Source organism: Pseudoalteromonas sp. Z9A5 (genome assembly GCF_011378875.1).
Lineage (GTDB): Bacteria > Pseudomonadota > Gammaproteobacteria > Enterobacterales > Alteromonadaceae > Pseudoalteromonas.
The window spans coordinates 1-57,671 of record NZ_WTLC01000012.1 but is presented as its reverse complement, the minus strand read 5'-3'; the positions used below and the strand labels follow the sequence as shown (position 1 = coordinate 57,671).

General features: G+C 37.9%; 48 protein-coding genes. 28 read left to right on the top strand and 20 right to left on the bottom strand.

The window, feature by feature from the left end:
* Positions 1-57 precede the first annotated feature (57 nt).
* Together GQR56_RS08175 and GQR56_RS08170 are read left to right on the top strand one after the other, a co-directional pair.
* A complete protein-coding gene (locus GQR56_RS08175) occupies positions 58-1,398 on the top strand; it encodes a hypothetical protein (RefSeq protein ID WP_166110251.1) in 1,341 nt (446 codons plus the stop codon).
* Between the two features lie 212 nt (positions 1,399-1,610).
* Positions 1,611-2,882, top strand: coding sequence for an aminotransferase class I/II-fold pyridoxal phosphate-dependent enzyme (locus GQR56_RS08170; protein ID WP_166110248.1), 1,272 nt, complete (start codon positions 1,611-1,613; stop codon positions 2,880-2,882).
* 165 nt (positions 2,883-3,047) lie between these two features.
* On the opposite strand, the gene GQR56_RS08165 is transcribed toward GQR56_RS08170, so the two are convergent.
* The 11 genes from GQR56_RS08165 to hisG form a co-directional block, all read right to left on the bottom strand.
* Complete coding sequence (locus GQR56_RS08165) at positions 3,048-3,734, bottom strand: LipL32 family surface lipoprotein (RefSeq protein WP_024611089.1); 687 nt, start codon at positions 3,732-3,734, stop codon at positions 3,048-3,050.
* 496 nt (positions 3,735-4,230) lie between these two features.
* Positions 4,231-4,422: a DUF1289 domain-containing protein gene (locus tag GQR56_RS08160; protein WP_166110245.1), complete on the bottom strand. Its 192-nt coding sequence runs from the start codon at positions 4,420-4,422 to the stop codon at positions 4,231-4,233.
* A gap of 2 nt (positions 4,423-4,424) precedes the next feature.
* The gene (locus tag GQR56_RS08155) at positions 4,425-4,970 is read right to left on the bottom strand and encodes a hypothetical protein (protein WP_166110242.1); all 546 of its coding nucleotides are present in this window, start codon (positions 4,968-4,970) and stop codon (positions 4,425-4,427) included.
* A 109-nt stretch (positions 4,971-5,079) separates the two neighbouring features.
* Positions 5,080-5,694 carry a bifunctional phosphoribosyl-AMP cyclohydrolase/phosphoribosyl-ATP diphosphatase HisIE gene (hisIE, locus tag GQR56_RS08150; protein ID WP_007580656.1) on the bottom strand — a complete coding sequence of 205 codons (615 nt, stop codon included), beginning with the start codon at positions 5,692-5,694 and terminating at the stop codon, positions 5,080-5,082.
* The gene (hisF, locus tag GQR56_RS08145; RefSeq protein WP_166110239.1) at positions 5,685-6,464 is read right to left on the bottom strand and encodes an imidazole glycerol phosphate synthase subunit HisF; all 780 of its coding nucleotides are present in this window, start codon (positions 6,462-6,464) and stop codon (positions 5,685-5,687) included. Before hisF ends, hisIE begins: the two co-directional genes overlap by 10 nt.
* Positions 6,446-7,180, bottom strand: coding sequence for a 1-(5-phosphoribosyl)-5-[(5-phosphoribosylamino)methylideneamino] imidazole-4-carboxamide isomerase (locus GQR56_RS08140; RefSeq protein ID WP_010552951.1), 735 nt, complete (start codon positions 7,178-7,180; stop codon positions 6,446-6,448). Before GQR56_RS08140 ends, hisF begins: the two co-directional genes overlap by 19 nt.
* Positions 7,181-7,213: 33 nt before the next feature.
* Positions 7,214-7,804: an imidazole glycerol phosphate synthase subunit HisH gene (hisH, locus tag GQR56_RS08135; RefSeq protein WP_002960265.1), complete on the bottom strand. Its 591-nt coding sequence runs from the start codon at positions 7,802-7,804 to the stop codon at positions 7,214-7,216.
* Positions 7,801-8,862, bottom strand: coding sequence for a bifunctional histidinol-phosphatase/imidazoleglycerol-phosphate dehydratase HisB (gene hisB / locus GQR56_RS08130; protein ID WP_166110236.1), 1,062 nt, complete (start codon positions 8,860-8,862; stop codon positions 7,801-7,803). The genes hisH and hisB overlap by 4 nt, the downstream gene beginning before the upstream one ends.
* On the bottom strand, positions 8,859-9,968 hold the full coding sequence (gene hisC / locus GQR56_RS08125; protein ID WP_166110233.1) for a histidinol-phosphate transaminase: 1,110 nt from the start codon (positions 9,966-9,968) through the stop codon (positions 8,859-8,861). Before hisC ends, hisB begins: the two co-directional genes overlap by 4 nt.
* Positions 9,958-11,259 carry a histidinol dehydrogenase gene (gene hisD, locus GQR56_RS08120; RefSeq protein WP_166110230.1) on the bottom strand — a complete coding sequence of 434 codons (1,302 nt, stop codon included), beginning with the start codon at positions 11,257-11,259 and terminating at the stop codon, positions 9,958-9,960. Before hisD ends, hisC begins: the two co-directional genes overlap by 11 nt.
* Positions 11,260-11,264: 5 nt before the next feature.
* Entirely contained in the window at positions 11,265-12,164 is a 900-nt protein-coding gene (gene hisG / locus GQR56_RS08115) for an ATP phosphoribosyltransferase (RefSeq protein WP_007580644.1), read from the bottom strand.
* 420 nt (positions 12,165-12,584) lie between these two features.
* Here hisG and GQR56_RS08110 point away from each other — a divergent pair, with 420 nt between their 5' ends.
* Entirely contained in the window at positions 12,585-12,821 is a 237-nt protein-coding gene (locus GQR56_RS08110; protein WP_166110227.1) for a hypothetical protein, read from the top strand.
* 67 nt (positions 12,822-12,888) lie between these two features.
* On the opposite strand, the gene GQR56_RS08105 is transcribed toward GQR56_RS08110, so the two are convergent.
* A complete protein-coding gene (locus GQR56_RS08105) occupies positions 12,889-14,745 on the bottom strand; it encodes a cytochrome c/FTR1 family iron permease (RefSeq protein ID WP_166110326.1) in 1,857 nt (618 codons plus the stop codon).
* Positions 14,746-15,023: 278 nt separating this feature from the next.
* On the bottom strand, positions 15,024-16,307 hold the full coding sequence (locus GQR56_RS08100) for a sodium:proton antiporter (RefSeq protein WP_166110224.1): 1,284 nt from the start codon (positions 16,305-16,307) through the stop codon (positions 15,024-15,026).
* Between the two features lie 422 nt (positions 16,308-16,729).
* On the opposite strand from GQR56_RS08100, the gene GQR56_RS08095 reads away from it, so the two are divergent.
* From GQR56_RS08095 to GQR56_RS08085, 3 genes are all read left to right on the top strand, one after another.
* On the top strand, positions 16,730-18,646 hold the full coding sequence (locus tag GQR56_RS08095) for an ATP-dependent DNA helicase (protein WP_166110221.1): 1,917 nt from the start codon (positions 16,730-16,732) through the stop codon (positions 18,644-18,646).
* Positions 18,647-18,655: 9 nt separating this feature from the next.
* Entirely contained in the window at positions 18,656-19,357 is a 702-nt protein-coding gene (tsaB, locus tag GQR56_RS08090; protein WP_166110218.1) for a tRNA (adenosine(37)-N6)-threonylcarbamoyltransferase complex dimerization subunit type 1 TsaB, read from the top strand.
* Between the two features lie 68 nt (positions 19,358-19,425).
* Positions 19,426-19,755, top strand: coding sequence for a hypothetical protein (locus GQR56_RS08085; protein WP_024611099.1), 330 nt, complete (start codon positions 19,426-19,428; stop codon positions 19,753-19,755).
* A 94-nt stretch (positions 19,756-19,849) separates the two neighbouring features.
* Here GQR56_RS08085 and GQR56_RS08080 read toward each other — a convergent pair whose 3' ends face one another.
* A complete protein-coding gene (locus GQR56_RS08080; protein WP_166110215.1) occupies positions 19,850-21,139 on the bottom strand; it encodes an alkaline phosphatase in 1,290 nt (429 codons plus the stop codon).
* Positions 21,140-21,529: 390 nt separating this feature from the next.
* Here GQR56_RS08080 and GQR56_RS08075 point away from each other — a divergent pair, with 390 nt between their 5' ends.
* From GQR56_RS08075 to rnd, 3 genes are all read left to right on the top strand, one after another.
* The gene (locus tag GQR56_RS08075) at positions 21,530-22,381 is read left to right on the top strand and encodes an alpha/beta fold hydrolase (protein WP_166110212.1); all 852 of its coding nucleotides are present in this window, start codon (positions 21,530-21,532) and stop codon (positions 22,379-22,381) included.
* A gap of 115 nt (positions 22,382-22,496) precedes the next feature.
* Entirely contained in the window at positions 22,497-24,149 is a 1,653-nt protein-coding gene (gene fadD, locus GQR56_RS08070; protein WP_166110210.1) for a long-chain-fatty-acid--CoA ligase FadD, read from the top strand.
* A gap of 51 nt (positions 24,150-24,200) precedes the next feature.
* The gene (gene rnd / locus GQR56_RS08065) at positions 24,201-25,331 is read left to right on the top strand and encodes a ribonuclease D (protein ID WP_166110207.1); all 1,131 of its coding nucleotides are present in this window, start codon (positions 24,201-24,203) and stop codon (positions 25,329-25,331) included.
* A gap of 463 nt (positions 25,332-25,794) precedes the next feature.
* Here the strand turns inward: rnd and minE are convergent, their stop codons facing one another.
* From minE to minC, 3 genes are read right to left on the bottom strand one after another with little or no spacing between them, the layout of a single operon-like run.
* Entirely contained in the window at positions 25,795-26,058 is a 264-nt protein-coding gene (gene minE / locus GQR56_RS08060) for a cell division topological specificity factor MinE (protein WP_008172115.1), read from the bottom strand.
* Between the two features lies 1 nt (position 26,059).
* Entirely contained in the window at positions 26,060-26,869 is an 810-nt protein-coding gene (gene minD / locus GQR56_RS08055) for a septum site-determining protein MinD (RefSeq protein ID WP_008172113.1), read from the bottom strand.
* 5 nt (positions 26,870-26,874) lie between these two features.
* A complete protein-coding gene (gene minC, locus GQR56_RS08050; RefSeq protein WP_024611104.1) occupies positions 26,875-27,579 on the bottom strand; it encodes a septum site-determining protein MinC in 705 nt (234 codons plus the stop codon).
* Positions 27,580-27,734: 155 nt separating this feature from the next.
* Here minC and GQR56_RS08045 point away from each other — a divergent pair, with 155 nt between their 5' ends.
* A complete protein-coding gene (locus GQR56_RS08045; RefSeq protein WP_024611105.1) occupies positions 27,735-28,016 on the top strand; it encodes a YcgL domain-containing protein in 282 nt (93 codons plus the stop codon).
* Positions 28,009-29,025, top strand: a complete 1,017-nt coding sequence (locus tag GQR56_RS08040) for a lytic murein transglycosylase (RefSeq protein WP_166110204.1) — start codon at positions 28,009-28,011, stop codon at positions 29,023-29,025. The genes GQR56_RS08045 and GQR56_RS08040 overlap by 8 nt, the downstream gene beginning before the upstream one ends.
* A 40-nt stretch (positions 29,026-29,065) precedes the next feature.
* On the opposite strand, the gene GQR56_RS08035 is transcribed toward GQR56_RS08040, so the two are convergent.
* Positions 29,066-29,611: a MarR family transcriptional regulator gene (locus GQR56_RS08035; protein WP_166110201.1), complete on the bottom strand. Its 546-nt coding sequence runs from the start codon at positions 29,609-29,611 to the stop codon at positions 29,066-29,068.
* 402 nt (positions 29,612-30,013) lie between these two features.
* Here GQR56_RS08035 and adhP point away from each other — a divergent pair, with 402 nt between their 5' ends.
* Positions 30,014-31,024 (top strand): alcohol dehydrogenase AdhP, encoded by a 1,011-nt coding sequence (gene adhP / locus GQR56_RS08030; protein WP_166110198.1) that lies wholly within the window; start codon positions 30,014-30,016, stop codon positions 31,022-31,024.
* Positions 31,025-31,102: 78 nt separating this feature from the next.
* On the opposite strand, the gene GQR56_RS08025 is transcribed toward adhP, so the two are convergent.
* Entirely contained in the window at positions 31,103-33,520 is a 2,418-nt protein-coding gene (locus GQR56_RS08025) for a TonB-dependent receptor (RefSeq protein WP_166110195.1), read from the bottom strand.
* Between the two features lie 275 nt (positions 33,521-33,795).
* Positions 33,796-35,070, bottom strand: coding sequence for an amidohydrolase family protein (locus GQR56_RS08020; RefSeq protein ID WP_166110192.1), 1,275 nt, complete (start codon positions 35,068-35,070; stop codon positions 33,796-33,798).
* A gap of 144 nt (positions 35,071-35,214) precedes the next feature.
* On the opposite strand from GQR56_RS08020, the gene GQR56_RS08015 reads away from it, so the two are divergent.
* From GQR56_RS08015 to GQR56_RS07940, 16 genes are all read left to right on the top strand, one after another.
* Positions 35,215-37,050 (top strand): DUF885 domain-containing protein, encoded by a 1,836-nt coding sequence (locus GQR56_RS08015; RefSeq protein ID WP_166110189.1) that lies wholly within the window; start codon positions 35,215-35,217, stop codon positions 37,048-37,050.
* A 97-nt stretch (positions 37,051-37,147) separates the two neighbouring features.
* Positions 37,148-37,660: a YcgN family cysteine cluster protein gene (locus GQR56_RS08010; protein ID WP_024611112.1), complete on the top strand. Its 513-nt coding sequence runs from the start codon at positions 37,148-37,150 to the stop codon at positions 37,658-37,660.
* A complete protein-coding gene (locus tag GQR56_RS08005) occupies positions 37,660-38,172 on the top strand; it encodes an RNA methyltransferase (protein ID WP_166110186.1) in 513 nt (170 codons plus the stop codon). Before GQR56_RS08010 ends, GQR56_RS08005 begins: the two co-directional genes overlap by 1 nt.
* Before the next feature lie 145 nt (positions 38,173-38,317).
* Positions 38,318-39,211 carry a transporter substrate-binding domain-containing protein gene (locus GQR56_RS08000; protein WP_166110183.1) on the top strand — a complete coding sequence of 298 codons (894 nt, stop codon included), beginning with the start codon at positions 38,318-38,320 and terminating at the stop codon, positions 39,209-39,211.
* Positions 39,212-39,661: 450 nt separating this feature from the next.
* Positions 39,662-40,756: a GGDEF domain-containing protein gene (locus GQR56_RS07995; RefSeq protein WP_166110180.1), complete on the top strand. Its 1,095-nt coding sequence runs from the start codon at positions 39,662-39,664 to the stop codon at positions 40,754-40,756.
* Positions 40,757-40,765: 9 nt separating this feature from the next.
* Positions 40,766-41,380, top strand: a complete 615-nt coding sequence (locus GQR56_RS07990) for a DsbA family protein (RefSeq protein ID WP_024611116.1) — start codon at positions 40,766-40,768, stop codon at positions 41,378-41,380.
* Positions 41,381-41,621: 241 nt separating this feature from the next.
* Positions 41,622-42,374 carry a DUF3450 domain-containing protein gene (locus tag GQR56_RS07985; protein ID WP_166110177.1) on the top strand — a complete coding sequence of 251 codons (753 nt, stop codon included), beginning with the start codon at positions 41,622-41,624 and terminating at the stop codon, positions 42,372-42,374.
* A gap of 10 nt (positions 42,375-42,384) precedes the next feature.
* Positions 42,385-43,764 (top strand): MotA/TolQ/ExbB proton channel family protein, encoded by a 1,380-nt coding sequence (locus GQR56_RS07980; RefSeq protein WP_166110174.1) that lies wholly within the window; start codon positions 42,385-42,387, stop codon positions 43,762-43,764.
* A 3-nt stretch (positions 43,765-43,767) separates the two neighbouring features.
* Positions 43,768-44,295, top strand: a complete 528-nt coding sequence (locus tag GQR56_RS07975) for a MotA/TolQ/ExbB proton channel family protein (RefSeq protein WP_024611119.1) — start codon at positions 43,768-43,770, stop codon at positions 44,293-44,295.
* A gap of 53 nt (positions 44,296-44,348) precedes the next feature.
* Positions 44,349-44,759 (top strand): biopolymer transporter ExbD, encoded by a 411-nt coding sequence (locus GQR56_RS07970; RefSeq protein ID WP_007377599.1) that lies wholly within the window; start codon positions 44,349-44,351, stop codon positions 44,757-44,759.
* 9 nt (positions 44,760-44,768) lie between these two features.
* On the top strand, positions 44,769-45,374 hold the full coding sequence (locus GQR56_RS07965) for an energy transducer TonB (RefSeq protein WP_166110171.1): 606 nt from the start codon (positions 44,769-44,771) through the stop codon (positions 45,372-45,374).
* Positions 45,375-45,425: 51 nt separating this feature from the next.
* On the top strand, positions 45,426-46,751 hold the full coding sequence (locus tag GQR56_RS07960; protein WP_166110168.1) for a hypothetical protein: 1,326 nt from the start codon (positions 45,426-45,428) through the stop codon (positions 46,749-46,751).
* Between the two features lie 284 nt (positions 46,752-47,035).
* Complete coding sequence (locus GQR56_RS07955) at positions 47,036-51,124, top strand: hypothetical protein (protein WP_166110165.1); 4,089 nt, start codon at positions 47,036-47,038, stop codon at positions 51,122-51,124.
* Positions 51,125-51,188: 64 nt separating this feature from the next.
* Positions 51,189-53,891, top strand: coding sequence for a TonB-dependent receptor (locus GQR56_RS07950; RefSeq protein WP_166110162.1), 2,703 nt, complete (start codon positions 51,189-51,191; stop codon positions 53,889-53,891).
* 207 nt (positions 53,892-54,098) lie between these two features.
* A complete protein-coding gene (asd, locus tag GQR56_RS07945) occupies positions 54,099-55,238 on the top strand; it encodes an aspartate-semialdehyde dehydrogenase (protein WP_024609922.1) in 1,140 nt (379 codons plus the stop codon).
* A gap of 402 nt (positions 55,239-55,640) precedes the next feature.
* A complete protein-coding gene (locus GQR56_RS07940; protein WP_166110159.1) occupies positions 55,641-57,530 on the top strand; it encodes a bifunctional diguanylate cyclase/phosphodiesterase in 1,890 nt (629 codons plus the stop codon).
* The last annotated feature ends 141 nt before the right edge of the window (positions 57,531-57,671 follow it).

Sequence of the window (57,671 nt, the reverse complement as noted above, 5' to 3'; positions counted from 1 at the left end):
AACAATAACTTAAAGTTATACGAAAGATATGTATAATAATTTGAATAATAAAAATAAATGGAATTAAATTTAATGAAAGCCGTACATTACTTCTCTTTTTTCGCATGTCTTTACTTTCTTTTTCAAACAAGTGCATTTGCAAAAGCTGACGTAAATATACAGATCAACAAATCAGTGGAAACATTATCGCTTATATACACTACTGGCACTCCTGCACAAAAAATTGCCTTCGTTAATAGCCCAAATGACTCACGTACCAAAAGGTGGAAACCTGTTAATAATGAATTTGAGGTTGTTTATGAAAAACATCAAGAGTTTATTCAACGAATAGATGGTAAAGCCTTTAATCATGTGCAACTTAGCTTAACACCAACTTATAAGCATTTGCCTAAATCTTACGCACCTATAGCACCATTTTCAGACGGAGGTGTTCTAATTCATACGGGCCGTTTATTTGCATGCATCGACCTATGCTCGGATGATGATAATGGTTGGAAAATCAAAATAGAAGTAGAAGGAAATGCCCATTTTATTGCCAATGGAAAAGTTAACTATCAATCCGAAAACTGGCTTGGTTATGATGATGGACAATACGTTTATATAGGGCAACAAAAGCCTATAGATGAGCCAACGTTTTTAGCCATGATTGATCAAGGGTTGCCTGAAAAAATGAAGATGGAACTTAGCCAATCACTACCAAAAACAATGACGTTCTTTGAATCACATTTAGGAGAAAATAGTAGTAGTGTTAAACCGATGCTATTTGCCTCATATTCAAATAAAAAGGGGAAAGATATTCAAGGAGGTGTTCTGCCTAATCAAGTGTTTATCCATTGGGATATGGATAACTTGGACGAAAAATTAAAAGAAAAAAACTTTATTAATAGAACTTTATGGATGTTTGCACATGAAGCTTCACATTTTTATCAAGATAGCGCTTCATTAGTAAGCGATAAATCTGAAAGCTGGATACATGAAGGTAATGCAGAGTGGTTATCCGCTATAGCCTTGCGGGAATTTTATCCCGAAATTATTGAGCTATTCATTAGTAAAAAGTTAAACCAAGCAAAGTCAGATTGTGCCAATGCTTTAACGAAATATTCATTAGAAGATGCAGCTAGGAAGGGTAATTACCGATTGTATTATCAATGTGGGATCATTATTCACTCTCTAATAGATAAAAAAACTCGCGAATTATCAAAAGGAAAACAATCTATTTTTAATGTTTGGAATGATTTTAAAGAACAAGGAAAAAACAAAGGTAAAACGGGGGCAGTAGGTTTTTGGGCTGTGACTGAAAAATATATTTCTAGTGATATGCTACAAGGGCTAAAAAACTTAACTACGGATAAGTTAACAGACCCTGAAAATCACATTAACCAATTAGAATCGTTATAAATGAGCGCTCGTTGCTCATTTATTTGAGTCAATCAAATGGCAACAATGAGCTTGAAACAGCCTACCGCAAAGACAAAGGCTGACGGTCTGCTCTTCGCTCTTATCAGCCCTGAACTTAAATCAAATCACCTCAACATTCTTTAAAATATTTCATGTGCATTTTATAACCAAGAAGTGCTAGCTTAGTGGTAAATTAATTGAAGGAAATAATTATGAAATTAGAGTCATTAGCACTGCACCACGGTTACGAATCTGAGGCTACCACTAAATCTGCAGCGGTGCCTATCTATCACACTTCTTCTTATACATTTGATAACACGCAGCATGGCGCTGATTTATTCGATTTAAAAGTACCTGGAAATATTTACACCCGCATAATGAACCCAACCAATGCCGTACTTGAACAACGTATTGCTGCAATGGAAGGGGGCATTGGTGGGCTGGCTGTTGCCTCTGGGATGGCCGCTATTACGTATGCTATTCAATGTTTGTGTGAAGTCGGTACTAATATTGTAAGCACCAGCCAAGTATATGGTGGCACGTATAACTTATTTGCACATACCTTACCTAGGCAAGGTATTGAAGCACGCATGATTAAAGCCGATGACTTTACCGCGTTCGAGAATGCAATTGACGACAACACCCGCGCTGTTTTTTGTGAATCTATTGGTAATCCGGCAGGTAATATTGTTGATATTGAGCGTTTAGCACGCATTGCACACAGTAAAGGTGTGCCGCTTATAGTTGATAATACTGTGGCTACGCCGTATTTATGCCGCCCATTTGAGCTGGGCGCCGATATAGTGGTTCATTCACTTACTAAGTATATAAACGGGCACGGTACTGCCATTGGCGGCATGATTGTCGACTCAGGAAAATTTGATTGGAAAGCGAATGCTACGCGTTTTGCAATGATGAACGAGCCCGATCCGTCGTATCACAACGTGGTTTATACCGAAGCCTTTGCTGAAGCTGCATTTATTGGACGTTGTAGAGTCGTGCCACTTAGAAATACCGGCGCAGCCCTTGCGCCTAAAAACGCATCTGACATTTTAATCGGCCTTGAAACCTTAGGCTTAAGAATGGATCGCCACTGCGAAAATGCACAACATCTGGCTGAGTATTTAGAAAATCATCCAAAAGTACTTTGGGTTAATTACGCAGGATTAAAATCAAGCCCGTATAACGAAATGAGCCAAAAAATCACCAGTGGTAAAGCATCGGGTATTTTAAGCTTTGGTATTGAAGGTGGGCTAGAGGCAGGTACTCGTTTTATTGATGCGCTAAACATGATTTTACGATTGGTTAATATTGGCGATGCCAAGTCGCTTGCGTGTCATCCTGCATCAACTACACATCGTCAATTAAACGATGATGAATTAGCAAATGCTGGTGTAAGTCGCGATTTAATTCGCTTATCGGTCGGCATTGAAAACATTGCAGACATTATTGCCGATGTAAGCCAAGCGCTCGATAAAGCGTAAATTATTTTTGCTAGAAATAAGCTTAATCTGCTAAAAATAAAATACTTAAGCACGACTTAAAATAACTACTTATCTACCAAATTATCCAATAGTAAAAGTGATAAATACAAAAATGCCGCTCATTTTAAATGAACGGCATTTTTAATTACCTAATAAAATTAGATATTAACCTTCGTTAACTAGAGCTTGAAGTTCTTCAAGGCTTTTAGCAATTTTGATGCCTGGTACGTTAGTACCAACAGTCGCTTCAAAAGAACCTTCGATAGCTGAACGGAAAGATGTAAATGAGATACGGTAAACACCACGTACTAACGCTTTAGTTGGGCTGCTTACTTCACTAACGTGGCGAATTAAAGAGTTATAAGTACTTCCACCTGGGTTAGCTGGTAATTCGCTGCTGTCATCATTGTAAGTTAGAGTTTGTAAAGATTTACCACCTTTACTGATCTTAGCGCTATCAACGATGTCTAATCGATCTAATACAATGTAAGTATCGAAGAACGTATCAGGATTACTTTCATTAAGTTTTGTATATGCATCACTTACGAAATCAGTGTCACTTGGCGTGCCCGATGCTGGAGAAACCATTGATACACCAATTTCATCAATTGCTGCTGGTACCCATACGAATAAGTAGTATGCATCTTTTTCTTTGTACGTACCTTGTGGAGCAGTACCTTTATCAATGTAACCGAAGTAGCTAGCATAGTTTGCATATGGTAAACGTGCTTCTATTCCAGCAACACTTTCTGAATTAGAGCTTTTTAAAGCCGGACCAGTAGTCATACAAGCTGTTAAAGATGTTGCCATTGCCGCAACTAATACTGCTTTTTTTACGATTGAAAAGTTCATTCTATTCCTTGTTATATTTTGTAATTATATGTTAAATCATCATGATTTTACGGCGGGGATTATATATTAGAATTGTTGGCTATGAAATACTCTCCAACAAATAACTTCTTTTTAATTGCATGCAAGGAAGAGTATAATCTTTAGTGTATGCAAAGTATAAATCAGTTTAAAGCACTAAAGTTAAAAATTAAAAATAGTAACTTAAAATTTTATTTTATTGTTGTTTTTAAAAACCCTTGATTTCAAGTCTTTGTATTTATGGTTTTTATTTTTAGATTTAGATGGTTAATTTGAACATGCCGTTTAAGGTGTTAATCATAATATAATTCAATCTATTATTGCATTATTTTAAATAAAAGAAGTTGTTAAAAGTTTTTATTATGAGCATTTATCGTTGGTTAAATTATCAATATTAAACATTTATTTATTTAGAGCGTTTAAATTAATTATGTAAAGCTAATTTTAAACCTATCATTATTTAAGTTTAAACAGTATTTCATACCTTTTTTATTTCAGCGCGCGGCATTGCGAGTATTTGTTTTTTTTCATCTTCAGATAATATAATCCAATCAAAAATCTCCTCATTTGTGCGCCCACAACCGGTGCAGTAACCGCTGCGCCTTTCGCATATTCCTAGGCAATCAGTTTTAAATTTAGATGGTTTTTTGTTTTGATTAAATTGGCGCATTATTAAAGCCCTAACGGTGGTGCAATTTCAAAGCGAGTAGTGAACCCATTACCTTCTTGATTGGTAGAGAGTGTAATGACAGGGGTTTTAGTATCAAGTACAAAGGTGCTGTAAATTGAATTTGCTGTTTCTTTTTGACTTTCAAACCAACCTACTGTTGTTAAGCATTGGCGTAATTGCTTAGCCAGTTTTTGATGGGACTTTACGGTTTGCGTTTGTGTATTAACAGGTGTTTGGCATTGGTAGCTTGCTTGCTCTGACTTATTTAAAGTAACCGTACAGCTTGCTCCAATAATATGAGTATTAGTACGCCATTGATTAGTAAACTGGTTATTTACTTTATCTGTTTTGATTGAATTAAAACCAGACTCATAACCATTTATTAGGTTATTTATGGTGCTGCATTCATCGGGTGTTACTGTGGTTTTTACAGGCTTTGTCGCTGTAGTTTTTGTAGCTGTCTGATTAGTTTTGCTGGTACAGCCCGCTAAAATAAACGCGAAGACTAAAATAAATGCGACAATAGAAGGAGTAATATAGTTTTTCATAGTTCACAGTAACCGATTAATTTAGCCACGCACTATATCACACGTGATTTACTGTAAAAATAAAAAGGCCCATAAGATATGAGCCTTTTTCAATTTGCTTTAGCAGGTGCTATTTATGGCGACCTTGCAAGCATTTAACTACATCTTCAAGGGCTAAGCCTTGGCGTTGTAGCAATACGGTAAGGTGATAAATTAAATCAGCAGACTCGTTTGTTAGCTCATCGTTATCGTGTTTCATAGCGGCAAGGGCAACTTCTACGCCTTCTTCACCTACTTTTTGACAACTACGGCTTAAGTCTTTTGCAAATAATGACGCTGTGTAGCTTTTTTCAGGATCATCGTTTTTACGCGCTACAATCACATCTTCTAACTGTGCTAAAAAGCTTAAACTTGGTTTTGCTTCATCACCAAAACAGCTTTGTGTGCCTAAGTGGCACGTTGGACCTTCTGGGTTGGCAAGTACTAAAATTGAATCGTAGTCACAATCGGTATGAACAGATACTACGTTTAAGTAGTTTTCTGATGACTCACCTTTAGTCCATAAACGCGATTTTGAACGTGAGTAAAACGTCACTTTATTACTCTCAAGCGTAACATTTAGTGCTTCGCTGTTCATAAAGCCTTGCATTAAAATAACACCAGAGCGGGCATCTTGAATAATAGCAGGGATCATTTCACTTTTAGCGAAATCGACTTGAGCTTGGTTTTGTTGTGTTACTTGCATAATCTTGCTGCCACTTGGTTATCGGTTAAAAATTGTTTTAGTTGGCCAATGTTAATCACATTTTTATGAAAAACGCTGGCGGCTAATGCACCATCTACTTTGCTTTGTTTAAATACATCAACAAAATCTTGCATTGATCCCGCACCGCCAGAGGCGATTAAAGGAATGTTACATAGCTCGCGGATTTTACTTAACTGCTCGTTGTCGTAACCGTTACGAACGCCATCTTGGTTCATACAGTTTAATACAATTTCGCCTGCGCCTAAGTCTTGTACGCGTTTAACCCATTCTTGTGTTTTATAACGCGTACGGCTTGATGCATTAGGATCGCCAGTTAATTGGTAAACTAAATATTCACCAGTCGTTTCATCAAAAAAGCTATCAATACCTACAACAACACATTGCTTACCAAACTCATCGTGTAATTCTTTAATAAGTTCAGGGCGTGCAATAGCAGGGCTGTTAATGCTTATTTTGTCAGCACCGCGCTCTAAAACACGCGCTGCATCAGCCACTGATTTAATACCGCCGGCTACACAAAATGGAATATCGATATTGCGTGCAATGCTCTCTACCCAGTTTACATCAAGTAGGCGTTTTTCAACGCTTGCACTGATTTCGTAAAAAACCAGTTCATCGGCGCCAGCTTCGCTGTAGGCTTTAGCCATTGTCAAAATGTCGCCAACAACTTCATGACCTTTAAACTTAACGCCTTTAACTACTTGACCGTCTTTAACGTCTAAACATGGAATTATGCGTTTTGATAACATGCCAATGCCTCCTCAACGCTAAATGCGCCATCAAGCAGAGACTTGCCTAAAATAACGCCGCCAACACCTAGTTCTTTAAGCTTTTTAATGTCGTCAAGTGAGCTTACGCCCCCTGAGGCTTGCACTTTGATTGTGCTGTTATGGCGAGTTAGATCTTCGTAAAGCTCAAATGATGGACCCGTCATGGTGCCATCCTTACTGATGTCCGTGCATAAAAAGTCGATAACACCTAAGCCCACGTAAAAATCTACCAGCTCAAGTAAACCAAATTCAGATTCACTTAACCAACCGTGTGTAGCAGGTGCCCAGCCCGTGGCTGTTTTATTTACATCAAGAGCAATTACAAAATGCTCTGCGCCAAATTGCTCAATCCAGGCTTTTACTTGTTCGCGTTTTTCTACTGCCATTGAACCAATAACAACTTGGTTTGCACCGGCTTTTAGCCAATCACTTACATCTTGCTCTGAGCGAATACCGCCGCCCACTTGGTAAGGTACGTTAAGTGCTTTGGTTGCAGCTTGAATATGTTTCCACTGTTTTTTACTTGGATCGCGTGCACCTTCTAAATCAACAAGGTGTAGTTTACCTGCGCCGCTGTCGGCGTATTCTTTTAAACGCGCACCAAGTTCGAAAGGGTAAAACTGTGCTGTGTCGTATTTACCCTGGTACAAGCGCACAATTTGATTTTGTAATACGTCTAATGCTGGAATAATCACAAATAATCTCTTTTTTGTTAGTTAATGGGCAGCTTACAACTGCCAATCAACAAAATTTTGTAATAAACGTGCGCCAACTTTAGCGCTGCGCTCTGGGTGAAATTGCATGCCCGCGTAATTGTCTTTAGCAACAATGGCTGAAAAGGTTTGACCGTATTCGCCGCTCACGAGTGTGGCGTCGTTTACGGTGTGCGCAAAGCTGTGAACAAAATACACTTGCTCATCGAGCGTTAGCCCTTTAGTTAATGCATGCTCTTTGTTAACACTTAAGTTATTCCAACCCATATGCGGCGACGTTAAGTTGCCTACATCAAGCGCTTTTACTTGCCCTGGTATTTTACCTAGGCACTGTACGTTACCTTCTTCGGTGCTTTCGCACAGTAACTGCATGCCTAAACAAATCCCCATAAGCGGGCGCTGGTATTCATTTATAGCTTGTTGCCAGCCGTTATCTACTAGGCGTTTCATAGCAACCGATGCGTGACCTACACCTGGCAATATAGCGCGCTCAAAACCCGCTAATTGCTCTGGTGAAGTAATTACTGTTGGCGTTTGCCCTAAGCGTTCAAACGCAAAACGTACTGAATTTATATTGGCACAACCGGTATTAATTATGGCAATCATAAACATCCCTTAGAGCTGGCTGTTTGTTGGGTGGTGTCTTGTACTACTGCCATGCGAAGAGCGCGTGAAAACGCTTTAAATAAACCTTCTACCTGGTGATGACAGTTACCGTCGCTTACCGATAAAATAAGGCTAATGGCGGCGTTATCACTTAAGCTTTTGAAAAAGTGCTCAACCATTTGTACGTCTAAATCACCGGCTTTTTCGCGGCTAAAGTTAGCGTTTAATACAAATGATGCACGACCCGATAAATCAATTTGTGCTTCGGCTTTACACTCATCCATAGGAAGAGCAAAACCATAACGCGCAATTTGCGATTTAGTACCGAGGGCTTGTTTAAGTGCTACACCAAGAGCAATACCAATGTCTTCAACCAGGTGGTGCTCGTCTATGTGTAAATCGCCTTTGGCTTTAATGTTTAAACCAATGTTTGCGTGCGTGCGAATTTGATCAAGCATGTGATCAAAAAAGCCAAGTCCGGTGTCTATGCTGCCATTTTTAGTTTGATCTAAGTTTATTGCCACATCAATTTGGGTTTCTTTGGTATTGCGTGTAACACGACCTTCGCGGTTTGCAGTGGTCAATTTAGTCACTATCGCACTCCAATCGCCGTCGTATAAAATACCTTCACAACATAGGTTTTGAGCAAGGCCAATATCAGTTTCACGGTCGCCAATAACAAAAGAGCGTGCTAAATCTACTTTGCCTGAGCGCATAAGCTCGGTAAGTAAGCCTGTTTTAGGTTTACGGCAGTCGCAGTTTTGCTCGTTAAAGTGAGGGCAAATTAATACTTCGTCAAAGCTAATGCCTTGGCTTTGCATTATGTCCATCATTTTGTCTTGTGCAATATCAAAGTCAGCAGTCGGGAAGCTATCTGTGCCTAAACCATCTTGGTTAGATACCATAACTAAACGGTAACCTGCAGCTTGTAATTGTAATAACGCAGGAATAACACCAGGTAAAAATGCTAGCTTTTCAAGGCTATCTACCTGTTTGTCGGTAATTGGCTCTTCAATGATAGTGCCGTCGCGGTCGATAAATAAATAGGGGTTGCTCATGATACTTCGTTTCCTGCTAAAGATGCTGTGGAAGCTGGCGTTTGTAGGCCATCTAACCAAATTTTTACTTGTTCAAGTTCTTGTTCACTACCAATTGAAATCCGTAGCCAGTCGTCTTCACTGTATAGCGTAAAAGCGCGCATAACCAAACCTTGCTCAAGTGCAATTTTAAAATAGTTTTTATCGGCTAATTTTAAAGTAACAAAGTTACCTTCACCAGTGAGAATTTTTAATGCAGCAGGGGATGCGTTTAGCCAATCCACTAATTTAGCTTTTAAGCTATTTAAAATAGTAACTTGGCGGCGCATTGATGTAATTGCATCGGGTGCAATTGCTTGCGCTGCAATACTTGCTACTACGCCCGATACCGGATACGGCGCAATGACTTTGCGAATTGGCGCAAGAGTTGCTGCTTGTGCAAGGGTAAAGCCTGTTCTAAGGCCTGCCAGCGCAAAGGCTTTAGAAAGCGTACGCAAAACCACTACATTACTAAATTCATTAATAAGCTTAGTCGCGCTTTGCTCTGGGCAAAACTCTATATAGGCTTCATCAACAATAACTAATGCTTTACCTGCAAGTGCTGTTGCAATCGCTTTTACTTTATTAAGTGGCGTTAAGCTACCCGTTGGGTTATTTGGGTTACAAATAAACACCAGTTTTGAGCTGCCTACAGCTTCGATTATTTCGTCAACACTGCCATTTAGTAATAACTCTTGGGTAAGCGCATTAATGCCAACGTTGTGTGTATCGGCCGTTACTTTGTACATACCGTAGGTTGGTAAAAATAGCGCAATACTATCTTTAGCTGGTTCACAGTATGTGCGCACTAAAAGCTCAATGCCTTCATCTGCGCCGCGCGTCATTAATATATTTTCGCTTTCAAGCTCTGTATAAGCGGCGTATCTGTCAATAACCAGTTGCGGTTGCGGATCGGGGTAGCGATTTAAATCCTCAATACTCAGTTCAAGATTTCTAGCATACGGGCTTTCGTTAGCATTTAGCCACGTAGTACCGGTTAGCTTTTCACTTTTTGCAGAGCTGTATGCAGCAAGGGCTGCAATATTTTTAGGTAATAAGCTAGACGCTTGTGCGCTCTCATTGCTCATTTTTAATTGCCTCTAAACGAATTGAAACCGCATTAGCGTGGGCATCAAGGCCTTCTGCATCTGCAAGTGGTAAAATAGCTTTTGAAAGCTGGGTTAAACCACTTTTAGTAATTGTTTGCACTGTGTATGTACGAAAAAAATCAAGCAAGTTTAAGCTAGAATATGTTGCACTGTAACCATATGTTGGTAACACGTGGTTAGTACCCGATGCGTAATCGCCTGCAGATTCTGGCGTGTAGTCACCTACAAATACTGAGCCTGCGTTTATAACTTTATCTAGGTAAGGTGTTGCATCGCCTAGTTGTAAAATTAAGTGCTCTGGGCCGTATTGCGCCGATACATCAAATGCTTGCTCAATTGAATCAACTAAAATAAGCGATGAATTGGCGAGCGCTTGCTCGGCTGTTTCTTTACGGCTCAAATTAGCCAGCTGGCGTGTAAGTGCCTGCTGAGTTTGTTCTATTATACTTTCGCTGTTACATAATAAAATAACTTGCGAGTCTGCACCGTGCTCTGCTTGTGAGAGTAAATCGGCGGCTATAAATTCTGGGTTTGCACGTTCATCTGCAATAACAAGTACTTCAGACGGACCTGCTGGCATATCAATTGCCATACCTGGAATAGTTTGCGCAACGAGCTGTTTAGCCATTGTTACAAAGCTATTACCTGGGCCAAATATTTTGTTCACTTTAGGAACCGATTCGGTGCCATAAGCCATTGCTGCAATTGCGCCTGCGCCACCACTTTCTATCAAAGTAGTAATGCCACATAACTTAGCTGCATATAAAATAGCAGGGTTAATCGCTTTATTACCTTGTACCGGTGTAGCAAGTACAACGGTTTTTGCGCCGCTTAACTGCGCTAATACACCCTGCATAATTACCGACGATGGCAGTGGAGCACTGCCACCGGGTACATAAATACCGACTGCTTCGATGGCTTGATATTTCAGTTCACATACAACGCCTGGTTGGGTCGATAATTTAATATCTTTTGGCAATTGCGCTTCGTGAAAACGTTTAACGTTTGCATAAGCGGTATCAATTGCGTATTTAAGCTCTGCACTTAGTGCTTGCTCTGATGCGTTAATTTCATCAAGCGGAACACATAAGCGAGGGTTAGATCTATTATCAAACTCTTTAGCCATACTAAGTAAGGCTTCATCGCCTTGCTCTTTTACGTTAGCTAAAATAGTTTTGCATATAGCTTCAACCTTGGCACTGGCAGAAACTGCAGGGCGCATTAGCGCCGCTGCTTGTACTTGTGAAGATTCCTCATTCCAACGAAGCATGGCACTTACTCCATCATTTTTTCAATTGGCATAACTAAAATAGAGTTAGCGCCTAGGGCTTTTAACTGCTCCATTGTTTCCCAAAATAATGTTTCGCTGCTTACCATGTGAAGTGCTACGTATTCATCGTTACCAGCAAGGGCAAGTAGAGTAGGCTGACCAGAACCTGGTAAAATTTCACAAATTTCATCAAGTTTGTTTTTTGGTGCGTGTAGCATGATGTATTTGCTTTCTTTAGCTTGTCTAACACCACGTAGGCGCGGCATAAGCTTATTGATTAGTGCTAGTTTGTCAGCATCTTGAAGATCTTTATTTTGAATTAAACAAGCGTTTGATTCTAAAATTGTTTCGCCTTGAATCAAGCCGTTAGCTTCAAGTGTTGCGCCAGTAGATACTAAATCACAAATTGCATCAGATAAACCCGCACGCGGTGCTACTTCAACAGAACCAGTAAGCATTACTGTACTTGCGTTAATACCTTCGCGCTTTAACCACTGAGTTAAAATTTCTGGGTAGGTAGTAGCAATACGTTTGCCTTCAAACCAGCTCTTATCGCGAGCGCCAAGCTCTTGTGGCCATGCTAGTGCAAGACGACAGTAACCAAAGTCTAGTTTTGAAAGTTTGGTTACTTCACTTGGAACACCTTGGCGTTCACGTTCTGCTTGAACTTCTACTAGTACGTTTTCGCCAACTATGCCTAAGTCACATACACCGTCCATTACTAAACCCGGAATATCGTCATCGCGCACACGTAGTACGTCAATTGGCATATTAGTTGAGTGTGCAATTAAGCGTTGTTCACGAAGGTTAAGTTTAACACCTAACTGTTTTAGTAGATCTTGACAATCTTTAGATAGGCGGCCGCCTTTTTGGATGGCGATACGTAGACGATTACTGTTGTTCATTATTCATTTTCCTTTAATTTAAAAACTAAAAACCCCGAGGGGAACCTCAGGGCGAAAATGAATCAATGTTATTTGAATCGCCAGAGGTTCCTTTTAGGAATAACCTCTCAGCGAAAGACCTGACAGGTTATTCCGGTGAATGGTGGTGATGATGTACTGTTGTCAGGTTTAAGCGCATTTTTTATCCTATATAACTGCCCGTTATTTTGTTAACGTGAAGTTGTTATCTGTTTAAATAAATTTCGCATTCATAAAAACATAAACGACCATATTATGGCAAGTTTTTTTTAGCTTAATTAAAGCATATCTTATAACTGTCGATAATATTAAAGTAAGATGAGTGATTTCAACAATATATTTGTTTGTTTATTAGTCAAACCAAGTGATTAGTTAATAAAACAATAAAATAAGGAAGTACACATGGATATCATGATCCCTTATTTAGGAAGAATAACCAGGCTAGAAGTTGAGTCTAAAGGAGCATTCCATATTGCAGGAGTGCAAAGTGGTGCTGCGACTGAAAAGGTTGAGCTAGAGAATAAAAAAAGGCGTGAGTTACAAAAAAAGAAAAAGCTTAATACGTTTGATGATCAAACCCAAAGAGCAAATACAAACTCAGATGATGAAGATGGTCCACATTTAGATACATGGGCTTAGTACATTTTAGAACTTTAAGCTAATGAGAATAAAAGGCCCAAATTGGGCCTTTTAACTACATTTTAGTTTACTTTTGGTTTTTGCCTTTAAAGATATAAAATCCAAATATCGCAATAACAATTAACTGGGCAGTCACTCCTTGCCATGTTGATTTAATACCAAGCCATACTAAATCAATATTAATAGGCAAGGTCGCAATGCCAACAATATCTGCCTCTTGAAGCGCCGTTACGGCTTTGCCCATAAGCACAAACGAAAGTAAGAACAACAGGTACGTCGTAATTGCAAAAAACTTAGCAACAGGTAATTTTATTGAGTATTTTACTAACACCCAAGTAATTACAGCGAGTATTGCTACGCCAATGGCAAAGCCCATAGCAATAGACGAGTACTGCTCAGTGGTGCTTTGTGTAAGCAGTGACTGATAAAACAATACAGTTTCGAATACTTCACGATAAACGGCTATAAACGAGAGCCCAGCTAATCCCCAGAGGGTTCCTGATTCAAGACGTTTATTAATATTGTTTTGAATATAAGCTTGCCACTGTTTTGCACTGGTTTTGCTGTGCATCCAAACACCGACATACAGTAATATTACGGCAGCAAGCATAGCGCCAACACCTTCCATTACTTCTCGGCTTGTACCACTTATTTCTATCAATGTTTGCGCAGCAGCCCACGTTAAGCCACCAGCAATAAGCGCTGCAATCCAACCTACATGAACATATTTTAACGCATCTTGGCGCTTGGTTTTAATAAGTACGGTCATTAATGCAATAACAACTAGTAGTGCTTCTAGTCCTTCGCGAAGTAAAATAACCAAACTTGCTGAAAGCAGGGCACTGTCGGTTAATTTTGTTTCGTTAAGCATGTTGCTTGCTTTTGCTAATTGGGCAAGCGCAGCTGTTACTTTTTCATTTACGATGGCAGTATCTTTTTCTTCTTTAAACGTTTTGCGCAAATCCATTAATTGCACTTCAATGCTTTTACGTAAATTTTCATCGTATGCATTTAAGTTATTTTCAACTAGTTCAAAACCATCTAAGTAAGCACTAATCGATAAGTCACTTGCTTGAGAATAATTACCTTTAGCATGTGCCTGTTGGGCTGCAAGTAATTGCGTACGTGTAACCGATATAGGATCTTTTTTTGCGCTAAACAAATGTTCAGGGTTGCCACGCAGCCATTGCACATATTGCTTTTGAGTATCATTTAGCCCTACGCTGAGTTGTGCAGGATTAAGATTAACAATTTGTGATGCTGTTATGTTTTGCTCAACGTTTTTAGGTTGTTCTACAGACTGAAACGCTAAACTACCTACATAAAATGCTAAAGACCAACGCTGTTGCTCGTTAAATTGAGTAAAAGCGACCATCGGTGTATCTTCAATGCCGTTGCTTACAGCATCAAACAATCCCATTAAAGAACGGTTAGTTGCACGTTCTTCATTTGTAAAATTAGTCGGTTCTGGTGTTAAGTTTTTAGCTAAAGGACCATCGCCTTTACCACTTGGACCATGGCACATTGAGCAGTTAGCCGAAAAGAGGGCTTTAGTTTGCTCAATAGGTAGCAAAGAATTGGGTAAAGAAAGTTGTGGCATGAATTTTAGTAAGGATTCGCGAAGAACAGAGCTAGCAGCACGAACTTCCTCAACGCTGCCTTTGTTAGATATAATACTGTGCAACGTTTGTGCGTGAGTTTTTACAATATCAAATTCATTTGTATTACTTGTAAGTGACGTTGCTTGACTGATAATTACATTAGAAAACTCAGTCATTTCTTGATATTCGTCAGCGTCAAGAACTTTACCATTACCCACTGCGGCAACGTAATCAACACCTACATATTCGGCAAGCTGTGCAATTTGTTTAATTTTCGTTTGCTGTTCAGGTGAAGCCGAAACAGAAAAACTACTCAGTACCATAAAAAATAGCATAAAAGCAGCATACAAATGACGCTTAGTTAAAGAAATGGTATTTAAAAATGCAAAATAGGAATTACTGGACATCGTATAGCCCTAGAGGTGAAAACCAAAAAGTATAATCATTTTCATTTGCATTTCAAGGGAATTGTACTAAGAGAGGAGGAATAGTCGAAAATATAATTTTTTATGTTACTACGATGTTTTTAAACTTAAAAAATTAGTAAATAAAGCCAAGTTTAACCTTATTTACTAATTTTAATTATTTATAAAAGGTAAAGCTATTTTGATTCTTCAGCTGACTTAATACTGCTTTGTATTAATGGTGAAATAGTTAAACCTTGTACAATAATAGAAAATATAACGACAACGTAGGTCACAATAACAATAAGGTTATGCAAGTCAGATCCCGCTATATAAACTTGATCGCGAGGAATAGCCGCCGCCATTGCAAGTGCAAGTCCGCCACGTAAACCACCCCAAGTTAATATTTTAACACTGTGCTTGTCGTAAGTTCTAAAGCGTTTAAAGATAACAAACGGTGCTCCAACACTTATAAAACGCGCGAGTAATACAGCAGGTACCATTAACAACCCTAAGCCAATTTCTCCGATTGTAATAGGCATAGTCACAATTAGCATACCAATTATCAAAAACAATAAAGCATTTAAAAAGCTATCGGTTGCATGCCAAAAATCTTTTACGTAGCGAGTGTCTTCTGGACCGGTGCGTTCAGTTGCTTTAGTTCGCGTAATATTACCCATTAATATACCACTGGTAACCATGGCAAGTGCCCCTGATATTTCCCAGATATTGGCTGCGGCAAAGCCGGCTGAAGGTATAGTGAGTGTTATTAACAGTCGAATGTTTACATCACGGCTGTTAATTATTAAAAAGTGACCAACTAAAGCAATTATTAAACCAAATGCAATACCACCAAGTGCATCAACAAAAAATAGCTCAGCCACATCATAAAAGTTTGCATCGGTACCATAAAAAGCAATCGAAAAAATGGTTGTAAAGATTACTAAACCAATACCATCATTAAACAATGATTCGCCTTCAACTTGTACAGATATACCCTCTGGAGCACGCATTTGCTTAATGATTGCAAGTACAGCAATTGGATCTGTTGGACTAATTAAAGCACCAAACAGTAAACAATAAATGAACGGGACAGGCCAGCCCAATAAAGCAAATAAGTAAAAGCTAAAATAGCCAACAATAAAAGTAGAAACAAGAGTAGAAAACAATACAAGTGCCGTTATTTCCCAGCGTTGTTTTCTCAGTGCTAACAGGTTTATTTCCAGTGCACCTGCATAAAGCAAGAAACCTAACATACCTTTGAGGAGTAATTCGTTAAAGTTAATACTCGAGACTATTTTTGTCATTTCAAGTGCGTTTTGATCGCCTAATAATTTAACTGCAACAATCAACAGCAATGAAATAACAACCGAGCCTGTTGTAATCGCAATTGTTGTTTGCATTTTAAGAATATATTGATTTGCAAATGCAATAAAAATAGCAAGTGCAGAGAGAAAACAAATGAGGTACCAAGCATTCATTGATTAACCTTAACAAATTATAAATGACATATAAAAAATAGGATTTTAAACCGCGCTAATGGTACTCCTGTCATATTAGTGTGTCACAAGTTTTATGGTATTAATTGCCTTTTAATTATGGCTCAAGTGGACATTTAGTTAATGTTTATTTAAGAGTGTTAAAACGAGTGGTTATTACTTTAAAAGTAAGTTATTTACTTCAATTGTATTTTATCTTCATATCGTTTTAGTAAGTGAAACGATGTGACTAATTTTACGTACTTATGTAAAAATGAAATTTTCTAAACAAGCATTGAACAATAACAAATTTGTTAGGTTACAAATAAATTATAACCAGATGGTTTTAATTTATTACACAAGATTTCTAATTGCTTGCCCTCAACGCTTTGCTTACGTAAAATCCCGTTATTATTTCTTGTAAAGTGATTGGTATTATCAAACAGCTGTTTAGTGCAACCGGGCCGTTGGCGTTATCTTTAGATGGATATACACCACGTCAGCCTCAAATAGATATGGCTGTAGCCGTTGCAGATGCATTAAAAAGCAGTTCCCAATTGGTAGTTGAAGCCGGTACAGGTACAGGCAAAACGTTTGCTTATTTAGCACCTGCACTTAAGTCAAAAGGCAGAACCATTATTTCTACAGGTTCAAAAGCCCTACAAGAACAGTTATACCATCGTGATTTACCTCAGTTAGTTAAAGCTTTAAGCGCTTCTAAAAAAACAGCCTTATTGAAAGGACGAGCTAACTACTTATGTACTTACAGACTAAATCAACATGTTGCTCATGTACCGACTGATGATTCTGATGTAATGCACCAACTTGCGATGGTCGCTAAGTTTGCAAGTGAGACGCAAACAGGCGATTTAGCCGATTGTATTGGTATAGAAGATGATGCCAAAGTGCTGCCTTATGTAAATTCAACGGCCGACAATTGTCTAGGTAAAGAATGCCCCGATTTTCAAAGTTGTTATGTACGTAAAGCGCGATTAACAGCGGCTGATGCTGATGTGGTTGTTATTAATCATCATTTATTTTTTGCAGATATGGCAGTAAAAGAAAGTGGTTTTGCTGAACTTATGCCTAAAGCTGACGCTTACATATTCGACGAGGCTCATCAGTTAAGCGAAATTGCCAGTGATTACTTTGGCGAAAGTGTGGGTACTAAAAAGCTGGTGGATTTAATAAATGATTTACGTGCTATTTACAGATCCGAAATTCCAGATATGTTGCAGCTAGGTAAAAGCTTAAATAAATTAGAAACGAGTGTTGCCGATTTACGACTGCAGTTTGGTGTAGATGGAAGTAGAGGGGATTGGCGAGAAAAACTCAGCGATAAATTAATATGTGCTGCGCTACATCGCGTAATTAGCGACTTAGATTTTGTTTACCAAGTATTAAAGCTGTGCTTAGACCGAAGCGATAAAATAGAGCACCCATTTGAGCGTACACTGGCTTTTAAAGGTCAGCTAGAGCGTGTTTTTGACACGGCTCAAACTGGTTTTAGTTATTGGTATGAAACAACACGGCGTTATTTAACTATTAATATAACGCCTTTAAATGTATCGGCTAAATTTGCTCAGATGATGCAAGACACCGGTGCTGGCTTTGTTTTTACATCAGCAACGCTCTCTGTTGACAACAAACTAGAGCACTTTAATGCAAGCCTTGGCTTAAAACCAAAACAAAGCATGATGGTAGATAGCCCGTTTGATTATCCAAATCAGGCGCTACTATGTTTACCTCGCTATTTACCAGAATCGCACGCTGATAACATGCCACATGCGATTGTAAAATTAACACTTGAGCTTATAAAATCAGCGCAAGGACGTTGCTTTGTACTTTTTACTAGTTATCGAATGATGCACTTAGTAGCTGAAGGGCTTACTACACAAATAGACTACCCGGTTTATATGCAGGGGCAGATGTCTAAGCGTATTATTTTAGAAAAATTTACGCGCCACGGTAATGCTGTATTACTTGGCACTGCTTCTTTTTGGGAAGGTGTTGATGTACGCGGTAGCACGCTAAGCTGTGTTATTATTGATAAGTTACCATTTGCGGCACCAGACGATCCATTACTACAAGCCAAAATGCAAGATTGCCAAATGCAGGGAAAAGATCCATTCGCGCATATACAATTACCACAAGCTGTTATTGCACTTAAACAAGGTGTTGGACGTTTAATACGAGATACTAAAGACAAAGGCGTACTTGTAATATGCGATAACCGCCTAGTTACACGCCAATACGGGCAAGTCTTTTTAAAAAGTCTGCCGCCAATGCGCCGAACGCGTAGTTTAGAAGATGCCAATAAATTTTTACAACAAATTAATTAGAGTAATAAAATGATTAAAAGTAACATTCTTGCCCTTGACGCTTCAACTGAAGCATTATCAATTGTTTTGCATTTTCAGGGCCAAACATTTCATCATTTTGAAGAATGTCCGCAGCAGCATAGTCAAAAAATTCTACCGCTTATTGACGAGTTATTAACTAAAGCAAACTGCAAACTAAAGGATTTAGATGTTATAGGATTTGGTCAAGGACCTGGCAGTTTTACTGGTGTACGTATTAGTGTAGCTATAGCGCAGGGCTTAGCATATTCAGCTAATTTACCGCTTGTAGGTGTATCAACCCTAGGAATTATGGCGCAACAAGCATTTGAACAAAACGGTAGTGTGAGCGTTTACCCAAGTATAGATGCACGTATGGGCGAAATATACTTTGCACATTACCAAGCGCAAAATAATTTAATGCTTTTAGTTAATCAAGAGTGCGTAATAAAACCTGACTTACTAAATAATGATTATATAGCAACAACTGAGTCATCTATAGCGGTAGGCACAGGCTTTAAAACATACCCTGATGCACTGAACAGTTTTGATAATGTTACAATTAATAGTGACATTACATTGCCAGACGCTCGTTATATGTTGGCTCAAGTTGAAGCTGCTTTTTTAGCGGGAGACGTTGTAAAAGCGAGCGATGCACAACCTAAGTATGTACGTGATACGGTTACTTGGAAAAAGTTACCAGGTCGTGAGTAGCAACATTATTTGCAAATTGGTTGTTTTTAAATCATAATTTTAAGTAAGATTAAGGTTGGAGACGCGTAATGACGCTGCCTATTGGTTCAGGTTTTTTTACAGGGGATATTCCAGGTAGGGTTAGCTCTACTAAAATTGTTACTAATAAACCACAAAGTTTATTAGAACAACCTGCTGTCCAAAAAACGAATACTGATTATGTAAAAAGCAGTAAAGAGGGCGTAGAGCTTGCCAATCAGCTGTTTAAAACCAGTGCTAAAAGCAATGAATACAGCCAAACAATTTATGACCAACCATCAGCTAAAATTAGTAAAGCAATTTCGACTTACACTGAATTCGCTAATTTAGAGCGCAGAGCAGAAGTTAAAAATTTAATAGGCGTTGATATATACGCTTAAAACTTTAGCGCTTTAATTTAGTAAAATTGTGTAGCTCAATAAAAAGCCCGAACATATGTTCGGGCTTTTGTATTATACAAAACAAAGTCTTAAATTATTGTTCAATAAAGCCAATTAGCTTATCTGCAATATCTGTATTGTTTTGCGAACCAATAAATTGCTCGCTGCCTTTGCCATAAGCAAATACTTGAACGTCTACAGCAGTGTGCCCGCCAGTTGTCCAGCCAGTAAAGCTTGTATCACTAATAATACTTTTAACTGCTAAGTTAAGTGCCTTTTCGCCCATTTTTTTAGCTTGTTCGAGTTTAATTTGATTTTCAGTTGTAAACTCAATATTTGTATTAGCAGTCCAAACCGACTTTAAATTATTAGACTCCATAAGCAGATTAGTTAATTTAGAAGCTGATGCTTTAACCCCTTTAACTACCTCAGTTTCCCATTTATATTGGCCGTGCGCACCAATAGTTAGGCCGCCCGTTGAGTGATCGGCTGTTATAACTAAAATAGTGTCTTTGTTTTTATCAACGTACGCTTTTGCTTTCTCGATTGATTTAGCAAAGTCGTCCATTTCAGCCATCGCACAGGCAATATCGTTGGCGTGCCCACACCAATCAATTTGGCTTCCCTCAATCATTACAAAAAATCCTTCTTTGTTTTGACCGTCTAGTAAATCAAGTGCTTTAGACGTTAATTGAGTCAGGCGAGTTGGGTTTTCATCTAATGCAAAAGGCAAGCCTTTAGATGCGTATAAGCCAATTGCAGGTATTTGTGTAATTTGCCCTAGGTTTTTAATGTCGTCACCATATTGATAACCGGCAGCTTTAAATTCATCAACAATATTACGATCTTCACGAATAAAGTATTTAGTACCACCCCCTAGCATTAAATCGACAGGTAATTTACCGGCAATTTTATTATCAATGTAATCATTTGCTATATCATCGTAGTTATTTCGAGATTCGTTATGGGCTGCAAAGCTTGCTGGAGTTGCGTGGTTAATTTGTGATGTTACAACAAGGGCTGTGGTCATACCGCGTTCTTTAGCTATTTCAAGCATCGTTTTAACTGGTTTTTTATCTGTATCTACCGCTATAGCACCATTATAACTTTTATGGCCGCTACTAAGCGCTGTCGCACCTGCTGCGCTATCAGTTACATATGTATGGTCATCAGGGTAAGTATGCGCCATGCCTTTTAAAATCGTATCGAAAACAGTACCTTCGATCTCTTTAGTCGCAGGGTCATCTTTAAAATAGCGATAAGCAGTGGTGTAAGCCGGACCCATGCCGTCACCAATCATATAAATTACATTTTTAGGAGCTGATTCTGCGTAAGCACCGCAAGTGGTGCATAAAAGTGCCAACAAACTGATCTGTTTTTTCATGGTTGTACCTTATGTGTACCTTAATTTAATAGCCGCATTTATTGTATACCGTAAGTGTTATAAATAAATGAATATATGAGATGAATAACAATTAATAAGCTTACTTTATCTAACAGATCATTTTTATAGTTTATAGTTACTATAACCGTCTGATATACCCAGATTCAGTAAAAAACTTAGCACAAAATAATAATTAATTAGGTTGCTTGATAGATATTAAGACCTAATGTTTATTTAAGGTTTTGAAATAATTAGTTTTATTACATTAATGCACTTAGTATTGCATAATATAAGCTGTTAATTGGCTAGATAAGTGGGTTGAATTTACATGTTAGTGGTCTGACAACTTGTATGCTATAAATAATAATAACTAAAAAGAAGAGGTATGGTGTGCAGCCCTTTAATATTAAAACCAATAATTTAAATATTCATGGTTTAAAGACCGGTTGCGGTGATGAGATTGTTATTGCTTTACATGGCTGGTTAGATAATAGTAGCAGCTTTGTACCTATGTTAGTTAATGCACAACCAGAACAAACTTGGTATTGTGTTGATTTTGCAGGGCATGGTTTTTCGTCTTGGCGAAGTGATGACGCACATTATTATTTTGTTGATTATATAGATGATGTATACCAACTTATAAATGCACTTGGTGTTAAAAAAGTACATTTAGTGGGGCATTCTATGGGGGCTATGGTCGCAGGATTGTTCGCTAGTTGTTTTAATAGTTATGTAAAGTCAGTTACCTTTATAGAAGGAATTGGTTGCATTACCACCCCAAGCGAAAGTGTGTGTGAGCAGTTAAAAAGTGCGGTGTTAAATAGGTCGCGATTAAAAAGTAAAAAGCCGAGAATTTACAAATCTAAAGAACTTATTTATGAAGCGCGATCACTAACAACCGACTTAAATAATGAACTTATTGCGCTTTTAATGGATCGAAATATAAAATCAGTATCAGGCGGATTTAAATTAACAACAGATCCAAAGCTTAAAAATCACTCAGGTTTTAGGTTTGATGAGGCGCAATGTATTGGTGCAATAAAAGATTTATCTGCACCATGTCAGTTAATTTTAGGCAATGAAGGCTATTCATTTGTGAAACAAAATTTGGCAAAGTATGTTAGTTATTACAACAACTTGAATGTTATTCATGTGGATGGGGGACACCATTGCCATATGCAAAGTAGTGAACTATGTTTTGAGCACATAAATGCATTTATGGTGCAAAGTGGTGCATGTTAATTGTATATTAACGCTAAATGTGGGATTATCATCGCATTAGAGTATTTGCTCAATTGTTAAAGTGCCTTACTTAGATTAAGGTTAATAAAAATATAATTATAAACAGGGGCTAAGAGTGGAAAAAATCTGGCTTAAGCGCTACCCAGAGGGTATGCCTGAAACAATCGATCCTGAGCATTACAACTCGTTACTCGAAGTATTTGAAAAAAGTTTTAGTGATTACAAAGATTTACCTGCATTTTCTAATATGGGTAAAACGTTATCTTATGACGAAGTTGATACAGCGACTAAAAAAGTTGCTTCCTACATCCAAAATAACTTAGGTCTTAAAAAAGGCGATAAAGTTGCTGTTATGATGCCTAACCTACTGCAAACACCAGTAACTATCTTAGGTATTTTGCGTGCAGGTTGTGTGGTTGTTAACGTTAACCCACTTTATACTGTTCGTGAGTTAGAACACCAATTAAAAGACTCTGATACAACAGCTATTTTTATACTTGCAAACTTTGCTGACACGCTCGAAAAGTCACTTGCACACACTGATGTTAAACACATTGTAGTGACGCAAGTAGGCGATATGGTGGGTGGTATTAAAAAGCACATAGTAAACTTTGTTGTTAAGTACATTAAAAAAATGGTACCTAAGTTTAGTTTACCAAACCCAATTAAGTTTTCGGATTTATTAGATGCAGACGAAAATGCATATAAACGTCCAGAAATGGGTTTAAATGATTTAGCATTTTTACAATATACCGGTGGAACTACGGGTGTATCTAAAGGTGCGATGTTAAGCCATGGAAATATGGTAGGTAACTTAGAGCAAGTATCAGGTTGTTTAGATAATGTATTGGTTCGTGGTAAGGAAGTGGTTGTTACCGCTTTACCGCTTTACCATATTTTTGCACTAACGGCTAACTGCTTAACCTTTATGAAATATGGTGGTTTAAACTTATTAATTACCAATCCTCGTGATATGCCAGGGTTTGTAAAAGAGTTAGGGCAAACTAAATTTACAGCTATTACTGGCGTAAATACTTTATTTAATGGCTTATTAAACACACCTGGTTTTGCAGATCTTGACTTTAGTCATCTCAAAATGTCACTTGGTGGTGGTATGGCTGTCCAACGTCCTGTTGCTGAAAAATGGCACAAAGTGACTGGCTCAAAATTAATGGAAGGCTATGGTTTAACCGAATGTTCTCCTTTAGTTACTATAAGCCCTTATGACTTAGAATCTTATAATGGCTCGATTGGTTTACCAGCACCTAATACAGACATTAAGCTAATACTAGATAATGGTGAAGAAGCTGCAAAAGGCGAACCTGGCGAGCTATGCGTTAAAGGCCCACAGGTTATGGTGGGTTATTATAAACGACCAGACGCTACCGCTGAATGTTTAAAAGACGGCTGGTTCGCAACTGGTGATATAGCGACTTATGATGATGAAGGTTTCTTTTTTATAGTAGACCGTAAAAAAGATATGATTATCGTATCGGGCTTTAATGTATTTCCAAACGAAATAGAAGAAGTGGTTGCAATGCACGAAGGCGTGCTAGAAGTAGCTGCTATTGGTGTACCTCACGATGCAAGTGGCGAACAAGTTAAAGTTTTTGTTGTGAAAAAAGACCAATCCTTAACTGAAAAAGATATAATAAAACACTGTCGTGATAATTTAACTAATTACAAGGTTCCAAAACTCGTTGAGTTTAGGGATGAGTTGCCTAAAACTAATGTAGGTAAAATACTCAGAAGAGCCTTGAAAGATTAGCAACCTATAAAAAAGCCGGCAATAGCCGGCTTTTTTATTGTAGGAGACTAAGTGCAATACCAATTGATTCAAACCCAAAACCAACTCAATACCTTTGTTGAGCAGATTCAAAACAAACCTATTTTAGCTATTGATACCGAATTTATGCGCCGTCGCACTTTGTATCCTGAAGTTGCACTTATTCAGGTTTTTGATGGAGAACATTTAGCGCTTATCGATCCACTTGCCGAACTGTCATTATTTGATTTTTGGCAAATTTTAAAAGATCCCGCTGTTTTAAAAGTTCTACATTCGCCATCAGAAGACATCGAAGTATTTCAAAAGTACGCAGGATTTGTACCAGCCCCATTATTTGACACACAGTTTGCATTACAATTACTTGGTGAAGGCAACTGTATGGGCTTTGCCCTTATGGTAAAAGAGCTATTAGGTATTGAAATAGATAAAAGTGAATCTCGTACCAATTGGCTGCAACGCCCGTTAACAACAAAACAACTTGATTATGCAGCTGCTGATACATTTCATTTATTGCCCTGTTTTGAATTAATTATAGAGCGTATTAAAGCCGCTGATTTATTTGATATTGTAATAAATGAAAGTGAGTTAATTGCTAATAAACGTGCTTTTCAAACACCGGATGATCTTTTATACAAAGACATAAAAAATGCTTGGCAACTTAAACCACATGAATTAGCCGTTTTAAAAGAGCTTGCTGCATGGCGTCGAAGTAAAGCAATACGTAAAAATTTAGCGCTTAACTTTGTTCTTAAAGAACATAACATGACTGAGATTGCTAAACGTGGTCCGTCTAGTTTAAATGCACTTAGACAAATACCAGGCGTTGAAGCAATTGAAGTTAATCGCTCTGGTGTAGAAATTCTTAAGTGTATTGAGGTCGCTAAACTGATACCAGATGAGCAGCACCCAGAGACTCTAAAGCGTTTAATTGATTTTCCTACTTATAAAAAAGTAGCAAAAGATGTAAAACAAAAAATCACTAAAGTAGCAAAAGAGCATAATATTCCTGAAGATGTTATGGCATCTAAAAAGCAAGTTAATCAATTGATTAGCTGGAATTGGAAACTAACTTCAGAACAAAAACTAAAGCATATCAAGCCCGATTTATTAAGCTCTTGGCGTTATGACTACGTTAAAGCAGCGCTAAAAGAATGGGATACTTAGTACTCTAATTCTATCGAATAAATAAAGCAGTATTAATTTTTTAATACCAACAACTTACTTTGGGTTAATGCTGCTTACATCTATTATAGGTTTCAATTGTACTTATAATTTAATATTTAGCTGATTGCTTTAGACACATATTAATAGCGTGCTAAAAAGCGAGTTTAGTTGACATGTTTTTAATTTAAATATGACGTTTGTAAGTCGCTATAAACTTTTTTTAGTTTAAGGATTAAACACAGAGATAAGTTTTATATACAGGTAGTTTGTAAACCAAAATGTATCGGCAGGTTATATTGCTTTATGTAGTTAAAGTATAAGTAAAAAGTATATGCAAGCTACTGAAAGGTTTAAACAAACAGCTAAATATTTCATACTGTAATAGAGCATGACAATTTTTAATTGTTCAGTAAATAGTGTTTAAAGAAGAGGGCGCCATTAATTAGTAGCGCCCATTCTTTAATTACTTTCTTTCTTCATCAGGTAATGTAACGTTTAGCTCAAGCACGGCTAAATCATCTTCGTTTTGATCAAACTGTACCTGTACTGCATCGCTGCTTACGTTCACGTATTTGCGGATCACATCTAAAATATCTTGTTTTAATTGTGGTAAGTAATCCGGAGTTCCTCGTTGGGAACGCTCGTGCGCGACAATGATCTGCAATCGCTCTTTTGCTAATGACGCACTATTTTTCTTTTCTGAGCGGAAGTAGTCAAGTAAAGACACGTTAACCTCCAAAAATCCGTTTAAATAAGCCTTTTTTCTCTACATCTAAGAAGCGAAAATCGACGGTTTCACCGAGTAAGCGATTAATTGCATCAGCATACGCCTGACCAGCATCAGACTCACTGTCTAATATAACCGGTTGACCCGAGTTTGATGCGCTCAATACTGCTTGCGATTCAGGAATAACACCTAATAATGGAATTGCTAAAATGTCTTGTACGTCTTCAACAGATAGCATTTCGCCTTTAGCAACACGTTCTGGATTATAGCGTGTTAATAATAAATGCTCTTTAATATTTTCTAAACCTTCTTCAGCACGTTTTGATTTGCTGTGTAAAATACCTAAAATACGGTCAGAATCTCGTACTGACGAAACTTCAGGGTTTGTCGTTACAATTGCTTCATCTGCAAAGTACATTGCCATCATTGCGCCAGCTTCTATACCCGCTGGTGAATCACAAACGATATAATCAAAGTCTTCTTTTAGTTCGTTAAGTACGCGCTCAACACCTTCGCGAGTTAGTGCGTCTTTATCACGTGTTTGCGAAGCGGGTAATAAAAATAATTTATCTACACGCTTATCTTTAATAAGTGCTTGGTTAAGTTTTGCTTCACCGTTAATTACGTTTACAAAGTCATATACTACACGGCGTTCACAACCCATGATTAAATCGAGGTTACGTAAACCAATATCAAAGTCGATAATAACTGTTTTATAGCCTTTTAAAGCTAAGCCAGTGCCAATAGCAGCACTTGATGTTGTTTTACCAACACCGCCTTTACCCGAGGTAACGACAATTACTTTTGCCATGAGATTTATCCTTTAACCAAAGCTGAAATTTCTAATGATTCATTTTTTTGTTGTATTTGCACAGCATTACCCCAGTGTTCGCCTTGTAGCGAATCGCTGATCCAGTAATTGCCATTTATAGAAACAAGCTCTGCTTCTAAGCGGTGACAAAATATGTGTGCGTCTTTTAACCCTTTCGCGCCAGCAATAGCTCGTCCGCGAAGGGTTCCATATATATGTACATTGCCATCGGCAATTACTTCTGCACCGTGGCTTACAGCACCTAGTACAATTAAGTCTCGATCTTTTGCATATACTTGCTGTCCTGAACGTACCGTACCGTTAATAATTTGCGCTGGCAAAATAACGTTTTTTTCTACGATAGAAGTATTAGGCTCTTGTTTAACAGGTTCAGACTTAACGTCTTGTGAATAATTTAAAACAGATAGACCAGCAGCCTTTGCTTGTACATTTTGCTCATCAGAACCATTACAAATACCAACAGCATTAAAACTCATGCGTTCTATTAATGATTTTAAATGTACAAAATCGAGAGAACTATTTTTTATCTCAATTAAATTAACAACAATAGGAGCACCTTCAAAGAATTTAGGTGCTTGGGCTATTTTTACATACAACTGCTCTGCTAAAAGGTTTATATCAGTACTATAAAGATGCAAAACTGATAACGTAAAAAGATTTCCTTTTAGCTCAAAAATTTGGTCTGACATACACGCTCAATTGGATTGTCTGATCAGAAATTAAATTTAGATAAACGTAGGCTGAATAGGCCCTTTATTCAAATTTCTAATCTAATTTTTCTAACTTATTATTACTCTCATGTTATAGTGCGAAGCATTGTTAAGCAAGAATTTATAGGGTCATAATGCTGACTGCAGTGTATAAAAGTAAGAAAAAAGCGGATACGTTCTTATTTGTCGAAAAAAGAGATGATTTTGACAAAGTTCCGGAACCTTTAATGACTATGTTTGGTCAACCTCATTATGTGATGATCATAAACTTAGCAAAGCGTGAGCATTTAGGTGGTTCTGATTTAGAGTCTGTAAAAGCGTCATTGATTGAGAAAGGCTATTATTTACAGCTTCCACCACCAGAGCCTAATTTGTTAAGTCAGTTACGAAAAGAAAATGGAGTGGATAGTGATTAAAAAACTTATCGTTTTATTATGTGGTGTATGTTTAAGCTCATCTGTGATGGCAAAAACCCAAGCAGAATTTCAAGAGTATTTAACTAGTTTAAAGCAAGAGGCAATCGCTAAGGGCTACGAAGAAAAACTTATTGATGATGCTTTTGCAACGGCCACTTACAAAGAAAAAATTGTATCAGCTGATAAAAATCAGCCCGAGGTAAAAGAAACTCTTGAAACTTATTTACCAAAACGAGTACCTCAATGGAAAATTGATCGTGCACGTAAATTATACGGAGAAAACAAAGAAGTACTTGAGCAAGTAGCAAAAGAGTTTGGTGTGCAAGCACGCTTTATCGTTGCGCTTTGGGGCCTTGAAAGTAACTTTGGCGCTATTCAGGGTGGTCATAACGTTATTTCATCGCTTGTAACACTTGCTTTTGACGGGCGAAGAGAAGCACTTTATAAACGCCAACTTTGGGCGGCACTCGACATTTTAAAATCGGGTCATATTACTTTAGACAAATTTAAAGGGTCGTGGGCTGGTGCCATGGGGCAAACGCAATTTATGCCGACCTCATTTAATGCATACGCAGTTGATTACAATAACGATGGTCGCAAAGATATTTGGACGACAAAAGAGGATGCTTTTGCTTCAATTGCTAATTATTTAAAGCAAGAGGGTTGGAATGACTCCCTTACTTGGGGTCGCCAAGTTCAATTACCTGAAAATTTTGATAGTAAATATGTATTAGTTCGTGGAACAAAAACACGCAAGCAGTGGTTAGAATATTGGAATGATTCAGAGCGTTCGCTAGCTGATTGGCAAGCATTAGGTGTACGCAAAGCTGACGGCTCTGATTTACCTAATGTCGATGTACGTGCAGCACTTGTTATGCCAGATGATATAAATGGTCGTATGTATTTAGCGTACGATAATTATAAAGTATTTATGCATTGGAATCGTTCATACTACTTTGCTACAAGTGTTGGTTACTTGTCAGATAGAATTGGTTACCCAAAAATCTAATTCTTGAAATATACATATAAATAAAGCCGCAATTGCGGCTTTATTCTTTTTTAAATATCTTATCTTTTAAATCAATAACTTTACCAATACCAGAACCAAGCTTCATAAGTTTATTAAGCTGCTCAGGCGTTAAGCGCTGTAGTTCAGACGACCACTTTGTTACGGTTTCAAGCAGGTTATGAATTTCCCCCATCTGTTTTTGTGCGTAAAGCTCATCTTCATTACTGGCTTCGTCTAATAAGTTATCACGTAGCAGTGTTAGCGTTGGTTCAATTTCACGCTTTTTTCGCTCTTCAAATACGCGATTTGCCATATCCCAAATATCACCAGCAGGAGCATAGTATTCTTTACGATCTCCTGGAATATGCTGCACTCTAATTAATTGCCACGATTGCAATTCTTTAATACCCATACTTACATTACCGCGAGAAATACTTAACGCATCGGCAATTTCGTTTGCGGTCATAGGATTTTTAGTAATAATCAGCAAGCCACACATTTGCCCGATTGTACGATTGAATCCCCAGCGACTGCCCATCTCACCACAATGCATTACAAAGGCAAAATTCTTTTCGGATAAACTCATAGCTTATTAACTTTCAATAAATTCAGAAACTAATGCTAGCACGCTCATTTTGTATAGCAAGTTCTTAGCTCTTATATAAATAATTTTTAACGACTAAAGTCTGATTTAGATTAATATTTATACATCTATATTGGGTTATGTTGTACAGATGATAGTTAACCTGAACTCTGGATAATAAATCTATCTCAAGCAGTTATTTTCAGCGCTAACTGCGTTGAATTTACTTGCAATAGGCCCGCTATTGACGCGTAAATTCGCCTTGTTTTCACTGAACATCTCTGGCTAGAGATAAACAAATTTAAATATCATCATGGCTAAATATGTTAGTAAATCTCTTAACCAGAGTTCAGGTTCGTTAAATAAATCCTTATTTTTAATTTTTTCACATACGATGGAATGACTATGAAAGCTGCAATTAATAATGAATATAAAGGTAAATTACAAATAATAGATCTGCCAATCCCTGAGGTTGGAACAAACGACGTTTTAGTAAAAATAGCGGCTTGTGGTGTTTGCCACACCGACTTACATGCTTGTCATGGCGATTGGCCAGTAAAACCCAAAATGCCCTTAGTACCAGGTCACGAAGGTGTTGGCGTTATTGAAAAAGTGGGTACTAATATAAAGCATTTAGACGTTGGCGACAGGGTCGGGATCCCTTGGCTTTACAGCGCATGTGGCCACTGTGAGTTTTGTTTAGATGGGAAAGAAACATTGTGTTTATCCCAACATAATACCGGCTATTCTATTGATGGTAGTTATGCTGAGTATTGTTTGGCACACGGTGATTACGTTGTAAAAATACCAGAGGGGCTTGGGTTTTTAGAAGCTGCTCCTTTATTTTGTGCAGGTGTTACAACTTACAAAGCGTTAAAAGTCTCCGGTGCTAAGCCAGGGCAGTGGGTTGCTATTGTTGGTGTGGGTGGTCTTGGCCACTTAGCCGTACAATACGCTAAAGCAATGGGCTTTAATGTAGTTGCTGTTGATACAGGTAAAGAAAAGCTCGCCCTTGCTAAAGAACTCGGAGCAGATATAACACTCGATTTTAAAGATGTTGTTCCTAGCGAAGCTATTTTTGAACAAGTAGGTGGCGCGCATGGCGTTGTGTGTACCGCGGTATCTAAAGCTGGGTTTGAACAAGCTTATAAAAGTGTACGCCGTGGCGGTAAATGTGTATTAGTGGGCTTACCTCCAGAGGATATGCCGCTTCCTATTTTTGATACTGTTCTTAATGGCATTTCGGTAGTGGGCTCTATTGTTGGTACACGTAAAGATTTACAAGAATGTTTAGAGTTTGCAGCGCAAGGTAAAGTAAAAGCAATTATTGAAGAAAAGCGCTTAGAGGACATTAACGAAATTTTTGATGATATGCTCAAAGGTGAAATTAACGGTCGCATAGTTGTTACTATCTGATCAAAATTAAGCGTTTATAAAACACAAAAAAGCACGGTTTCTAAATTAGAAAACCGTGCTTTTTAAGTATTTAACTAGTTAAAGTGTGTAACTAAAACTTAGTTTTGCATTACGCTCTTCGCCTGGCATACCACCTAAAAACATAGCTTTTGAGTAATACTTTTTATTAAACAAGTTATTTAAGTTTAACTGCATATGCCATTTATCAGTTGTATACGATACAGCTGTATCGTATATCGTGTAACTTGGTACATATCCATCTGGAATCGAGAACGAACTCGAATTAGTACTTCTGTTATCTACAAATGTAATACCACCACTAATATTCACAGCTTCAGGTAAGTTAAACATATCTGCGTAGTAAGTTACCCATGTGCTTGCTGTTACGTAAGGGACACCTTTTTGGCGTGTATCATAACTGCTGCTATTAGGATTACTTTTGTCGCGTGCATCTTGATAGATACCGTTTACGTTTAGTTTCCATTTATCATTTAAGTAAGCGTTTAAATCAAGTTCAATACCTGTTGTTTCTTCTTTACCATCATAATAGCTTTCAGGTACATCTGAGCTTGATGTTAAAGCGTCATAAAGCGGGTTTGCGTATTCTAAATTAGTACGAGAGCTTTCAAATATAACAACAGAAGCCAGTAGTTGATCATCAAACGCTTTAAACCTAAAACCTAAATCGTTACTTATTGATTCAGAATCTTCTCTGTCTGCTTCATTACCCGCAACAGATCCCAATACACTATACGCTGTACGACCTTTTGAGTGATTTACAAATACAGATAAATCTTCAGATGGCTGATACGTTGCACCAAGATTATACGTTAAGCCAGAATCTGATGTACTTGCTTCAGGTGTTGGCTCTGCACTGCTTGAGCTATAGCGCTCATCTACACCAAAGTGCTCGTAAGTTTGCTCAATTCGGTTATATGCTACACCAATACGCGTTGTAAGCTCTTCAGTTAGATAACCAACATGTTGAATGCCTAAACCCCATGCTTGTACTTTTTTATTGTAGTCGCTTGTTTTAAGCGGATCGTAATCTTCAAAGTTACCTGTTGGCCAATTTGGTTCTCTTATATCGTAAATATACGGAAGTGAACCTTGGTACGTTACATCACCAACATCGTTTGTGAGTACGTAATCTTGATCCCATATTGAGTACTGTTTAAAACGAATATCTCTATCTTCGTAGTTTGCGTTAACAAGTAATTCGTTATCTACGTCGCCTAACGTAAAGTCATAACGTAAATCTAAAAAGTACTGCCACGATTTTTCATCTGCTTCTACTTGGCGGTATTCTTGGCGGCGTGCTGCATACGGGTAAAGTACACCGTCTTCAACTAAAGGAGCACGAGGATCGTTATTTATAATTCCATCACGAGTAGAGTAAACGTAGTTATAAGCACCTGTTTGGCGAGCAAAGCTTGATGTGTAGTTACGGTACTGTAGCTGCTGATTTAAAAACAAATCGTCAGTGATGTAATAGTTATGCGTTAATTTAAAACGCAACTCTTCACCTTCGTTAGCATCAGCCATTGGTGAAATAATACCATTTGTGCCAAAGCTATAAGGTGTTAAGCCATCTGTTGAAGATAATGAATTAGCAAGTTGGTCGCGTTGTGCATTACTTAACTGTACGCCGCTTCCTGTTGGATCGTTTACTAAATCGGCACCTGTTACTTCACCCGCGCTTAAACCGTTTGCAGTTTCGGCATTGTAAATACGAATAGGGTGACCAATAGAATCAACAGCTATTTCATCTTTTATATATGCTGCAGAAAGCATGATGTTTTGTCTGTCGTTAAGCACGTATTTAAGTGAGGTATAAATCTCGTCTCGATCTTCTTTTAAGTCTCGAAAACCGTCACTTGACGCTGTTTTAGCCATTACACGATAAGCTAAATCATCTGTTATGGCGTTGGTGCTATCAAACGATAATGAATAGCTATCCCACTGACCAAGCTCAACTGCCACTTTATGCTTTTCTTCAAACTCTGGTTTTTTTTCTATTAAGTTTATTACACCACCAGCACTACCAATCCCGTATAAACCGGTAGCAGGACCTTTTAATACTTCAACCGACTCAACATTAGTTAAAGAACGGGTAGGGTTAAATGTATTGCCTAAACCAGCACCACCGTACATACCATCGTATGTGTAGTTAGCATCTAAACCACGAATTACTAAATTATCACCAATACCGTAGTTATTACCAGCTTGAGTTAAGCCACTCACGTTTCTTACTAAATCTTGTAAGCTATCAACACCTTGAGATTCAATTAGTTCACGGTCTATTATTACAACCGGTGCAGGTGTTTCCATAAGAGACATGTTTGATTTAGTTGCTAATCCTGAGCTCATCACAACACGGTTTTGTTTTTCGTATACGCTAATGCGCTCTATGTCATCTTCTACAGTTGTTGCTGCAATAGCTGCATGTGCATTTAAGCAAGCTAAGGTAATTAATGAGTATTTAAATTTTTTCATGAGGTGATACGTATTCGCATTTAATAACTTTACGCGAATGATAATGGTTATTGTTTTTAAAGTGAATGGAAAAGTTCAATTATTTTAATAAATTAGAACTGTTTGATTGGTATTTAAGCGATTCGCGAGATTTTATAACATCTAACCAAGTTATTTAACATTTAATTAAAGTAAAATGCAGAGAAAGGGAAAGCAAAATGTTAATTTAGAAATAATAAAGACCGAGCTTTAAAGTACTCAGTCTTTATTTTGTATTTAATGTTGTGCAGTCATTATTAGTTAGCTTTGTAAACAACACCTGCTTTCATAACAAAAGGCACTTGTTCTAAAAGTGAAATGTTTTTTAAGGGATTGCCTTTTACTGCAATTATATCTGCAGCGAAACCCGTTTTAATTTGTCCTAGCTGCTCACCCATTTTTAATAATTTAGCGCTATTAATTGTAGATGCTTGGATTGCTTGTAGCTCACTCATTCCAAATTTCACCATGCGTGAAAACTGTTTTGCATTATCGCCATGTGGGTAGATTGCAGCATCGGTACCAAAAACCATTTTAACGCCAGCTTTAACAGCACGGCTAAAACTATCACGCTGCTTTTTAGATACTTGGCGTTCTTTATTTAGGTTTTCTTCATCTACGCCGTTTTGCTCGCCATAAGTTAAAGTGTATTCGGTGTTATAAATATCCATAGAAAGCCAAGTTCCATGCTCTTTGGCAAGCGCTATCGCTTCGTCATCTAAAAAGCTCGCGTGCTCTACGCTGTTTACACCGGCTTTAATCGCTGTTTTTATACCGCTTGTACCATGTGCGTGAGCAGCTACAGGTAAATCTCTCATATGGGCTTCATCAACAATGGCTTTCATTTCTTCAAAAGAATATTGTTGTGCGCCTACTTTAGTGCCTTTTGAAAACACACCACCCGTAGCACAAAATTTAATAGCGTTTGCACCATACTTAATGTTTTCGCGTACTTTTATTCGCGCAGCCCACGGACCATCAGCTACACCGCTGGAAGTATATTTAAGTTCAGGTGGTAATCTATTGTTATCGCAATGTCCGCCTGTAATACCTAAAGATGGACCCGCAGCCCAAATGCGAGGACCCACAATGTCACCTGCATTTATACCATCACGTACTGCAATCACACTATAACCTTCAGCACCCACATTGCGTACTGTTGTAAATCCGGCTTCCAAGGTTTTTTTAGCAAAATGAGCCGCTTTAATTGCCATTCTAGGTACCGATTGTCCTAAGCGTTCACTGCGCGGCACCGTTGGATCACTTGTTAAATGTACGTGCATATCCATTAAACCAGGCATTAATGTTAACTGTGGTAAGTCAATTAATTCATCTTCTTTGGTGAGTGTCGGTTTTTTATTTTGTTCAATAGAAGTGATTATGCCGTTATCTATAGTAATTAATGGTGACTGGATCAACTTTCCATTTTCTACATCAAGCATTGCTTTGGCAGAAATATACGTTAATGCCTGCGCATTTAAACTGTTTAAGCACAACAATGCGATAGAAGCTGAGAGCAATTGTTTTTTCATTTTGTTTTTCTTATAGAAGTAGTTAAGACTTAATTAACTCTATCAAGCTAAAAATAAAGTGCAAATAAATAGCGATGAACGTAATTTCTTTCTTTAATGGGCGCTAATGCTCATAATAAGGGCGTAAATTTTAAAAGGATTACCATGAAATTAATTAAATTAGCCGTTGTTACCAGCGGTGTTATGTTTGCTTTAAGTGGTTGCGTTAATACAGACTCTAAAACTAATACACATTCGCAATCAAACATAGATAGTACTTCAGCAAATGTTGTATCAGAACTTTCCGCTGAGCAGCAGCTCGATGTACTAGTATCACAATATTACGATGAATCTCTTACCTTTAGCCCAATCAGTGCAACTTACAATGGTCGAAGCGAGTTTAACAGTCAATTCACGCCTGAAATTTCACAAGCTAACCGTGCAAAAAAAGCTGCTTTTTATAAAAAATATCAACAACGTTTATCATTTATTGATAAAGCGCAGTTAGTAGGGCAGGCTCTTTTAAGTTATGAAATATTAGACCGCGATTTAGCTTTAAAGCTCGAAGGGATGCAATTTCCTAGTTATTTGTTACCCATAAATCAAATGTCGGGTGCGCATAATACATTTGCAGGTTTTGGTACGGGGCAAAGTGCGCAACCGTTTAAATCAGTTGACGACTACAGTAATTTTTTAAAGCGAAGTGAAGGCTTTATTAAATGGCTAGCCAGCGTACAAAATTCGATGGCTGAAGGTATTAAATTAGGTGTGGTTTTACCTAAACCATTAGCACAAAAGCTTGCACCACAGTTTAAAGCACATGTTGTAACCAAAGCTGAAGATTCATTATTTTGGGGACCGATAAAAAACCTTCCTGATTCATTTACTGCTCAACAAAAACAAACAATTACAGCGCAATACCGTGAATTAATTATGCAGCATTTAGTACCTGCTTATAATAGTATGAGCGAGTTTTTAGTTAAGCAATATATACCTAATAGCCGAGAAACAGTCGGGTACAGCGACTTACCAAACGGTAAAGCATGGTACGAATACCAAATTAAAAAAAATACCACTCTTAGCTTATCGGCTGACGAAATTCACGACATTGGTTTAAGTGAAGTATCGCGTATTTTAAGCGAAATGAAAAAAGTAAAAGAAACGGTTGGCTTTAAAGGTGAGTTACCTGAATTTTTTGACCACTTACGTGATTCAGACGAGTTTTATTACGACACTCCAGAAGAGTTAATTGCGGCATATGAAAACGTTAAGAAAAAAATTGATGCTCGCGTGCCTTTATTGTTTGATGTAGCACCAAAAGCGCCATACATAGTAAAACCTGTTGAAGCTTATCGTGCACAATCTGCTGCTGGGGCTTCTTATGCATCTCCGGCACCTGATGGTTCGCGCCCTGGTATTTTTTATATCAATACTTATAACTTGAAAGCGCAACCTAAGTTTTTACTCGAAACCTTATCGATACACGAAGCAGCTCCTGGTCATCACTTTCAAATTGCATTACAGCAAGAAATTGATGGCTTACCTGATTTTCGCAAATTTGGTGGTTACACCGTATTTGCTGAAGGCTGGGCACTGTATGCAGAAAGCTTAGGTAAAGAATTGGGCTTATTTACCGACCCATACATGTGGTACGGGCGTTTATCAGACGAGCAATTACGTGCAATGCGTTTGGTACTTGATACCGGTTTTCATGCCAAAGGGTGGACGCGTCAACAAGGTATAGACTATATGCTTGCAAATTCGTCTATGGCCAAAAGTGATGTAATTGCTGAAGTAGAGCGTTATATAGCATGGCCTGGTCAAGCGCTGTCTTATAAGTTAGGGCAATTTAAAATTCAAGAGTTGCGTGATTATTCTAAAAAAGAATTGGGTAATAAATTTGATATTAAAGCGTTTCATACGCAAATATTAATTGATGGCGCATTACCAATGCCAATCCTAGAGGAAAAAATTAAGCGTTGGGTTAAATCTCAAAGCTAATTTGTAGCGTAAAGTCAGTACTTTTAAAGGGTATTGGCTTTGCGCCATTTGCAGCAATACGGTAGAATGCGCGCTCTTTAGGGGGCACGAGTAAATTATGTTTGATCAACAATTAGCAAATACACAATTTTGGCTTAAGAAAAGCTTAAGCGACATGAGTCAAAACGAATGGGAAGCTATTTGTGATGGATGCGGAAAATGTTGTTTAAATACGTTTATTGATAGCGAAGATGAAGACGAATTTACTGCAACCGATCAGTTACGAGAAGGCGAGCAGTTAATTTTTACTAATATTGTGTGTCAATATCTCGATAACAACACCTGTGGTTGTAGCGAATACGAAAACCGCCAAACACTTGTTCCTTCTTGCGTAAAACTTACAAAAGAAAACCTTAAAGACATCTTTTTTATGCCACAAAGCTGCAGTTACCGTCGTTTACACGAAGGTCGTGGTTTGGCTTCTTGGCATCCGCTATTAAATAATGGCGATAAAACTAATATGCATGAGCTAGGTATTTCTGTAAAAGATAAAACAGTAAAAGACTGTGATGTGAAGCTAGATGATTTTGATTTATACATTGCAGAGTGGCCAACAAAGGACGCTGATTAATGAATAAGTTAAAAGCGAGTATTGGTTTAATTAACCCTAAAAGCCCGACAAATGTTGGCGGCGTATTACGTGCCGCTGGATGTTACGACGCTAAGCAGGTTTTTTTTACAGGTAATCGTTACTTAAACGCTAAAAAATTTCATACCGATACTAAAAATGTTGTTGAACGTATACCGTTAACTGAAACAAATAGTTTAGAGTTGGTAAAGCCTGAAGGTTCAACTGTTGTGGTTATTGAACTAATTGAAGGCGCAACTCCGCTTCCTGAATTTAACCATCCTGAAAATGCATTTTATGTATTTGGTCCAGAAGATGGGTCAATCCCTAAAGATGTTTTGAAATGGTGCGATGAAGTTGTATACATCCCGACTATAGGCTGTATGAATTTAGCAGCCACTTGTAACGTTGTTTTATACGATCGCTTATCTAAGTTAGGTGGAGTTGAAAGCAGTGATTCAACTATCATAAGCTCCCGAGATACAAATAATAAAATGAAATGGGTTAAAAGCTAACCCTTTTCTGTTTTTTAACGCTCTATTTTTACTCCTATTATCATAATCTGCGGTTATAACCTCTCCAAATCATTAATTTTCTATTCAAGTTAAAAATTCGTTCTACACTCAATATACTTAATTTATTTTGTAAACGAGGAACTCAATGCGCACACTGATAATTTTCTTTTTATTTGCATCTTCAATGAGCTTAGCTGATATGTCAGTGAGTTATTATAGTGAGGGTGAACAAACAACAGTTAAGGGGCAACGTTATAAATCGGGTATGTTATTTAAATCTGATACGAATATGCCCACGCTGAATATAGCCACTGTTGAATGGCCTCCTTACATTGGTGATGAGCTATGTAATAAAGGTTGGGTATATCATTTTGCAGTTTCATTATTAAACAGTAAGGGCTATAGCGTTTACATTGAATTTTTACCATGGGCACGCGCTGTACGAAATGTAGAACTCGGTAAAGCTGATATTTTAATGCCCGAATATTTTATTGAAGATACGGCACCATCAGATTATGTTGCTAAAAAAACACGCAGAGAATTACTTGGCTTATCAAATTCTTTTAAAGGTGGTGAAATTGCTTTTTTAAAAAGAAAAGGTGACGAAGACCGTTTTTCAGGAAATTTAAAATCAATTAAAGGGCAAAAAATTGGTGTTGTACGAGGTTATCAAAACACCCCAGAGTTTGATACGATGATGGATAATAATGAGTTTAAAATTATAAGCTCAGTAGATGACCTACAATTAGTGCAGTTACTTGTAGCTAAGCGAGTTGATTTAATTATTGGTGATCCACAAGTATTAAAGCTTTCCGTAAAACTATCTTTGTTAAGTAGCTCAGAAAAAAAATCATTATTAGACTCTCTCGCTCATGAAACAATTCCTTTGCAGTATAACCCTCTGTATTTTGCAATAAGCAAACTTACGCCTAATTGGCTAAATACGTTAGAAGATATTAACGAAGGATTGTATAAATTTCATAACAGTGGTGAGACTCAAAGGTTGATTGATACTCTAGGCTCAGAGTGTACTTTCTGAGGGGCTGTTTTGAATGATTTAGAGTGCTTTTATTTTAATGCTTATTTATGGTTTGATATTTAAGAGGATTACAATTAATGAATTAATTGTTTTTGATCACTTTTTCTAGCTCTTTCATCTTATTTTTAATTAAACATTAATGTATAAGTATGGTTAGTAAAGACATTCAGTTAAATTTTTGATAAAACTACACAATAAGTAATATAAATAGAAAGTGTGTTTATGATTTATTGTTTAAACAAAGTAATCATTGTAATTATTTCTATTTTTAGCATTCATTAGTACAGAACAAATTGAGTATTAATTAAAAATGTAATTCATTTATTGCTCAAATAAAGCGTAAAATTAATTGTTATCATGGCTTTTATTTATAAAAGTAAAGCTGATTATAGGTTGAATTCAAACTTCAATTTAATAACTAAATTATCTGGTTCAAAAGTACCTACCTAAATGCATAATAAAAAGTTAAACAAGCAAAATTGGCTTAATTTAATAAATATCGACAGTGTGTATAGCTCTGATAAACGCCGTAAAGCGTTTTCTTTATTTACCATGATAGGTATATCTATTGTGGTGATAACGCTATTAGTGTTTTTTAATTATGAGCTTTATTCCCCAATACTGACTATTTCGTTAATCATTGTTAACATTACAATTATTGGTTGCTCTGTCTACTTTATAAAAACGGGTAAGCTTGAAATAGTCGCATTAATTAGTATGAGTATTGTGTGCATGATGTTTGTAGCACTTGTTTACACAGGTGGTAAAGAAAACACCGCATTGTATTGGTTAATGTTTTATCCCGTCGTTACATTTGCATCTTTAGGTGTAAGGTTTGGTGCTTGGTTAGGTTTTGCTTTATTATTTTGCTGCATTATTATTTTATATGGTCCTGATTTTGGTCAAGTAAGTTATGGGGATATTGAAAAAACACGGTTTATCGCGTCTTTTTCAATGGTGTTTTTATTCTCATTTATTGGTGAGTATTTTCGAAATAAAAGTCATATGGCAATTGCCGATATTACCCTTGAGCAAAAACAAGATGCTTACACCGACCCCCTTACAGGCATTGCAAATAGGCGTTTTATTACTTCACACTTTTTACATATTGCGCAAACTAGACCCGACCAATACTTACCTTTTTCGTTACTATTAATTGATTTAGATAACTTTAAATCTTTAAACGATACTCATGGTCACGATTTTGGTGATACGGTGTTGATTGAGTTTACCAAACTCCTTGAATCTCAATTTATTGCTACTGCTTTAAAAGCACGTTACGGAGGGGAAGAGTTTGTTGTTATTTTACCTCAAATCACTGTATCTGCAGCTACTGTAATGGCAAATAAATTTAGAGAGGCTGTAGCTGGTCATGTTATGTTTACTGATGATAATAAGCATGTATCAATAACTTGTAGTATTGGTATTGCCCAAGTAAATAAAGTATCTGATTATGATGATTCATTAAAACAAGCTGATGAAGCTCTTTATAGTGCTAAGGCTGCTGGTCGTAATAGAGTCATTTTGAACCCAGTCTATAATTGAAGGATTAATATGTCTCAAAGTAAATTAATATATGTTCATGACCCAATGTGCAGCTGGTGCTGGGGTTACTCGCCAACGTGGCTTAAGTTAAAGGCACAGCTTGAGGCTAAAGTGAATATTGAATATAAGGTAGGTGGTTTGGCACCCGATAGCCAAGACCCAATGCCACAAAATATGAAAGAGATGCTTGAGGGGACTTGGCATAAAATTTCAGCTCAATTAGGTACGCAATTTAATTATAACTTTTGGCGCGATTGCCAGCCAAGGCGCTCAACGTATCCCGCATGTAGAGCTGCACTTATTGCACGTAAATCAAATAAAGAAACTGAAATGGTTGCCGCAATTCAAAATGCTTATTACCTAAATGCGCAAAACCCGTCAGATGAAAGTACGCTAATTACTTTAGCTGAACAAATTGGTTTAGATAAAGCCCAGTTTACTGCGCAGCTAACATCAAGCGAGCTTAATAATGAATTTAATGATGAGCTGTCTTTTGTTCGCACATTACCTATTCAGGGGTTTCCTTCTTTAGTGCTTATTAAAGATAATAAAGCGTACCCAATAGAAATTAATTACACTGATTGGCAGCATTCTTTTGATCAAATTAATTCAATTTTAGACTAACCACCTCTCAATAAAGGGTATTTGATTAACAAGTACCCTCATTATCGTTAAAACTCCCTTGTAAGTCTTAAATGTTACCACTGTAATAAAAGCGACTTTTTTGCGCAACATCCTTGTCATGATCTACCTATAAACTTCTGCTCATTGAAATTCTAAAGTCATAAATTATTTATATTACAAAGTTTATGACCTTAAAAAACAAACTAGCAAATCTGCTAATTAACGAGTAAAGGTGTATGCGATGAAAGGCGTTAAACCATTAATCTTAGCTGGTATTGTAGCCGCAAGTGCAGCAGTACACGCAAACGATTTAGATAAGGTTATTGATAAAAGCAGTGAAATTAATAAATCAGCTGCGCAATCACAAACAAAAATAGACAAGATTGCAGGCTCAATGCAAGGACGTTTACAGCAATTTAAAACCCTTAATAAAGAAATTGACGGTTTAGCTGTTTACAACGCTCAGCTAAGTAAACAGTTAAATAATCAAATAGAAGAAATGGAATCGTTGAATCTGTCAATGGATCAGGTTTCTATAATCGAACGTCAAATAACCCCACTAATGATGCGCATGATTACAGGTCTTGAGCAATTTGTATCACTCGATGTGCCATTTTTACAAGACGAGCGTGCAAAACGTTTAGCCTCTTTAAAAACGATGATGGATCGCGCTGATATTACTTCCAGTGAAAAATTTCGTCGTGTGTTAGAAGCCTATCAAGTAGAGGTTGATTACGGACGCACAATTGAAGCGTACACCGCTTTATTAGAAGTAAGTGGTAAAGAGCGTGAAGTAGACTTTTTACGCATTGGTCGTTTAGAGCTTATTTATTTAACACGAGATGGTAAGCAAGCAGGCAGCTGGGATACAAACACTAAAACGTTTGCGGCACTTCCTGATTCAACTATAAGCCAAATTAATAAAGGGCTACGCATTGCGCGTAAGCAACTTGCCCCAGATATGTTAACTCTGCCAGTACACGCAGCAGAATAAGAGGTTAAAAATGAAATTGTTTACTCAAATTACTAAAACGGCTTTATTTGCTGCAAGCCTGACAATAGCTCTTAGTTTTACAGGTATGAGTGTTGCTGCAGCACCAATGGATCTTGATTCATTACTTAAAACAATTGAGGACGGTAAATCTGTTCAAAGTGCGCAAAATAAGCAACGAGAGCAAGAATTTGCTTCGCGTCAAAACGAGCAGGTACAAATGCTAAAAGATACACAAGCAAAGCGTAATCAAATGCTTAGTGAGTCTGAGCGCTTAGAAACACAGTTTGAAGAAAATGAAGTTAGGCTTGCTAATTTAACCGACACTTTATCTAAGCGTATGGGATCACTTAAAGAATTATTTGGTGTACTTCAGCAGGTTGCTGGTGATTCGAGTAATAAATTTGCGACTTCTGTTGTATCGGCGCAAATTCCAGGGCGAAGCGTGTTTATGGATGACCTAGCTCAAAAAATGGGTTCAACATCAAAACTTGCCTCAATCGAAGATATTGAAAAAGTATGGTACGAGTTGCAACGCGAAATGACTGAGCAGGGTAAAGTTAGCCGCTTTAATACCACGGTAATAGTGGAAGGTGGTAATAAAGCTGAGCAAGAAGTATTACGTGTAGGTGCGTTTAACTTAATATCAGAGGGTAAATACTTAGAGTATAACCCTGGTACAAACACGCTAAGCGAGCTTACTCGTCAACCTGTTTCTCGCTATACAGCTACAGCCGAAGATTTACAAAGCGCTAAAAATGGCGTTATTCAGTTTGCACTAGACCCAACAGGCGGCTCAATTTTAGGCTTATTAGTTCAAGCTCCAGATACTGCTGAGCAAGTTCATCAAGGGGGTGCCGTTGGTTACGTTATTTTGGGTGTTGGTTTATTGGCACTACTAATTGCTATTGAGCGTTTTGTATCGTTATTACTTGTTGGTGGCAAAATTCGCCGCCAGTTAAAAGATAGCGTAGCGCGAGATGACAACCCACTGGGTCGTGTTATGAAAGTAAAAGACGACTACCCAAATGTAGCTTACGACACACTCGAACTTAAATTAAGCGAAGCAATTTTACGCGAAATGCCAAAAATTACGCGTAACTTAACACTTATCAAAATTATATCGGTAGTCGCGCCGTTATTAGGTTTACTCGGTACGGTAACCGGTATGATCAACACATTCCAAGCTATTACACTGTTTGGTACCGGAGATCCTAAGTTAATGGCTGGTGGTATTTCTCAAGCACTAGTGACTACGGTGCTGGGTTTAGTTGTGGCGATTCCTACCGTATTTATATACACGTTACTCAATACTCGCTCAAAAAGATTACTGCTTATATTACAAGAACAAAGCGCGGGAATTATTGCACAGCGAAGTGAGAAAGGAGCATAAACCATGGTGCTATTGATTGACTCAATCAATGCTATCCGTGATTTTCTCGACACTGGTGGCCAAGTTCTCTTGGTCATTGGGGTGTTAATCTTCGCGATGTGGTTATTGATACTTGAGCGATTTATTTATTTTTTTAATGGTTATCGTGGTTATAAAAAAAATGTTAAGGGCACATGGACTGCGCGAAGTGAACGTAATAGTTGGAATGCTGAGCAAATACGCCAAGCAATGATTTCGCGAGCAAGTATGCGCCTCAACGCTAACTTACCGCTAATTAATGTGATGGTGGCGTTATGTCCGTTGCTTGGTTTATTAGGCACAGTAACGGGCATGATAGAAGTATTTGATGTAATGGCAATTACAGGTACAGGGAGTGCTCGCTCAATGGCATCGGGTGTATCTAAAGCCACTATTCCAACTATGGCAGGTATGGTGGGTGCGTTATCGGGGGTATTTGCCTCAACGTATTTACAACGTAAAGCTAAGCGCGAAGTAGAACTGCTTGAAGACAGCATGGTGTTAGATCACTAAATAATTTTTATAAGCGGTAACTATATAAAACCGCTTATTTTAGGAGAATAAAAATGAGAGCCCCTTTAGGTAATTTAATGCAAGAAGATGAAGCAGAAGAAATAAACATGACACCTATGTTAGATGTTGTTTTTATTATGCTTATTTTCTTTATTGTTACAGCGTCGTTTGTAAAAGAAGCGGGTATAGATGTAAATCGCCCAGAAGCAGCAACGGCTGTTAAAAAAGAACGTGCAAACATATTAGTGGCGATTTCAGATAAAGGTGAAATTTGGATTAATAAACGTCAAATAGACATACGTGCAGTGCAAGCCAATATTGAGCGTTTAAAAGCAGAAAACCCGCAAGGTAGTGTTGTTATTCAAGCTGATAAAAAATCAACAACCGATACTTTAATAAAAGTAATGGATGCAGCACGCGCAGCAGGTGTGTTTGACGTGTCGATTGCAGCTCAAGAAGCATAAGGGTAGGCAATGCGTTATTTAGTAGCATTAGTTATAGCCGGTGTAGTGACCTTTATGCTTTTTTTAGGCATGCAGGCACTTATAACTGGTGGCGATGGAGCGATGAGTGAGCCCGCTAAGGGAAATGTACTTGATTTTGTAAGGCTTAAAAAAGAAGAAAGCGTGCAAAAAAAAGAACGTAAACCACAAAAACCACCAACGCCTAAAGAGCCGCCACCGCCAATGGAATCGCCGCAAATGCAAAGTAGCGATGCTAATGCCAATGCAAATAACTTTGACTTTGGTGCCAATGTGGATGCGGATGTAAATCTATCAGGTGGGTTAGCGCTTGAAACAAGCGACGGTGAGTACCTTCCTATTGTTAAGGTAGCACCTGTGTACCCAAGACGTGCACTTTCTCGTGGAATAGAGGGGTATGTGATCGTTGAGTTTACAGTAACTAAACAAGGTACTGTACGTGACCCACAGGTACTTAAAGCTGAACCTGAGTCGTTATTCGACAGAGCAGCGATGGATGCAGCACTTAAATTTAAATATAAACCACGCGTAGTTAACGGGGAAGCCGTTGAAGTTGCGGGCGTTCAGAACAAAATATCTTTCCAAATAAGTGGTTAATTCAGTGATTAATTAACCCCATACATAAATGGTTAGAAAAGAGAGGCGATTATGAAATTACGACCAATAGCAGAGCTATTTAAATTAACCCTGTTTTGTAGTGCAGCACTAAGTGCAAGTATTGTTGTGCCAAGTGCATTGAGTTTATTACCTGGCGTGAATGCTTTTACGCTACAAGCGGCAGAACAAAAAACAAAACGTGTGCCCGCACTGCGTGAAAAAGTGTATAGCCAGTTAGCACGCGCTCAAAAATTAGCTGACGATGGCGATACAAAAGCTGGACTGGAAGCACTTGATAGTATTAAAGATCGTGCGTCGAGTATGAATTCGTATGAAATTGCGATGATGCATAACTTTTATGGGTTTATTTATTACAATGAAAATGATTTGCCAAAAGCAATTGCGTCATTTGAAAAAGTAATTAATGAAGAAGAAATCCCTGAAACGCTACGTTTAAGCACAACGTTTAGTTTGGCGCAGCTTGCTATGGCTAATAGCGATTACACCAAAGTTATCGCATTTTTAGATGATTGGGACAGTATTAACACTAAGCCTAAAACAGAAGGCTATTACTTGTTAAGGGCTCAAACATACTATCAGTTAAAGGATTATAAAAAAGGGCTTCAGTACATATCTCAAGTTATTGCTTTAAGCGACAGCGAAGGCAAAATCCCTAAAGAAAACTGGTTAGTGCTGCAGCGTGCAATGTATTACTCGCTTAATCAAACGGACAAAGTAGTTGATGTACTTGAGCGCATGGTAAAGCTTTATAACAAACCTGAGTACTGGGTACAGTTATCGGGTATGTATGGCGAAACTGGGCAGGAGAAAAAGCAGCTAGCTGTTATTGAAGCGGCTTACCAGCAAGGTTTTTTAACCACTAAATCTGATTTACGCCAATTAGCTCAAGTGTATTTATATAACGGTTTGGCATTTAAAGCCGCACAGGTTATGAGCGATACGATTAAAAAAGGGATTGCAGAGCAAAACGCTAAAAACTATGCCTTTGTAGCTGAGGCGATGATCCAAGCAAAAGAAGACGAAAAATCAATAAAATACTTTGTAAAAGCAGCCGATTTATCACCCAGTGGTAAGTATGACCAACGCTTAGCTGAGGTGTATGTTAATACTGAGCAATACGAGGAAGCGGCCGACTCAGCGCGTAAAGCACTTAATAAAGGCTCACTTGATTTTGAATCAAATGCATTTGTTGCCTTGGGTATGGCTCAGTACAACTTACAAAATTTTGATGCATCAATTTTAGCGTTCGAACAGGCAGAAAAACATAAAAAATCACAGCGTTTAGCGCAGCAATGGATTAAATATGTAAAGCGCGAGAAAGTGCATGCAGAAACATTAAGAACGGCACTGCTTTAAGCTTTAGTAATAACATTTAAATATAATTTCATAATCGCAAATCCAAACCACACTATTTTTAGTGTGGTTTTTTTATGTTTTTAATAAATTAACTACTTGAATTTTATGTAAATAACTTTGTCATCTTATGTTTATTAAAGTGTAACTGTAATGTCATATAGCTACCGTAAGGTAGGCGCTGCTGATAACTCAAGTGACCTTAAAGCATTACTTAATGTTTTAAGGTGACTTGAGTTTATTTAAAGCACTTAACAAAATAATTAAATACTTTAACGGAGTGAACAATGAAATTATCTGACTTATTTAAAGTTAGTTTGATTGCAACTGCAGTATCTTTAGCGGGTTGTGGTGGTGACTTAGTAGTATCTGAAGGCGACACAACAATAAATGAAGGCGACACAGTTACTAATGTTGTTGAAAGTGGCAGTGGTACAGTAGATGAAACATCATCGCGTGATGATTCTCAAAATGCAACTACGGGTTTCCCTACTGATATCGACAATGCATTTGTTCAAGGCTTAGCAACGGATGTCTCAAGTGAATTTCCAGCAATAACAGATAAACCAGTGTATCGCTTAAGTGCTGATACAACATTGATTGCTGATGTTTCACTAACTAATGATGCACATTGGATTTTGAGTGGTCGTACTGCTGTGGGTAATGACCGCGCAGATAGTACAACGCTTTATATTCAGCAAGGTACAACGATTATTGGTGAGTCAGGGGATGATTTTTTAGTTGTGCGTCGTGGTTCACAAATTGAATCAGTAGGCACTGCAAGCCAGCCAATTACGATGACATCAATTCAAGATGTTACGGATAGCGAGACAGCAATTGGCCAATGGGGTGGTTTGGTATTACTTGGTAATGCACCTGCAAACTCATGTGGAGACCAACAAGGTGAAGCAACAGCAGACGAACTTGCTAACTGTGGCGTGTCAGCTGAAGGTGATGCAGGTCAGTTCGGTGGAAATATCAGTGATGATAATTCAGGAACTATAAAATATGTACTTGTTAAGCAAGCAGGTAAAACGCTTGGTAATGGTGATGAGTTAAATGGTATTACATTTGCCGGTGTTGGCTCTGCAACTACGGTTGATTATATCCAGGTTCATGAAAACCTTGATGACGGTATCGAGTTCTTTGGTGGTACGGTTAATGTAAGTAATGTAGTGCTGACTAACATTGGTGATGATTCACTTGATTGGTCTTTTGGTTGGACGGGTTCGGCTACTAATGTTTACATTCAACAAGCGGCTAACGTAGGCGATAACGCTATTGAAGCTGATAACTCTGAGTTTGATTCAAGCGCCACACCACTAACACTGCCTACTATATCTAACGTAACAATCGTCGGTGCAGAAGGTAATAATGGTATTCGTCTACGCGCTGGTACTGCGGGCGCTCTTAAAAATGTATTTGTAACGGGTCCTGCTACTTACGAAAACTGTTTACGTGTAGGGTCTGATTCAGTTCCTCGCGCTGAAGATGGCACACTAACGATTGTAAACTCTATTGTGGCGTGTCAAACAACGGCAAATAATTTTGGTAGTGAAGTAATTAACGGTGGCGATGTACAATCTTGGTTTGAAGGACAAGATGGTAACCAAGTACTTACGCCTGCAGAACTTATGCTTGCTGATGACGGTTACACGCCACTTGCTGGTTCACCGCTTATCGAAAATGGTCAAATTGGTGCTTTTGATGGTTCAACTAACTGGATGGAAGGTTGGACTGTCGGTATTAATGGCGGCTTCCCTACTGATATTGATAACGCGCTTGCACAAGGCTTAGCATCAGATGTTTCTAGTGAATTTCCAGCAATTACAGATAAACCAGTATACCGTTTAACTGAAGATACAACGTTCACAGCAGATGTAACGCTTACTAACGATGCACATTGGATTTTAAATGGACGTACTGCAGTTGGTAATGACCGTGCAGATGCAACTATATTATATGTTCAAGCGGGTACAACGCTAATTGGTGAAACAGGTGATGACTTTTTAGTTGTACGTCGTGGTTCACAAATTAATGCCAATGGTAATGCAACTGCGCCAATCACTATGACATCTATTCAAGATGTAACAGGCGCTGAAACAACGATTGGTCAATGGGGCGGCTTAGTATTATTAGGTAATGCACCCGCTAACTCGTGTGGCGATCAAACCGGTGAAACGACAGCTGAAGAATTAGCTAACTGTGGTGTATCAGCTGAAGGTGACGCTGGTCAATTTGGTGGTGATATTAGCGATGATAACTCAGGTGTTCTTCGTTATATTGTTGTTAAACATGCAGGTAAAACGCTAGGTAATGGCGATGAGCTAAACGGTATATCATTTGCTGGTGTTGGTTCACAAACAAAAGTTGAATACATTCAAATTCATCAAAACCTAGACGATGGTGTTGAGTTTTTTGGTGGTACAGTTAATGTTCGTAATATTGTACTTACTGATATTGGCGACGATGCATTCGATTGGTCATTTGGTTGGACAGGACGTGCGCAAAATATCTATATTCAACAAAGTTCAGTTGCTGGTGATAACGCAATTGAAGCCGATAACTCTGAATTTGATTCAAATGCAACGCCTTTAACTAAACCCCTTATTTCTAATGTAACAATTGTTGGTGCTGAAGGTACTAACGGTGTTCGCTTACGTGCAGGTACTGCGGGCGTGTTACGTAATGTTGTTGTAACAGGTCCTGAAGGTTACTCAAATTGTCTACGTGTAGGGTCAGACTCAGCTGCTAATGCAGAATCGGGTGAGCTGTCTATTGAAAATTCAGCGGTTGCATGTAGCGAAGATAATAACTTTGGCTCACAAGCAATTGGTAGTGGCGATGTGCAATCTTGGTTTGAAGGTCAAACGGGCAACTTAACGCTTACTGCTTCAGCACTTAATTTAGCGACAGATGGCTTTACACCAAAATCGGGTTCACCTTTATTAGGTGCTGGTGGTGATGCATCTGAGCTTGATTCGTTCTTTACTAAAACAGATTACATTGGTGCATTTGATGGCGATAACAACTGGATGGATGGTTGGACTGTTGCCATAACACCTAGTTTCCCTGACGATATAGATAATGCATTAGCACAAGGGCTTGCAACCGATGTTTCTGCTAGCTTTCCTGAAATTACAGATAAACCAGTATATCAATTAACCTCCGATGTTGTATTTACATCTGATGTAACACTGACTAACGACGCACATTGGATTTTAAAAGGACGTACAGCCGTTGGTAATGACCGCGCTGATAACACAACACTTTATGTTCAGTTTGGCACAACGTTAATTGGTGAGTCGGGTGCTGACTTCTTAGTTGTTCGCCGTGGTTCTAAAATTGAAGCGGTAGGCAGTGTAAATCAACCAATTACTATGACGTCAATCCAGGATATGACAGGCGGCGAAACGACGATTGGTCAATGGGGCGGATTAGTCTTATTGGGTAATGCACCTGCTAACTCATGTGGCGACCAACAAGGTGAAGCAACAGCAGAAGAACTTGCTGGTTGTGGTGTATCTGCAGAAGGTGATGCAGGCCAGTTTGGTGGAAGTGACCCTGAAGATAATTCAGGTACATTAAAGTATGTTGCAGTTAAGCAAGCGGGTAAAACGCTAGGTAATGGCGATGAGCTTAACGGTATTACACTTGCGGGTGTTGGTCGTCAAACGGAGCTTGATTACATTCATGTTCATGAAAACCTGGACGATGGTGTTGAATTTTTTGGTGGTACTGCAAATATTAGTCACCTTGTTTTAACAAGCATAGGTGATGATTCACTCGACTGGTCATTCGGTTGGACGGGTAAAGCGCAATATGTACTGATTAAACAATCAGACTCTGAGGGCGACAATGCAATTGAAGCAGATAACTCTGAGTTTGATTCAAGTGCAACGCCACTAACAATGCCAACTATCTCTAATGTAACAATTATTGGTAATGTGGGTGTAAATGGTATCCGCTTACGTGCAGGTACTGCGGGTATGCTTAAAAACGTAGTGGTTACAGGTGGTGCAGACTATTCAAACTGTTTACGAGTAGGCTCTGATTCAGCGCCGCGAGCAGAGGACGGTACATTAACTGTTACTCACTCAATCGTTGCGTGTGAAACCGCTAATAACTTTGGTACGCAAGCAATTGGTACAGGTAATGTTGAATCTTGGTTCTTAGGACAAGCAGGTAATTCAGTTCAAGCAGCCGCTGACCTTGGGCTAGCAGATAATGGATATATGCCAACTGCTGAGTCGTTACTACTTGGTAATGGCTTTGATTCATCAAGCTTAGATAGTTACTTTGATACAGTAGATTACATTGGTGCAATGGATGCACAAACAGACTGGACAGCAGGTTGGGTAAAAGTAGGTCTTTAATCCTAACTACATTATAGCCGAGCGAAAGCTCGGCTAATGTCTTGTTTTGTTTCGGAGTATAAAAATGAAATCTTTTAAACCATCTACATTTGCTTTATCAAAGTTAAACTACGCTGTAATGGCTGCGTTACTTGGTTTATCAGTAAATACAGCCACGGCTGCTGAGCAGCAAGTAGAAGAGCAAGAAATAGAAGAAGTTGTTGCTGTAGGGCAGCGACTAAAAGGCAGTGCGGGTGCTGTACTGCAAGAGCGTCAAAATCAAGCATTCGTTGCTGATATTATGGGTGCTGATCAAATTTCACGTACGGGTGATGGCGATGCGGCTTCTGCACTTCGCCGTGTAACGGGCTTAACCCTAGTTGACGGTAAATTTATTTACGTTCGTGGTTTGGGGGAGCGCTACTCAAGTACGCAGTTAAATAGTATGTCTGTACCTAGCCCTGATCCTACTCGTTCGGTTGTGCCTTTGGATTTATTTCCATCTGAAATTATTGAAAGCTTGAGTGTGCAAAAATCGTTTTCACCTGATATGCCTGCGCATTTTGGCGGCGGTAATGTAAATATTCGTACTAAATCAATTCCATCTGATTTCCTATTTAAAGTGCAAGTAGGCACATCATATAATACGTCTAATAGCGACACAGGTTACTTTTATAGTGGCGGTGATGACGATTGGATGGGGCGAGATGACGGTTCACGCGGATTATCTGATGTTTTCACGACTGCACTTGCGAGTGACGCAGGTCTTGAGGGCAATATAAACACTACGTTAGCTGAGCGTAAAGACCTTATTCAATCGCTCGATTGGGATGTAGGTATTTCAGAAAAGGATGTTGACCCTGCTATGAATTTCTCTATTGCCTTAGGTGATAGATTTGAAAGTGAGGTCGGTACTTTTGGTGTGCTTGCGGCAGTGTCTTACGATAATGAATGGGAAGTTGTTCAAGAACAAAGTGGTTCGGGCCTTGGTAGCTTAGGCTGTGAAGACAAATGTTTTGCGCAGTATTACGATGGTACATCTACAGAACAAAATGTTCGTTGGAGTGGCACATTAAACTTAGGGTATGAGTTTAACTCTAATCATAAGTTTGAACTGACTAATATAGCACTTCATGACATGAGCGATCGTGTTCGTAACCGCGATTACTTTGATGCAAATGAAACAGAAGAAGGTGTTACTGAATTACGCCGAGTGGATATTACGTATGAAGAACGCGAAATGTTTTCAACTCAGTTAAAAGGGACGCATAACTTTCCAACACTAAATAATCTGTTTTTTGATTGGTATGGTGGTTTAAGCCGAGCCAACCGTAATGCACCGGGTGGATTAGATGTTGTTTATCAGCAAAATATTGTTGATGGCGTATTAGAATCTGAACAACTGCAAGATGTAGCGGCTACTAATATTACGCGTGAGTATCAAGTATTGCACGATGATGTTGAAACGTTTGGCTGGAACATGGGTATGCCTTTTTACGGTGATGGCTATGAGCTTGAGTTAAAAATAGGCGGGGATTTTTCAGAGAAAAAACGTGATGCAAGTAATGTTAAATTTGGTATTACTCATCGTGGTATAAGTGATGAATTTTCGTTTGGATCAAACGTTAGTGATATTTTTGCTGATGAAAACACGGCAAATGACGCGTTTTATTCAAGCGCAACTGGTTCAGGTATTTTTGATGACGGCACCACTGATGGTGATAAGTACAGTGCAGCGCATAAATTAGATGCTTATTACTTTATGGCTGATTACTTTTATGAAAACACATGGCGTTTTACCGGTGGCGTGCGTTGGGAAGATTTTTCACAAGTATCAGTCGGTTATGAAGCGCATACAGACTTTTTTGAAAATACGCTACAAGAAATCCAAGATGTAGCTATTAATGAAGATAACTTTTTTCCTTCTTTAGCTGTAACGTACATCATGGATGAAGAAATGCAATTTCGCTTAAATTTAAGTGAAACAACAATTCGTCCTGATTTACGTGATGTAAGTACTTCCTTCTTTGTTGATCCGTTAACTGAGTTTTTAGTGCGTGGTTCTCCAACCTTGCAAAGCTCAAAACTTAAAAATGTTGATTTTAGGTTTGAATGGTATATGCCATCAGGAAATAACTTCTCAGTTGCGTTATTTTATAAAGACATAGAAAACCCAATTGAGATGGTTGAACTTGCGGGTGTAGGCGGGGCTTCGCCTCAACTATTAACAGCAAATGCTGAGTCGGGTAAGTTGTCGGGTATTGAAGTTGACTTTTTAACTGACTTTGGCTTTATAAATAAAGATTGGTCTTCAGCATTTTTGTCAGGCAACGTTACACTATCTGATTCAAGTGTTAATTTAGGTATTAATGATTCAGACGGTGTTGATTCGTTGTTTGAAACGCAGCTTAAAGATGCACTAGAGGCCGATACAGTGTCTAACATTGTTACCAATAATGAACGCCGTTTAGTTGGTCACTCTGAGTGGGTTGCAAACTTACAAATGGGCTATGACTCGGTTGATGGTTTTCATTCTACGTCATTAATATATAACGTGTTTGGTCCTCGTATAATTGTACCCGGTACGCGTGGCAATGAAGATGCAGAAGAAAAACCATTCCACTCAGTTGATTTAGTTTATTCTTACTTCCCTAACTTTAATTCTAAAGTTAACTTTAAAGTTAAGAATATGCTTGGCCAAGAAAAAGAAATTGAACAAGAAGGTCTTACCCTTTGGGGACAAGATACCGGCACTGAGTTTAGTTTAAGTTATAGCTATGAGTTTTAAGCGTTTACTTTAATGTAATACCCCTCGTAAGGGATGAATAAACCCACCGTTAACCCTGTATTTAATACAGGGTTTTTTATGACTATGAAAAAAATTTGAGTTCTACTTTATTCACTAGTTTTAGCGCGCTGGTGGTGTTATTTTGACGTTAATGAAAATTAAATCTCACGCAATGAATTTAATTTTTAATGTATTAAGGCATCTTTTATGAATCAAACAGTGGAAAAAACAATGAAAAAAGTAGGATTAGTCGGTTGGCGTGGCATGGTTGGCTCTGTGTTATTAGAACGTATGCAGCAACAAAATGATTTTGCCCATATCGACACCACCTTTTTCACCACCTCACAAGCGGGTCAATTAGGTCCAGATATAGCAGGCGATGCAAAACCATTACTTGATGCAAGCGACATTAGCGAACTTGCTAAAATGGATATTATTGTTACTTGCCAAGGCGGCGATTACACCAATGCGGTATACCCAAAACTTAGAGAGTCGGGTTGGGATGGTTACTGGATTGATGCAGCTTCTGCACTGCGTATGGTTCAGGACAGCATTATAGTACTGGATCCCGTAAACAAAGATGTTATTGAACAAGGTTTAGCGCAAGGCGTTAAAACATTTGTGGGCGGTAACTGTACTGTATCGCTAATGTTACTTGCATTAGGCGGCTTGTTTGAGCAAGACCTAATTGAGTGGGTAAGCCCAATGACTTACCAAGCGGCATCGGGCGCAGGTGCGCGTAATATGAAAGAGCTTATTGCACAAATGGGCGCTATTCATGCAAGTGTTGCCGACAAAATTGATAATCCAAGTTCAGCTATTTTAGAAATTGATAAAATAGTGAGCGAAACAATGGCGTCAAGCGATTTACCACAAGATCAGTTTGGTGTGCCACTTGCCGGTAGTTTAATTCCGTGGATTGACGTGCCTATGCCAAGTGGTCAGTCTAAAGAAGAATGGAAAGCGCAAGTAGAAGCTAATAAAATTTTAGGCTCTTCAAAGCAACCCGTGCCTATTGACGGTTTATGTGTACGTATTGGAGCAATGCGTTGTCATTCACAAGCGATGACCATTAAATTACGTGAAGATATTAGCGTAGAAAAAATTGAAGAAATTTTAGCGTCTCATAATGAATGGGTAAAAGTAATTCCAAATGAGCGCGAAATTAGCGCAACAGATTTAACGCCAGTTAAAGTAACAGGTACTTTAAGCATTCCAGTTGGTCGTATCCGTAAATTAGCGATGGGACCAAAATACATTAGCGCATTTACAGTAGGCGATCAGCTTTTATGGGGAGCGGCAGAGCCACTTCGTCGTATGCTCCGCATAATTGTTGATGATAAATAAACAAGTTTAGTTATTATTTTAAAGAGGGTTGGCAATTTGTCAGCCCTTTTTCGTTTTACTTGTTTATGTTATTCATTTTATAAAAGGGTTATTTTACTTTTAAATAAAGTACGTTAGTTGCGTTATTAGAGTCGCATATAAGGATTTCTTCATTATCGTTCTCGCCCTTTTATTGATTTGTTTTTTAGCTTTATAGGTATTTATTTCTATAATGGTTATAGGTTTATTTCAAAGTTGTAATTTTTAAATAAACTTGCTTTAAAAGCATACAGTTTAATATGTTAATTTATACATACGAAGAAATACTAGATGAATATTTAGTGTTAAACCTTCGTAGAGCTATTTTTAATAATTTAATTTAAGTAAACTATCGTCCTTAAAATCGCTATTTAAGTAAAACTAATGACAATAAACACAAATAACTTTATAAACAAGCGTTTAGCTTTTGTTGGCTCATATTTTAATTCTGCAATTATTATAAATACTATTGTGTCTTGTTTTGTTGTTTTTAGTGGTATAAACCACAGTTTTTCTCAAGGAAAGCTTAATTGGTTTTTTACGTTAACGTTCATATCGTTACTGCGTATCGCAAACCATGTTTATGTTAGTAATAACAATAATATAAAATATAACCTCTACTTTTTTGGCGTATTGCTCACCGGTATTACGTGGGCTGCTTTTCCTATTTTATTTTTTGAACAAATGCCGATGCAAGAAAAGTTTGTATCTCTTGTTGTATTTAGCTCTCTTGCTGGTGGCGGCGTTAATGTATTAGCATCAGATATTCGTTCTTCTATATCCTACATAACGTGTTTGCTTGTCCCTTTTAGTATTTTATTGTTGTTACAGCCTATTAGCGATGAAAATATTTTAGGCGTTTTGGGTCTCGTGCTATGGTTTATTTTGTGTTTTGTTACTGCAACGCGTACCGCAAAAGACGTAACGTCATCAATTAATAACGAACTTAAGTTAGATGAATTTATTGAAAATCTAGAAAAAGAAGTGCAACTTCGTACAGAGCAAGTCATTCTTTTAGAACAAAAAGATAACCTCACTAAGTTATTTAACCGTGGTAGCTTTGTTTCTAATGTTGAACTCGATTTAGCCAATAAAAATAACGATCTTAAAGCCGTTTTGTTTTTAGACATGGATGATTTTAAAGTCATTAATGATAAATTTGGTCATGAGTTTGGTGATTTTGTACTTGCAGAAACCGGTCGTCGATTAGTTAATTCAGAGAAAAAGAATGATTTTATTGTCTGTCGATGGGGCGGAGATGAATTTATCTTTTATTCACGTAATCATACACAAAAAGAGTTATTTGAATGTGTTTCCAGGCTAGTCGATATGCTGACGCAGCCTGTTATTATGGATAATTACCAAGTAAAACCCTCTTTTAAAGTTGGGTTGTATTTTACTCGAGAGGACTTTGATTTATCGCAAGCAATTAAATACGCTGATGTTGCTATGTATGAAGGTAAAAAAAGTCGTAATGAAATATCTGTATTTGACGAGCGAATGCATGAATCCCTTAAACGAGAAGAAGTGCTTCGTAGCTCAATTAAAGAATGCGTAGAAAAAGGTGATTTTCATCTTTGTTATCAACCCATTGTTGATATAACCAAAAATGAAATTACCACGTTTGAAGTGCTGCTTCGATGGCAGTTTAATGATGAATTTATTCCACCGTCAGAATTTATTGATATTGCAGAGCGATATGGAAAAATTAATTTATTGGGTGAGTTTGTACTCGAACAAGCTATTGCGAGTTTAAGTAAGTTAAATGCAGTAAATAGTAATATTGGATTATCAATAAATGTGTCGGTATTGCAGCTTGAAAACCATAACTTTTTAGAGCTCCTAGTCGGTTTACTAAATACGTACGCTGTTCAACCAAACAATGTGCATTTAGAAATAACTGAAACAGTAATGATCAAAAACTTACCGTATTTATCAAAAGTGATTACCGAGATAAAAAATACCGGTGTGCGTATTTCTATCGATGATTTTGGTACTGGGTTTTCTTCTATATCGGTTTTAAAAGAGCTATCTGTTGATTACATTAAAATAGATAAATCTTACATTGATAATATTTGTGAGTGCTCGAAGGATAAAAGCATTGTATCTGCGGTAACTAAAATGTCGCATATGATAGGTTGCCAAGTTATAGCTGAAGGCGTAGAAAACACAGCTCAGTTAACAGTGTTAGAAAGTCTACATATTGATAAGTACCAAGGCTTTTTATTTAGTAAACCGGTTAAGTTTGATCAAGCACTCGAACTCATAAATTAAAGTTACGTAAATTAAAGGCAGTAACAACTTTATACTCAATTAAGCCTTGCTCATAGGTTAGACATTAAGAGATAATTGGATTCAGGCCGCATTTTAATCGTCCTTTTTCTTTATCTCTTTTTGGGTTCGCTCTTCGTGCAT

What these genes read in the sequence shown, in the direction of transcription:
- GQR56_RS08100 (WP_166110224.1), bottom strand. Translation starts at nt 16,307, where the DNA reads ATGAATGCTTGGTACCTCATTTGTTTTCTCTCTGCACTTGCTATTTTT.
- GQR56_RS08035 (WP_166110201.1), bottom strand. Translation starts at nt 29,611, where the DNA reads ATGAGTTTATCCGAAAAGAATTTTGCCTTTGTAATGCATTGTGGTGAG.
- GQR56_RS07940 (WP_166110159.1), top strand. Translation starts at nt 55,641, where the DNA reads ATGACAATAAACACAAATAACTTTATAAACAAGCGTTTAGCTTTTGTT.
- GQR56_RS08105 (WP_166110326.1), bottom strand. Translation starts at nt 14,745, where the DNA reads ATGGTACTGAGTAGTTTTTCTGTTTCGGCTTCACCTGAACAGCAAACG.
- GQR56_RS08045 (WP_024611105.1), top strand. Translation starts at nt 27,735, where the DNA reads ATGCTGACTGCAGTGTATAAAAGTAAGAAAAAAGCGGATACGTTCTTA.
- GQR56_RS07995 (WP_166110180.1), top strand. Translation starts at nt 39,662, where the DNA reads ATGCATAATAAAAAGTTAAACAAGCAAAATTGGCTTAATTTAATAAAT.
- minC (WP_024611104.1), bottom strand. Translation starts at nt 27,579, where the DNA reads ATGTCAGACCAAATTTTTGAGCTAAAAGGAAATCTTTTTACGTTATCA.
- GQR56_RS08155 (WP_166110242.1), bottom strand. Translation starts at nt 4,970, where the DNA reads ATGAAAAACTATATTACTCCTTCTATTGTCGCATTTATTTTAGTCTTC.
- GQR56_RS08080 (WP_166110215.1), bottom strand. Translation starts at nt 21,139, where the DNA reads ATGAAAAAACAGATCAGTTTGTTGGCACTTTTATGCACCACTTGCGGT.
- GQR56_RS08005 (WP_166110186.1), top strand. Translation starts at nt 37,660, where the DNA reads ATGAATAAGTTAAAAGCGAGTATTGGTTTAATTAACCCTAAAAGCCCG.
- GQR56_RS08110 (WP_166110227.1), top strand. Translation starts at nt 12,585, where the DNA reads ATGGATATCATGATCCCTTATTTAGGAAGAATAACCAGGCTAGAAGTT.
- hisF (WP_166110239.1), bottom strand. Translation starts at nt 6,464, where the DNA reads ATGTTATCAAAACGCATAATTCCATGTTTAGACGTTAAAGACGGTCAA.
- hisIE (WP_007580656.1), bottom strand. Translation starts at nt 5,694, where the DNA reads ATGCAAGTAACACAACAAAACCAAGCTCAAGTCGATTTCGCTAAAAGT.
- GQR56_RS07950 (WP_166110162.1), top strand. Translation starts at nt 51,189, where the DNA reads ATGAAATCTTTTAAACCATCTACATTTGCTTTATCAAAGTTAAACTAC.
- GQR56_RS07980 (WP_166110174.1), top strand. Translation starts at nt 42,385, where the DNA reads ATGAAATTGTTTACTCAAATTACTAAAACGGCTTTATTTGCTGCAAGC.
- GQR56_RS08170 (WP_166110248.1), top strand. Translation starts at nt 1,611, where the DNA reads ATGAAATTAGAGTCATTAGCACTGCACCACGGTTACGAATCTGAGGCT.
- GQR56_RS07975 (WP_024611119.1), top strand. Translation starts at nt 43,768, where the DNA reads ATGGTGCTATTGATTGACTCAATCAATGCTATCCGTGATTTTCTCGAC.
- GQR56_RS08085 (WP_024611099.1), top strand. Translation starts at nt 19,426, where the DNA reads ATGACGCTGCCTATTGGTTCAGGTTTTTTTACAGGGGATATTCCAGGT.
- GQR56_RS07970 (WP_007377599.1), top strand. Translation starts at nt 44,349, where the DNA reads ATGAGAGCCCCTTTAGGTAATTTAATGCAAGAAGATGAAGCAGAAGAA.
- GQR56_RS08000 (WP_166110183.1), top strand. Translation starts at nt 38,318, where the DNA reads ATGCGCACACTGATAATTTTCTTTTTATTTGCATCTTCAATGAGCTTA.
- GQR56_RS07955 (WP_166110165.1), top strand. Translation starts at nt 47,036, where the DNA reads ATGAAATTATCTGACTTATTTAAAGTTAGTTTGATTGCAACTGCAGTA.
- hisH (WP_002960265.1), bottom strand. Translation starts at nt 7,804, where the DNA reads ATGATTGCCATAATTAATACCGGTTGTGCCAATATAAATTCAGTACGT.
- minD (WP_008172113.1), bottom strand. Translation starts at nt 26,869, where the DNA reads ATGGCAAAAGTAATTGTCGTTACCTCGGGTAAAGGCGGTGTTGGTAAA.
- GQR56_RS07990 (WP_024611116.1), top strand. Translation starts at nt 40,766, where the DNA reads ATGTCTCAAAGTAAATTAATATATGTTCATGACCCAATGTGCAGCTGG.
- GQR56_RS07965 (WP_166110171.1), top strand. Translation starts at nt 44,769, where the DNA reads ATGCGTTATTTAGTAGCATTAGTTATAGCCGGTGTAGTGACCTTTATG.
- adhP (WP_166110198.1), top strand. Translation starts at nt 30,014, where the DNA reads ATGAAAGCTGCAATTAATAATGAATATAAAGGTAAATTACAAATAATA.
- GQR56_RS08010 (WP_024611112.1), top strand. Translation starts at nt 37,148, where the DNA reads ATGTTTGATCAACAATTAGCAAATACACAATTTTGGCTTAAGAAAAGC.
- GQR56_RS08015 (WP_166110189.1), top strand. Translation starts at nt 35,215, where the DNA reads ATGAAATTAATTAAATTAGCCGTTGTTACCAGCGGTGTTATGTTTGCT.
- hisB (WP_166110236.1), bottom strand. Translation starts at nt 8,862, where the DNA reads ATGAGCAACCCCTATTTATTTATCGACCGCGACGGCACTATCATTGAA.
- tsaB (WP_166110218.1), top strand. Translation starts at nt 18,656, where the DNA reads ATGATTAAAAGTAACATTCTTGCCCTTGACGCTTCAACTGAAGCATTA.
- asd (WP_024609922.1), top strand. Translation starts at nt 54,099, where the DNA reads ATGAATCAAACAGTGGAAAAAACAATGAAAAAAGTAGGATTAGTCGGT.
- hisG (WP_007580644.1), bottom strand. Translation starts at nt 12,164, where the DNA reads ATGAACAACAGTAATCGTCTACGTATCGCCATCCAAAAAGGCGGCCGC.
- GQR56_RS08025 (WP_166110195.1), bottom strand. Translation starts at nt 33,520, where the DNA reads ATGAAAAAATTTAAATACTCATTAATTACCTTAGCTTGCTTAAATGCA.
- GQR56_RS07985 (WP_166110177.1), top strand. Translation starts at nt 41,622, where the DNA reads ATGAAAGGCGTTAAACCATTAATCTTAGCTGGTATTGTAGCCGCAAGT.
- hisD (WP_166110230.1), bottom strand. Translation starts at nt 11,259, where the DNA reads ATGCTTCGTTGGAATGAGGAATCTTCACAAGTACAAGCAGCGGCGCTA.
- hisC (WP_166110233.1), bottom strand. Translation starts at nt 9,968, where the DNA reads ATGAGCAATGAGAGCGCACAAGCGTCTAGCTTATTACCTAAAAATATT.
- GQR56_RS07960 (WP_166110168.1), top strand. Translation starts at nt 45,426, where the DNA reads ATGAAATTACGACCAATAGCAGAGCTATTTAAATTAACCCTGTTTTGT.
- GQR56_RS08175 (WP_166110251.1), top strand. Translation starts at nt 58, where the DNA reads ATGGAATTAAATTTAATGAAAGCCGTACATTACTTCTCTTTTTTCGCA.
- GQR56_RS08160 (WP_166110245.1), bottom strand. Translation starts at nt 4,422, where the DNA reads ATGCGCCAATTTAATCAAAACAAAAAACCATCTAAATTTAAAACTGAT.
- GQR56_RS08165 (WP_024611089.1), bottom strand. Translation starts at nt 3,734, where the DNA reads ATGAACTTTTCAATCGTAAAAAAAGCAGTATTAGTTGCGGCAATGGCA.
- GQR56_RS08020 (WP_166110192.1), bottom strand. Translation starts at nt 35,070, where the DNA reads ATGAAAAAACAATTGCTCTCAGCTTCTATCGCATTGTTGTGCTTAAAC.